Below are 56,243 nucleotides of genomic sequence, written 5' to 3'. Positions count from 1 at the left end.
CTCCCGCGCAAAGATGAAATACGACGCCATCAGTGCAGGCGAGCAGCCAAGCCCGATCAGCCCCATCGCCACGCTGATCTGCCAGGGCGCGGTTGCCATTGCAAACAGCGCGGCACCACCCCCGGCCCCGACTGCCATCAAACTGGCAGCGGTGCGACGCGGGCCGATGGTGTCCAGTGCCCAGCCGACGGGCAATTGCATGGTGGCAAACACCAGGAACCAGAGGCCGGACGCAAAGGCGAGGTCTTCTGCACTGGCTCCGATATCGGTTTCCAGCACCGTTGCCAGAACCGCCAGGAAGGCGCGAAAGAACTGGCTCAGCACATAGGCCAGACATAGAACGATCAAACCAGCCTGCATGCGCATTGGCCTCCCTCTTCAGATCTGCGTGACACGAGGGGATGGCGCTGGCAAGACCTGTGGCGGGACCTGCGATTTCGACGTATGCTGGGCCATGTTTCAGAGCGCTGCGTTTTACGATGACCTGACCGCTTGTACGCGGTTCGACGAGATGGCTGATCCAGCGCGTTTTGTCGATGTGCCGAAAGGCTGGCTGATCGGCGTGTCCGATATCGTCGATTCCACCGGTCTGGTTGCGGCCGGACGATACAAGACGGTGAACATGGTCGGGGCGGCCGTGATCTCGGCGGTGATGAACGCGCTGAAGGGGCTCGCCTTTCCTTTCATCTTTGGCGGAGACGGCGCCGCGTTTGCAATCTGGCCCGAAACCCGCGCCGTCGTAGAAGAGGCGCTTGCGGCTACGCAAACCTGGGCCATGGCCGAATTCGGAATCACCCTGCGTGCGGCACTGGTGCCTGCAGCCGATTGTGCCAAAGCGGGCCACACGGTGCGCGTCGCCAAGTTCGAGGCCGCGCCCGAGGCACATTATGCGATGTTTACCGGAGGAGGCCTGTCTTGGGCCGAACAGCAGATGAAAAGCGGTGTCTATAGCCTGCCGCCGTCCGCAGAGGGCGCTGTGCCTGATCTGACAGGCCTGTCCTGCCGGTGGTCTCACATGAAGGCGCGTCATGGATTGATCCTGTCTCTGGTTATCATGCCGACCCAGGATCCTGCCCGCTTTTCCAAGGTGGCCGCCGAGGTGATCGCCATCGCCCGCCCACTGGAACGGCAAGGACATCCCGCACCTGCGCAGGGTCCGGGTTCGGACTGGCCGCCGGCAGGGGCCACTCTGGAAGCGCATTCCCAGCGTGGATCGCAAAGCCTGGCCAAAGCACGGCGCAAGGTCTGGTTTGAAAGCTTTGTGGCCTGGTTCCTGATCCGAACAGGAATCAAACTGGGTGGCTTTGATGCCCGCCGCTATGCCCGGGTTGTGGGCGAGAATGCCGATTTCCGCAAATTCGAGGATGGCTTGAAGATGACGCTTGATTGCGATCCGGCCACCCGCGATGCGCTGTTGGCGACGCTGGAGCGCGCGCAGGCAGAGGGGTCCGTGCGTTTTGGGATGTCAGAACAGGACGAGGCGATGATGACCTGCATCGTTCCGTCTTTCATGCGCGATGATCACGTGCATTTCATCGACGGGGCGGCGGGTGGCTACACGCTTGCCGCATCGCGGATGAAAGCGCACCTGTGAGCGATGTGAATTCCCTCACAGGATTGGGGGCTTGCACGCAAATGGGGCCTTGAGGGCGTCAGGCTTTCCATTTCGCGGCTGCCGCTCGGGCCGTCTGCGCCAACATCAGAACGTCGATACCCACCGCCAGGAACTGTGCTCCGGCATCGCGGTAGATTTCCGTTACCGTGTCATTCGTCGACAGAATGCCCGGTGCCTTGCCCCCGTCTGCAATGCGCTGCAGCGCGCCAAGGATAACCTCCTGAACCTGCGGAGCACCCGGGTTTCCACCATATCCCATGTCTGCCGACAGATCAGCGGGCCCGATAAAGACGCCATCGACCCCGTCAACGGTCAGGATCTCATCCAGCGCGGCGATGCCTGCGCGGGTTTCGACCTGAACCAGAAGGCAGATCTGGTCATTTGCCGTGGTGACATAGTCGGGGATTGCAGAAAATCGCGAGGCGCGCGCCAGGGCAGCCCCGACACCGCGCACACCGTCGGGAGGATACCGGCAGGCGCGTACCAGCTCTTCGGCCTGTTCCCTGCTTTCCACGATGGGCACCAGGATCGTCTGTGCTCCGATATCCAGCACCTGCTTGATCATCCAGGTTTCGCCAATCGGCACGCGCACCACCGGATGGCTGTCCGAGGTTTCCAACGCGATCAGCTGGTCGCGCATCGAGCGGATGTCGTTGGGCGCGTGCTCTCCATCCAGCACGATCCAGTCAAATCCGGCCGTTCCAAGGATTTCGGCGGCGTTGATATCGGCCAGGCCCATCCAGCAACCGATGAGACGCTTGCCTGCCTTGAGGCGGGCCTTGAACGTGTTGACAGGTACAGGCATCAGCGGGGTTCCTTTATTCAAAAGATATGGTGACATGGCCAAAGGGGCCAAAATCCGCCTTGATATCGGAGCTGGGTGGGCACTCAACAGGGCGGATGAACGAGCCGGAGAGAACGATATCCCCGGCTTCGATCTGCGCGCCATATTGTGCCATCCTCTGGGCAAGCCAAAGCACTGACGTGACAGGGTCGTTCAGCACGCCCGCACCCAGTCCGGTTTCCTCGACCGTGCCATTGCGGCTGACGATCGCACCGACCCAGCGCAGGTCAGTATCCGGCGCATGGCGCTGGGTGCCCAGCACCACGCCGGCATTTGCCGCGTTGTCGGAAATCGTATCGACGATGGTGCGCGTTTGACCCGTTTCGGGGTCCGCGCGAAGGATCCGTGTGTCAAGGATTTCCAGGCTCGGGCACACATAATCGGTCGCAGCGATGATATCCTCGCGGCTTGCGGCATCCGACAAGGGGGCTTTCATGACAAAGGCAATCTCGGCCTCGATCCGGGGTTGGATGAACCGGCCTTGCGGAACGACAGAACCGGTCGCAAAGGCCATGTCATCCAGCAGCACGCCGCTGTCGGGCGTGTCGATCTTGAGCGCATCCTGCATGGCCCGGCTGGTCAGGCCGATTTTCCATCCGATCTTGCGTCGCCCTGCCGCCTTTTTGCGCGCGATCAGCGCGGATTGCACGGCATAGGCATCGTCCATGGTCATCTCGGGATGACGGCGCGACAGCAACTCCATTTGTTGACCCAGATGATCGGCGGCGAACAGATCCTCGGCGGCGCGGGTGATGTCGTCCGGTGTCATGTTTCGTCCCGAACCGTGTTGCGTAGAATGCCGATGCCTTCCGCTTCTACCTCGACCACGTCACCGGGTTTCAGGAACCGCGGCGGGTCAAACCGTGCGCCCGCTCCGGTAGGGGTGCCTGTGATGATGATATCGCCCGGAACAAGCGTGGTGAAGGTCGAGATATAGGCAATCTGCTGGCGGATCGAAAAGATCATCCGCGCGGTGCGATCCTCCTGCCGCAGTTCGCCGTTCACCCTTGTGGTGAGGCGGATATCATCCAGTTGCGCCGCAGCGGTGAACGGCACCAGCCATGGTCCGATGGCACCGGACTGGTCCCAGTTCTTGCCTTGCGTGACGTTGAACTTTGCGTGGCGTACCCAGTCGCGCAATGTGCCTTCGTTGCTCAGGGAAATGGCGGCTATGTGATCATAGGCCGTGTCGGCCGGGATGCGACGGCCCGCTTTGCCGATGACGATGACGATCTCGCCTTCATAATCCAGTTGCGGTGTCTCTGGTGGGCGGATCAAGGGCTGGTCATGGCCGGTGAAACTGCGCGGAAATCGGATGAAGAGCGACGGGTTCGGCGGTGCCTCGACCCCGTCCTTGTACTCAGCATTGCGGTCCGGAAAGTTCACGCCAACGCAGATGATCTTTTCTGGGTTGGGCACCGGGATCTGATAGGTGAAACTCTCGGTTGAATGGGTCACGGGATGCGCGTTTGCGGCCTGTGCCAGAATGTGAAGGCCATCGGCGGCAATCACATCGCGCAGGGTACTCCACTGCGGGAAATGAGGTGAGAGCGCGGTGAAGCCTTCCTCGGTGACGATGCCGTAAAGTGTCTCATCCCCGGCCTGGACGGTGGCGAATTTCATGGGCGTCTCGCAATTTCGGTGATGGTGTCAAAGGCAGTGTGGAAATCATCTTCGGTGCAGTCGAATTGACCGGCCTGAAAGCGAATAACCTTGTTCCCGTCCACCAGCGTCTGCGTAATGTAGATGCGCCCATCGTCATTGATTGCATCAACCAGAGCCTGGGTGGCATCGTGATCCGCGCCCTTCACCCGGAACGTCCAGAGCGACAGGATCGGATCGGTGACAATCTCGAAATCCGGTTCGGCGCGCAGGCGCTCGCACAGGTTCTGGCTCCAGGCGACATGGTTGCGGATGCGCCCGCGCAGACCGTCCAGACCATAGGTGCGGATCAGGAACCAGAGTTTCAATGCGCGAAAGCGGCGCCCCAGCGGAATGGACCATTCCGAGTAATCCGTCACTTCGACCTCGCCATGGGTCTTGAGATACTCAGGGCGGATCGCAAGGGTTTGGCGCAACAGGTCAGGATCGCGCAGGAAATGAGCCGCGCAGTCGAATTGCGCGCCGAGCCATTTATGTGGGTTGAACACGATGCTGTCGAACCGCTCGGCCCCCGCCCAGAGATGACGGAACTCGGGGCAGATCATCGCGGTGCCGGCCCATGCTGCATCCAGATGGGTATAGAGGTCTTCACGCTTTGCCACATCGGCGACGGCGTTCATGTCATCGCAGGCCCCCATGCCCGTGGCCCCGGTGGCAGCGATAATGCCTGCAGGCAGATAACCTGCGGCCCGGTCCGCGGTGATGGCGGCCTGGAGCGCGGCTGTGTCCATCGCGCGCATCGCGCCTTTGGTGGGGATCTTGACCAGGTTATCCTGTCCGATGCCCGCGACCCAGATGGCGCGGTCGATCGAGGAATGCACCTGATCCGAACAATAGATCCGCAGCGTCTTTTGCCCGGGCAGGCCCTCTTTGTTTCCTGCCCAGTTCAGCGCCCATTCCCGCATGGTCAAAACCGCGGCAAGCGTGGCGGATGACGCACTGTCCTGAATGACGCCCTTATACTGATCCGGCAGACCAATTGCCTGGATCAGCCAATCCATCATTCGGGTTTCCATCTCTGTGGCAGAGGGCGAGGTCTGCCAGAGCATGCACTGTGGTGCCACGATCGAAGTCAGGAACTCGGCCAGAACACTTGCCGGTGCCGCGTTGGAGTTGAAATAGGCAAAGAAACGCGGGTGCTGCCAGTGGGTGATCCCGGGCATGACAATGGACTGGAAGTCGTCCCAGGTGTTCTCAAGCGGTTGCCCGGCTTCCGGTGGTGACGCGGGCAGTTGAGCCAGGGTGTCGCCGGGTGCGACCTGCGCGCGAACCGGGCGGTCGCGCAATGTCTTGTGATAGGTGGCACCCCACGATGCGGCCTTGTGGCTCCAGTCTTCGAAATCATCCCAGTTCATGTCTGTCCTTGCCGTTGCTGTTGCACCCGTTCGGCCCGTCCCGCTCTGCGTCATCGGCAAAGCGGCTGTTGCGGCATATCGGGGTCAGGGGGCGATGATCGGTTGCGCCTTGAGCGCACTTTCCTTCGGTTCGACCCCTGTGAAAACCGATCCTTCCTCGAACCAGCTGCGTGGTGCCGGCGCGCCCCAGAGTGTCTGGCGTTGCGGGTCTGTCAGGCTCCAGCGGATGGGTTCAAGTTCAGGATCACAGGTCTGGTAATCCGAGCAGTAGATCTCGATCCGGTGACCATCGGGGTCGCGCACATAAAGGAAGAATGCGTTCGAGATCCCGTGCCGTCCCGGACCACGTTCGATATTGGCGACATAGCCCGTGGTCGACATCAGATCGAGAAGATCGATGATGTTCAGCGGCGTGGGAACCCAGAAGGCCGTGTGGTGCAGGCGTGGGCCCAGCCCGTTGGTGAAGGCGACGTCATGTACACCGCCCTTGCGGTGCATCCACGCAGCCCAGACTTTGCTGCTTTCGTCATCTTCGGTGTATTCGGTGACGCGAAAGCCGATGTCGTTATAGAAGGCCACCGAGGCATCCACATCTGCGCTGAACATGTTGAAATGATCAATGCGCAGCGGTTTGACGCCTTTGTAGAGCTTGTATTGCTGATGAATTGTCGGGAGGCGGTCCATCCTGACATAGAACTCCAGCGGAATACCCCATGGATCCTGCGTGCGCAGGACGCGGTCCATATAGGGGCGCACGACCCATTCGGTGGGCAAGCCGCGGGATTTGAAGAAGGCTTCGGCCTTGTCGAGATCAGGCTCATCAAAGAGCTTGAACGCCAGAGCGCGCACGTCCGCAGTGTCGGATTTCACGATGTTGATGCAGTGATGCCCACGTTCTTCCATGGCGCGGAAGGTTACGCGGGTGTCATCTTCATGGGTGACCTGAAGGCCGAGAACATCAGCGTAGAAGACCTTTGATGCGTCCAGATCGGTGACCCCGTACTCGACATGGGAGAGGCGCAGGATATTGAAGGGCGGATAAAGGTTGGCAGCGGGGACGGGCATGAGCGGTGCTCCTGTCAGTTAGAGTTTGAATGCGAGGGGCCAGCCCCTCGCGCTCCCCGGGATATTTCGGGCAAGATGAAGATCAGGCTCCAAGTCGGGGGATCTTGTGGTGTCCTGTTGCGAAGCCAATGTGTTTTTGTTCCATGTAGAATTCGAAAGACCAGTCACCGCCGTCGCGCCCGATACCCGAGGCTTTGACGCCGCCAAAGGGTGTCGGCAGGTGGCGCACATTCTCCGAGTTTACCCAGATCATGCCGGCTTCGATACTGTTGGTGACGCGCATGGCGCGGGTGATGTCATTGGTCCAGACATAGGCGGTCAGCCCATAGGGGGTGTCATTGGCGATGTCGATTGCGTCTTGTTCGGTCTCAAATTCGATGGCCGTGAGAACGGGGCCGAAGATTTCCTCCTGCGCGATGCGCATGGTGTTGGTCGCCCCTTCAAACAGCGTAGGTTTCACATAGTAACCGGGCTGGTTGAGCGCGTCACCGCCAGCGGTGATGCTGGCCCCGTCCTGTCGGGCAATATCGAAATATGAGGTCACCTTGTCGAAATGCACCTTGTGGATCAGCGGGCCCACTTCGGTTTTTGGATCCAGCGGATGTCCGAGGCGGATGTTGCTGACCCGGTCGCGCAGCCTGGCGAGGAACGCATCTGCGACGCGCGATTGCACCAGCAGGCGCGAAGATGAGGTGCAGCGCTCGCCATTGAGCGAATAGATCATGAAGATCGCCGCATCCAGCGCCCGGTCCAGATCGGCGTCTTCAAAAACGATCACCGGATTCTTGCCGCCGAGTTCAAAGTGGACGCGTTTGAGGGTCGGTGCGGCCTGGGCCATGATCATCGAGCCTGTGCCGGATTCACCCACGAAGGCGACCGCCTTGATATCTGGATGTTCGGTGAGCGCCTTGCCGGCCTCTTCGCCCAGACCGTTGACCAGGTTCCATACACCGGGGGGCAGTCCGGCGTCTTCGGCGATCTCTTGCAACAGGCTGGCGGTCAGGGGCGAGAATTCAGCCGGTTTGTGCACCACGGTGCAGCCCGCCGCCAGCGCCGGGGCGATCTTCCAGGTGGACAGCATGAAGGGTGTATTCCAGGGCGTGATCACGCCAACCGGTCCGATGGGCACGCGCGTCGTGACGTTCATCAGCGTGTCCGAGGGCAGCATCTGCCCATCGCGGGCCGAGGACGCGCGGTCGGCGAAAAAGCGAAAGTTCTCTGCACCGCGCAGCGCGGCCTTGGACATGAAGCGGATGGCCTGCCCGGTATCCCAGCATTCGCAAAGCGCGATGTCATCCGCGCGTTCGACAATGGCATCCGCAATGCGGTGGAGGATCTTCTTGCGCTCGGTTCCGGGCATGTCGCGCCAGGCTGGAAAGGCCGCAGCCGCGGCGCGGGCGGCCGCGTCGATGTCTGAGGCGTCGCTGCGCGCGACTTCGCAGATATGGCTTTCGTCAATTGGTGAGCTGTTGGCAAAAGTCTGGCCCGAAGCCGCAGGCTGTGTCTGTCCATTGATCCGGTTCATGACACCGGTTTTTGCAAAGCGCTCTAGATGGGGGCGCAATCTGTCCAGATTGGCGTTCAGATCAGACATCTTGGCCCTCCGTCTTGGTGTATTGGCGAATTGTGCCTGCCTTGGGGGACAGTTCCGCATCTATGTTGCGCATTTCAAGGGACAGCGCGATGGAGTGCTGCGCCATCACCGGTGCCAGAAAGCTTTGGGCGCTGTCGAAGATGGCCTGGGCGGCCGCTTTGCGGGTATCGATGTCGCGACCTTCGCGCAGACGTACCGAGATATCGACATAGCCGTGCTGGTCATCCCCATCCGCGATCGAGACATGGTCGGCACAAAAGGCCCGCACCCGGATACCCGGCATTGGAAACACGCCAGTGGCAATGGCGGCCTGGCGCAGATGATCGCAAAGCTTTGCGATATCCGTGCGCGTTTCCATGTTTGCTGAGTAGTCCACCGCGATATGTGGCACGATACGCCTCCCTTAATATTTAACATGTGTAGTAAAATTGACAGATTCGGTCAAGCGTCATTCCGCCATTGCTTAACATCGATAAGCACGGCAACATCGTGCCTATGTCGAAACCGCCTTTCATGCCTACAACCGCCCGCTCATTGCCGATTGCTTTGTTGCGCGCGCGGGAAAGGGTGATGGGGCCGTTCCGGGCTATGCTTGCGGATGTGGACATCACCGAGCAGCAATGGCGCGTGTTGCGGGTTCTGCATGAGGAAGATTCACTGGATCCGACGCGCATTGCCGATCGCGCCTGCCTGCTGCTGCCCAGCCTGACGCGGATTCTTCAGAAACTGACCGAGAAGGGTTTGATCACCCGCGCGCCGGATCGTGTAGACCGACGCAAGCAGGTCATTGCGATTACCGAGGCAGGCGTGACGCTGATCGAGGAAAATCTGGCCACCAGTGTCGAGATCATGGAACGGATCAAATCCGAAATGGGGCATGATCGATATGAGGCATTGCTGGACCTTTTGAACGAATTGGACGCGGCGGATGTGCGCTCCGGAGAGGCTGATGCCTAATTTTTGGGCGCCTGCGTTGCGCTGCTGCCCATCTCGGAGCTTTGGGGCGCAGACTTGCGGGCGTTCCGTTTGAACATTTGAATGCGACAGCGCAGGCTACACGTCGCCAAGAGAGTAGGACCGGGACCCGTTATGGCGGATGCGCCAAAGTTTTTTGATGAGATGTATGGGCGCAGTGAGACACCGCGACCACCATATCAAAAGTATGCCGAATGGTTTTCAGGCGAAGACGTGAACAATCTGCGCCGCAAATCGGCGCAGGCCGAGGCGCTGTTTCGTCTGACTGGTATCACCTTCAACGTTTATGGCATGGACGAGGAAGACGAGCGCCTGATCCCCTTTGACATTGTGCCGCGCATCATCACCGCCAAGGAATGGGCGACGCTTGAGCGGGGGATTGATCAGCGCGTGCGGGCGATAAACTCGTTCTTGCATGACATCTATCATCGTCAGGAGATCATTCGCGCCGGGCGCATCCCGGCCGAAATGATTGCCAAGAATGATGCGTTCCTGCCCCAGATGATCGGCGTGGCCCCGCCCGGCAACATCTATACACATATTGTGGGCACTGATCTGGTGCGTACGGGGGAAAACGAATTCTACGTGCTTGAGGACAACGCGCGCACGCCATCTGGCGTCTCCTATATGCTGGAGAACCGCGAGACGATGCTGCACATGTTCCCCGAACTGTTCACCAAGACCAAAGTGCGCGGGGTCAGTCATTATCCCCGATCCCTGCGTCGCTCGCTTTCGGCATGTTGCCCGCCGTGCTGTACGCAGAACCCGACGGTGGCTGTTCTGACGCCGGGTATCCACAATTCAGCCTATTTCGAACATGCGTTTCTGGCTGATCAGATGGGCGTTGAACTGGTCGAGGGGCAGGACCTGCGGGTCATCGAGGGGCGCGTCGCGATGCGCACGACCAAGGGCTATGAGCCGATCGATGTGCTCTATCGCCGTGTGGATGACGACTACCTTGATCCGATGAACTTCAACCCCGAGTCAGCTCTGGGTGTTCCCGGGATCATGGATGTCTACCGCGCCGGGGGGATCACGATCGCCAATGCGCCGGGGACCGGCATTGCCGATGACAAGGCGATTTACTCCTACATGCCCGAGATCGTCGAATTCTATACCGGCGAAAAGGCCATCCTCAAGAATGTGCCGACCTATCGCTGCTCCGAAGCCGACTCCCTGCAATATGTTCTGGATAACCTTGCCGAGCTGGTGGTGAAGGAAGTGCATGGTTCGGGCGGATATGGCATGCTTGTGGGCCCGGCCGCCAGCAAGAAGGAACTGTCTGACTTCCGCTCCAAGCTCGAGCAAAATCCAACGAGCTATATCGCACAGCCCACGCTCAGCCTGTCCACGGTTCCAATTCTTGCAAAATCCGGTCTGGCCCCGCGCCATGTCGATCTGCGCCCGTTTGCGCTGGCCTCTCCGAAAGGGATCGAGATCATTCCCGGCGGGCTGACACGCGTGGCTTTGAAGAAGGGCTCTCTGGTGGTCAATTCCAGCCAGGGCGGCGGGACCAAAGACACCTGGGTCTTGGAGGACTGACGCGATGCTTGGCAAAACAGCAGGCGGCGTTTTCTGGATGCTGCGATACATGGAGCGTACCGAAAACACGGCACGCATGATTGATGCGGGTTTACGGATTTCGCTGACCCGCTCCAGCGCCGCGGAAAGCGAATGGACCTCGATCCTGACGGCCCTTGGGCTGCTGAACGCCTATCTGCAAAAGCACGAAGCGGTCGAGGGCAACAAGGTCATCAACTATCTGCTGCGTGACAAATCCAATCCCTCCAGCGTGATGTCGGCTGTCGAAGCCGCGCGCACGAATGCACGGCTGGTGCGCACCGCACTGACCCGCGAAGTCTGGGAAGCGGTCAATGAATGCTGGATGGAATTGTGCACGCTTCTGGTGCGTCCGGTGCGCGAACAGACCCTGCCTGAAATCCTGCAGATCATCCGCCAGCGCAGCGCCTATGTGCGAGGCTCACTGGCGGGCACGATGGTGCGCAATGATGTCTATGATTTCGCGCGTATCGGTACCTTTTTCGAACGTGCCGATAATGCGGCGCGGGTGCTGGATGTGAAATACTATATCCTTCTGCCTTCGATCATGCATGTGGGCACCGCCACCGACAATGTCCAATGGGAGACGATCCTGCGCGCAACCTCGGCCTCGCGGGCCTATCAGACGTTGCATGAAGGTGAATACGATCCTCGCATGATCGCTCAGTTCCTGATACTGGATAAACGTCTGCCCCGGTCTCTGGCTTTTTGTTACCGCAAGATCTCGGACAATCTGGAATACATCGCCAAGGACTATGGCGACAGGATGCCCTGTCATGGTCTGGTCGAACAGATCTGTCACAGGTTCGAAACCATGACGATTGACAAGATTTTCGAGTACGGTCTGCACCAGTTCGTGACCGAGTTCCTGGCGGACAGTCAGGCGCTTGGTCGCCAAATCGAGCTTGATTACAGGTTCTATGAATAGCGCAATGAAACTCAAGATTTCTCATACCACGTCATATCACTATGACGCACCAGTCCCCTATGCGCTGCAACAATTGCGGCTGCGCCCGAAATCTCGCCCTGACCAGATGGTGCTGGCGTGGGATGTAACGGTTGTGGGTGGCCAGCGGCAGGTCTCGTTCGAGGATGAACATGCCAATACCGTCGATCTGATCAGCTTTGATCCCGGCGTGAAAGAGATAACAATCGAGTGCAAGGGCGAGGTGGATGTGACCGATACCGCTGGCATCATCGGCAAGCATACCGGGTTTGTGCCGCTCTGGCTGTTTGAGCGCTCGACGCCGCTCACGGCAATTGGGCCGCATGTGCGCGCGCTGATATCCGGATTTGACAAACCAGATGACGCTCTTGACCGGCTGCATGCGCTTTCGGCGCATGTTCTGGAAAATGTGCCGTATTCGACGGATCAGACCAGTTCTGAACTTACCGCGGAACAGGTGTTGAGTGCGGGGCACGGGGTTTGTCAGGACCATGCCCATGTCTTTATTGCGGCCGCGCGCGGGTTGGGTTTTCCCGCACGCTATGTCAGCGGCTATCTGATGATGAATGACCGGGTCAATCAGGATGCCAGCCACGCCTGGGCCGAAGCCTATGTCGAAGGGTTGGGTTGGGTCGGATTTGATGTCTCCAACGCGATTTCACCGGACGCGCGATATGTGCGGGTGGCGACCGGTCTCGATTACCTTGGTGCAGCACCGATTTCTGGTATGAGATATGGCCATGGCACTGAAAACATGCTGGTAAAGTTGCAGGTTGAGCAGCAATAATGCGGCGGGGTTAACCCGGCCGACATCATATCATGATCTAAACGGCTTTTGCGGGCAAACAGGCGAGAATCAAGATGACCTATTGCGTGGGGATGCGTCTCAATCGGGGGCTGGTTTTCATGTCCGATACCCGCACGAATGCGGGCCTGGACAACATTGCCACCGCCAAGAAAATGCACACCTGGGAAGTTCCGGGTGAGCGGATCATCACCCTGATGACCGCGGGCAACCTCGCCACGACGCAAGCTGTCGTCGGGTTGATCGACGAACGCCTCAAGGCTCCGGCGGATCGTGCGCCTTCGATCCTGGATGCGCCGTCCATGTTCCAGATTGCCCGCGAAGTGGGCCGCACCCTCAAAGAAGTGATCGCGGACAACAAGTCCGGACAACAGCAGTCTTCCAACACTGCTTTTGGGGCCACGATGATTGTCGGCGGACAGATCAAGGGCAGCCCACCGCGTCTTTTCCTGATCTATCCCGAGGGGAACTTCATCGAAGCCTCCGATGATAATCCGTTTTTTCAGATCGGTGAGACGAAATACGGCAAGCCCATTCTGGTGCGCGCCTACGACCCTGACATGACGTTTGAGAAGGCGATCAAGCTGCTGATGGTCAGCTTTGACAGTACCATCAAGTCCAACCTCTCGGTGGGTCTACCGCTTGATTATGTGATCTGCCTGACCGATGAGATGAAGATCGGCTATCAGGCGCGCATAGAAGAGGACGATCCTTACTTCACCACCGTGTCCAATGGCTGGGGCGAAGCGTTGAAAAACGCATTTGGTCAACTTCCGGAATATCGTTTCGACTGACTTGCGCGATGTGCGGCTTTTGCCCATAACCCGGTGCCGAAGGGCAAGGGGACAGCCATGACCAATCCGCTTTATGACACGTTGTTCGGACGCCATGCGGGCAATGAGGCGGTGTTTCTTTTCCTGCCGGATGGCACCACGATCAGCTATGCAACCTTTGTGGAGCAGGCCGGGCGTTTGGCCAACGCGCTGGCTGGTGCTGGACTGGTCCCGGGCGATCGCGTTGCGGTGCAGATCGCCAAATCCCATCATGCGCTGGCGCTTTATGCGGCATGTGTACAGGCCGGCCTCGTCTTCTTGCCGTTGAACACGGCCTATACAGCCGATGAAGTGTCCTACTTTGTCTCCAACAGTGGCGCGGCGCTGTTCGTCTGCGATGGCGGGACGCGGGCCAACCTGGCCTCGGTTGCCGAAGACGCGGGCGCGCGACTTGAGGTTCTGAACGCCGATGGTTCCGGTTCGCTGGGCGATCTGGCCGCCGCTCAATCCTCGGAGTTCCTGACTGCGGCACGCAGCGACAGCGATCTTGCCGCGATGCTTTACACTTCTGGTACGACGGGGCGGTCCAAGGGCGCGATGCTGAGCCAGATGAACCTTTTGTCCAACGCGCAGGTGCTTGCCGATTACTGGCACTTTACCGACGAGGATGTCCTGTTGCATGCCTTGCCGATCTTTCACACCCATGGCCTGTTCGTGGCGACGAACATCGCGCTGCTGACCGGCGGCGCGATGATCCTGCTGCCCAAACTCGACACGGACCAGTTGATCGAGTGGTTGCCGAAATCCACCGCGATGATGGGTGTTCCGACTTTCTACACCCGTTTGCTGGGGGGTGATCGCTTTACCGGCGATCTGGTTCGTCACATGCGCCTGTTCATCTCGGGCAGCGCGCCGCTGCTGGCGGAAACGCACAAGCAATTCGAGGCGCGCACCGGCCACCGCATTCTTGAGCGCTATGGCATGACTGAAACCAACATGAACACCTCCAACCCCTATGACGGCGATCGCCGCGCCGGGACCGTGGGGTTTGCCCTGCCGGGTGTCGAGTTGAAGGTCTGCGATCCCGTCACCGGAGCAACACTGCCCCAGGGCGAGATCGGCGTGATCGAAGTGCGCGGTCCCAACGTCTTTCTGGGCTATTGGCAGATGCCGGACAAGACAGCGGCCGAACTGCGCGAGGATGGGTTCTTCATCACCGGCGATCTGGGGACAATCGATGCGGATGGCTATGTCACCATCGTCGGTCGCAACAAGGATCTGATCATCTCGGGCGGGTACAACATCTACCCCAAGGAGATCGAGCTTCTGCTTGACGATCAACCGGGTGTTCTGGAAAGCGCTGTGATCGGCGTGCCGCATCCGGATTTCGGAGAGAGCGTGGTGGCGGTGCTGGTGCGCGACGGTGATCTGGACCAAGACCTGCTTGCCGCGACGGTCAAAGAAAGCCTGGCCGCGTTCAAACGACCCAAGGCCTATGTCGTGCTGGACGCGTTGCCGCGCAATACGATGGGCAAGGTGCAGAAAAATGTCCTGCGCGAGACCTATGCAGACATGTTCACCTGACCCCTGACAGGGTCGGTGCCGCGCAGGGGCAGAAAATCAGAGCGCTTCCCGCTTTGCCTTCGCCTGGGCTTTGGCGCGGTCAAACTCTGCCTTGCGCCGAGCGATCTCCTGCGGGCTCAGCTTGTTCGGGTTTGCGTAATCCTCTCGCCAGGTGTCAGGCCCGGGCCAGACCAGCGGTGAGCGCAGCGTTGTCCTTGGCGCGGTTGCCTTTTCCAGCAGATCAAGCGCCAGTGCCAATGTGCGATCCTGCGCGGCCGGATCCCCTGGCAATCCCGCCCCATTGCCTAAAGGAAAATCACTGAACAGAAAACGCGCCACACCTGCGCGTTCGACAATATCCAACGCACAGCCCATGATGACAGTCGCAATCCCTGCAGCTTCAACCGCGCGCGCGGCCAGAGCGCAGGATTGATGACAGACCGGACAGTTCGGTACGAAAATCGCGACATCCACGCCCGCCGCAGTCAGACGTGCTACCAGATCGGGGCAATCCACCTCCAGAGTATGCCGCTGCGACCGGTTCGTAGGGACTCCAAAAACCAAAGGGGCTGGCTTCACCCGCCCGGCACGCGCCAATGCGGCCAGAGGAAGATAGCTGCCCGGATCTTCTGCCGTCGTATGATCCCGGTCAATGGCCACATGCGAGATGCGCAGATCAGGTGCAGGAGCCGACGGCACTGCATAGACCTCATAGAACTTAGCTGCTGCATTATAGGGCGCACCCGGCCCCTGATCGCCCTTTTCAGGCTGAAACGGTGCAGCGGTTGTCACCACCGCCACCACGGCCTCATCCAGATCAGGGCAGGGCGCAAAGGGCACATCGTCATGCTGCGCCCACTCATAAGGAGGGCCATACCCCAGCGCGCTGTAATAGGCCCGCGTGCGCTCGATATAGCGGATCGGCTCAGCCATCTGGTGTTTCGACCGGCCCGCCTGCCTTGACCCAATCGCTGAAACCATCGCGCAGATGCGCCGCCTCGAACCCCATGTCATTCAGCGCGGCTGTCGCCAGCGCCGACCGCCAACCCGAGGCGCAGTGGAGGACATATCGCTTTCCGGCCTGCCCGAACACGTCGCGGTAATAGGGGCTGGAGGGATCCACCCAGAACTCGAGCATGCCGCGCGGCGCATGGACCGAGCCGGGGATGAACCCTTTGGCTCTCTCGCGGATATCGCGAATGTCGACGATCACCGTATCGGGATCATCCACGGCGTTGATCAGATCAGCGGTGCTGATCTCGGCGATCCGGGCGCGCGCGGCGGCAACCAGTTCAGCCGCTGTCGTGTGTAAATCTGTCATGGCTCACCTCATTTTGCGCTCTTGCTGGCGGCAAACTGCCCCTCGAGTCAAGCCGCGCCTTGATCCTCTGCCCGCGTATCGGCATAGTTGACCTTCTCTCTGGCACAGAAAGACGGGCCAAAACCGGGCATATTGCCCGGCTTTTCATGACGCACCGTTACAGGAGTTTCCTACCATGACACAGAGACCGACCACCCCCGATGCCGTGGCTGTGGACTGGGCCGCAATGAAAGGCGATCTTGCGCCCGTGGTGGTCATTGACGAGGCTGTGCTGGTCAAGAAACGCTCTCGTGACTTCTTCTGGTACTCGCCGATACTGAATGCCCGGCTCAAGGCATCCTTCGGAGATCTGGTGGCGCAACCAGTCAGTAAAGATGAACTGGCCCACTGTCTTGCCGTTGCCTTCAAACACAATGCGCCGGTTGTTCTGCGTGGTGGAGGGACAGGGAATTACGGGCAATCCGTCCCGCTCCATGGCGGGCTGATCATCGAGACGCTGGGGCTCAAGCGCATCCTGGAGATCGGACCGGACTTTGTGCGTGCAGAAGCCGGCGCGCTCATGGCCGATGTGAACGCCGCGCTCAAGGAACACGGGCGCGAAATGGCGATGTTTCCCTCGACACAGGACATCGCCACCATCGGAGGCTTTGTCGCCGGAGGCTCGGCAGGCATAGGATCGGTGGCCAATGGTCCGCTCCGTCAGGAAGGCAACATTCGGGAGATCCGCGCCCTATCGGTCGAGGCCACCCCGCAGGAGCACATCTTCAAAGGTGATGATGTGCTGCGTATCCACCATGCATGGGGATTGAACGGAGTGATAACCGAAGTCACCCTGCGCACGGTTCCCAGTCGCGACTGGATCAGCTGCATGGCCACATTCGACAGCTATTCGCTTGCGTATCGCGCAGGCTTTGCCCTTGCCAATCGCCATGATATCGACCGCAAACTGGTCAGCGTCGTGGATGCCCGCATCGCGGCTTATTTCCCGCGTCTGGAAAACCATGTCCCAGCCGGGCGTGACCTCTTGGTCAGCCTTGTCCCGCGCGAGCAACTGGATGCCTTTCGCGATCTTGTCACAGCGCATCAGGGGTGTGTTGCCCTGACCATGGACGATCCTGCACGACAGGCGGCAGGAATTCCGCATGTGTTCGAATTCGGCTGGAACCACACCACGCTGCAGGTGCTGAAATCAGATCGCAGCGCCACCTATCAGCAATATGGCGTCAACGATCCCTCGGATGCTGATGGGATCGACGACCTACACGCCAAACTGGGCGAGCGCGCATGGATGCACCATGAGTTTTCCCGGTATGACGGAGCCGTGACGGCCTCGGATCTGCCGATTATCTGGACACAGGATGAGAGCGCCCTGCGCGCCATCGACGCGATCTATGCGACCAACGGCTGTACCGTTTATGATGCGCATACCTATCAGGTCGAAGGCGGTGGCATGAAACCGGATTTTCGCCACCTTGCGGTCAAGAAACGGATGGATCCCAAAGGGTTGCTCAACCCCGGCAAATCCCGCGCTTGGGCCGAGGTCAGCCATCTCACGCCCGATGAAATCGAAGCGTTGGCAGGCTGAGCTGCCATGCCAGCGCCAGTCCTTCACATCGATGGATCCCGACAGGGCGGGGATCACGCTGGGCGATGTTGCGCCAAGCTCCTGAAAGCATGCAGAGCTTGCACCTGAGTCTGCGCTGAATGAGAGTGCGCTGAATCAATCAAGGCCCCCAGATGCGCACCACTCCGCAAACGCCCGAACAGCTCACGCCCCTGTTTCTTTCGCAGATCCTGGCGCATGACGTCGTCGCGCGCACAATCCAGAGGATCGGGCAGGATGAAGGCTTTACCGGCGGTAGTCTGTTTCGCATCACACCGACCTATCGACGTGCAACACAGGATGCGCCGCGCTCGATTGTCGCGAAATTCTCGCCTGCCGACCCCGAGATGCGCCGGAGATTCGCCACTGCCAATCACCGCGAAGTCGCGTTTTATGCGGATCTCTCAGCCGGAAAGGCGCTGCCGGTGCCTGTCTGCTTTTTTGCCAGCTTCGACCCCGCCACACAGGCGAGCCTGCTGATCCTTCAGGATCTTGGCGATTTGAGGTCTGTCAGCTTTCTGGCCGGTTGCAGCGCCGCCGACGCGATGCATGTAGCGCAGGCCATGGCGCGCATCCATGCGACATTCTGGAATCACCCCATCCTGTCCTCGCTGAACGGCGCGGCAATCCTTCATGAGTTCAGCTTTCGTGACGCCTGGCGCGCCTATCCCGAAAAGGTCGCCGCCCTGCTGCCGAATATGCAGATCCCGGACTCTTTCCTTGCTCTGGGTCAGTTCATTTCCCAGCACGAAGAGGCGGTCTTTGATCATCTCATGGAGCAGCCCCCGCTCACCCTTGCGCATCGCGATCTTCAGGTGGACAACATCATGTTCTCAATGGCGGAAGGGGACGAAGCATCCGTCATTCTGGACTGGCAGATCGTGGGCAAGGGACGCGGAGTATCCGATCTGGCATATTTTCTGATCAGCTCGCTTGAGCCCGACACACGCCGCACCAGCGAGGGGTTGATCCTTGAAACCTATCACGGAAGCCTGTTGAGAAATGGCGTCGCTGACTATGATTTCGCAGCCTGCAAAAGGGATTACCGGACCGCCGTGATCACCAAGATCTTTGTAACGGTCGGAGCCACCGTCTTTATGGACAATGCCAGCCCGCACAAAACCGCCTGGCGGGCCACCGACCTCAGACGCCTGCTGGCGTTTTGTCAGGATCACGATCTGAGCGAGGCTTCGTTTGATTTCAAACCTCTGTGAGAGCCTTGGCGGTACGAGCCGCGCTCACCACGATGCGGTATGTCCCCGGTGCCTGCCGTTTCGGCACGCCTGCACGCAGGCTCCGGTTCAACCATAAACACGACTGGTCGGAGTGAGAGGATTCGAACCTCCGGCCCCTGCCTCCCGAAGACAGTGCTCTACCAGGCTGAGCTACACTCCGATCGTGGCGCGTGGATTAGCGCCGCTGCGTGTCTATTGCAAGCGCTCTGCTCACAAACTTGCATCCAGCGCGGCCAGGATCGCATCGCCCATCTCGACGGTGGATACCGGGGTCGCGCCTTCTTCACCCAGCAGATCCGCCGTGCGCAAACCGTTTGCCAGCACGGTTTCAACCGCGCGCTCCAGCCGGTCCGCTTCGTCACCTGCGTCAAAGGAATAGCGCAGCGCCATGGCGAAACTCAGGATGCAGGCAATCGGATTGGCCTTGCCCTGACCCGCGATGTCGGGGGCCGAGCCGTGTACCGGCTCATAAAGCGCCTTTGGACGGCCATTCGCCATCGGAGCGCCCAGGGACGCCGAGGGCAGCATGCCCAACGAGCCCGTCAGCATCGCCGCAAGGTCGCTGAGCAGATCGCCGAACAGGTTATCCGTCACGATCACGTCGAACTGCTTGGGCCAGCGTGTCAACTGCATCGCGCCTGCATCGGCATACATGTGGCTCAATTCGACCTCGGGGTAATCTGCACCCACGCGCGTAACCACTTCACGCCACAGGATGCCGCTTTCCATCACATTGGCCTTTTCCATCGAACACAGCTTCTTGCCGCGCCGCATGGCCAGTTCAAAGGCCGACCGTGCAACCCGGTCAATCTCGCTCTCGGTATAGCGTTGGGTGTTGATACCCACACGCTCATTGCCTTCCTCGATGATTCCGCGTGGCTCGCCAAAGTAGATGCCCGAGGTCAGCTCGCGCACGATCATGATATCCAGACCGGCGACGACCTCTTTCTTGAGCGACGAGAAATCCGACAATGCGTCGAAACATTGTGCCGGGCGCAGGTTGGCATAGAGGTCCATCTCCTTGCGCAGGCGCAGCAACCCGCGCTCGGGTTTCACCGAGAAATCCAGAACATCGTATTTCGGCCCGCCAACCGCGCCCAGAAGCACCGCGTCGACTTCCTGGGCACGGGCCATCGTGTCGTCATGCAACGGCGTGCCATGGACATCATAGGCCGCCCCGCCCACCAGATCTTCGCTGACATCAAAGGGCATGTCGCGCTTTTCACCATACCAGTCGATGATGCGGCGGACCTCGGCCATGACCTCGGGGCCGATCCCGTCACCGGGCAGAATGAGAAGCGATGGGTTGGACATGAGAATTCTCCTTGGAATGGGTCGCAAGCGGCCTATCCCGGCACGCGGGAAGCGTCAATATGGCGGATGCTTTGACCACCAAATCCTGCTTGCGATCAAACCCCGCGAAGCGGTGCCTTCAGTCGACGCGCCTTCAGGCAGGTCTGGATTTTCTGCGTTCTACCAAAGCTCGGGCTTGTTCAATGCGGGCACACACCGGGATGGTCCGATCAACGGCGTTTCATCCTTGCCTGAAAGCGACTGTCCCAGCCAACCTTCCGGGAAAGTCAGATCAAGGGGTGCCTGGGCAAATTCTTCGGTGATCTGATGGAAGCCTGCTTTGGAATAATAGTTCGGATCGCCATAGGTCACGACGAAATCGACCCCATTTTGGCGCAGGTCCTCCAGCCCCCTTGCGATCAGCTTTTGGCCGACACCTTGTTTCTGATACTCGGTTTTAACGGCAGCAGGAGACAGGATGAAAACGGATCGCCCATCCTGCTCGAATGTCAGACGAGAGAAGAAAACACACCCCAGAAGGATGTGACCGTCATATGCCGACCAGACGAACATGTCTTGGCTTGGCGTTGTTGCCATCAGATCATGAACAAATTCACCGATCAACTTGCCCTCATCAACACCTTCGGACGCCGAAAAAGTTGCCCTGAAAAGGTCTACGATCGCTTGTTCCCGCGTTGTATGGCCTGAGCGGAACTCCATGTCGGTTCTCCGATTCAATGACGGTTCGGGCCGGACGATATCATCGACATCAAGGGTGCCGAAACCGTTGCATATTGTGACAGTCTCTTTCGGGGAAATCTGTACTCAGGACCGGCATCGACGGCAAGAGTGAGACCTTTACCTGCAATCGTCTAAGGCACAACCACGACATCCACCCACACCAGACGGTGCCGGCTTGCCGTAAGGGCCGCCTCATGTCCGGCCTCTCCCGGTGCAGGCCAGAACACCCCGGCATCCGTGATACTGAGGTCGGCAGACGGCAGGACATAATCGACACGCAAACGCCCTACGCCCTCCCACTCGACCGTGTCCAGTTCATTGGGCCCGGCATGGCCTTCGTCCGGGGCGGTTGCCGCTCCGGAGCTTGTGGGGCCGGGATCCTGCAGGCGTGAATCGGAAAGCAGGTCCCGGATCGCCTCGTGCCGACCGTCGCTGTCGAACGGGTCAAGGGTGGCCGCACCCGCGATGACAAAGGGAGTGGCGGGCACTGGACCAACGCGGCCATCCAGAAGGTGTCGCCACAACCTGATTTCGTCGGCGTTGCGTCGTCCGTTGCGGTCTTCAGGACCGTCAAACACCGGTGGCGCGGCGTGGAATGTCAGGAGGGTCAGGCGCTGCGTTTCACCAATTCGAACGGGCACGACCCAGTGGCCGCTTGAGGACAGACGCTGCTGTGCTGCTGCTTGGACAGAAGGAAAGGGTGTGCCGTCTTCCAGCATCGGGCGCTGGGTCTCGGGCAGCTCGGCCCAAAGCAGCGTGGTAAAGTCAAGAACACCATCCTGATCAACCGGATAACGCGACAGGAGCGCCATGGCACCTTGCCCATAGAACCGCCCAAATCCCTGTGCATCCGCCGCCTCACCGGCACGTCCATCGCCGTCCAGATCCAGCCCGGTCTGCAATCCGCGATTTGTCGGTAGCGCCAGAGCGTAAGGATAAGACAGCCCGGCCTCGCCTAACCGGGAGTTGAGCGCGTTCAGGGTTTCCAGCCCAAAGTCATAGTCCAGACCCTGCACCGCCAGAATGTCGGGGCGCACTCGGCCAAGCACTTCGATGATCGCAGAGATCTGCGGGTCATCTGCGCGGCGGATATCGCGCAGAGCAAGGCCTGGGCCTTCCCGGACGAGTTCCATGTTGAAACTGGCCACGCGGACCGTCTCAGCAAAAGCGACACTCGCAGGAAAGACCGCGCAGGTCAGAGCACAGATCGCACCCGCGATCCGGCTCATGCGGTCTGGATGCCCTCGGCCTCGGCCACGGCATATGCACGGCGGCGTTTTTCCTCAATCAGGGCGGCAATGCGGGCAAGGGCGATACCGCGCATGATCATGCTGGCGGGCAGGAATGCCCATGCGCAGACCGTCCAGATCAGTACAACGGGATCACTCAGCGAAATCGGGTCGATCAACTCTGACGCCAGTTTCGCGACTGCGGGGATGATGAAGGGCAACAGCACGCCAAGGATCACGTTGAACCGCGCATCGCTATAGAGCCGGTCCACCACATCTCCGCCCGTCGTCGGATCAAACAAGGGCATGTTCGTCCAGACGTTGAAGGCCCCGTTTCGCGTGGGCCAGCCCTTTACGCGGATGGTCAGGATGAATGTGATGATCGCAACCAGCGAGATCAGATAGGCCACTCCAGCAGACATGCGCACGCCATCGGTCAGGGCCATGGGCGCATCCGGCGGCATCATCAGAACAAGTAGGCGCACAGGAGAATAGGGGAAATCCAGAGAGTGCCCGATCGACGTTCCGATCTGGGACATCCAGAGTGTGGTTTGCGTGGGATCGGTGGCGTTCTTTGCCAGCAGCGTCAGGCAGACAACGGTTGATGAAAGGGCCAGAAAACGCAGTCGGTTCAGCGGCGGCGCGTCGCGGAACTCCAGGATCGAAGGGAAGACGGTCGTGTATTCGGAAAAAATGAAAATCGCAGCGATCAGAGTGACAAAGATCACAAATTCAGGCGCACCCGTTCCCGAGCCGGATAACAATAGCGACGGTGTCACTACCGTGGCTGCCACCAGGGCCGCACGCATCAATGCTCCGGTGATTCTTGAAATCACACTCCGCTCCTCTTCAAACTGGACAGACCCGGTACTTTGCCGCGCCCTTTCCCATTTTGATGCCGCGCTATAGCGGCTTGCCTCAATTTCGACACATTTGTGCCGTGTTTCGAATAACTGCTCAACTGCCCATACATCAGGCTCTGAAATTAGGGCAGGTTTATGGAGAAACTGGTGCGTCTTTGCATCAAAATTGGCAGAACGGTGGGAGGGAAACCGTTCAAACACAACATCTTGTGGGGTGATGTTGTCAGGGGGCTACGCGCCCTCAGGGTAATGTTAACACTTGTGGCCGGGCCCCAAAGCGCCATGCGCTGCGGGACCCACAAAGCCGATCGGCCTCAGACCCACGGGCGCTGCTGAGCGATCTGGGATTCGAAAGTGCCGATCGAGTCGGCTTTCTCCATTGTCAGGCCAATATCGTCCAGACCGTTCAGCAGACAGTGCTTCTTGAAGCTGTCCAGTTCGAACGAAAAGGTTTCGCCGTCCGATGTGGTCACTGTCTGTGCCTCAAGGTCGACGCTGATACGGGCATTGGCCCCTTTCTGAGCGTCCTTCATCAGAACATCGACAACCTCTTTGGGAAGGGCAATGGGCAGGATGCCGTTCTTGAAACAGTTGTTGTAAAAGATATCGGCAAAAGACGGTGCAATGACGCAGCGGATACCAAAATCCTTGATCGCCCAAGGCGCATGTTCACGCGATGATCCGCAGCCAAAGTTGTCTCCGGCAACCAGAATTTCCGCCTGACGATACTGCGGCTGGTTCAGAACGAACTCGGGCCTTTCGTTGCCCTCCTGATCATAGCGCATCTCGTCAAAGAGGTTCACGCCAAGGCCAGAGCGCTTGATCGTCTTGAGGAACTGTTTGGGAATGATCATGTCGGTGTCGATATTGACCATTGGCATAGGTGCGGCAATGCCGGTGAGGGTGGTGAATTTGTCCATCAGTCGATGTCCTTGATCAGAGTAACGGGTCGACCCCGCCTTTATTTTGCAACCGGGGCCTTGCGCAGGAACAAGCCCAGAATGATCAGGCCCCAACCATTAAACAGCAATTCGATGCCCAGCATGATGCCCAGGATCGAAACCGAAGCCGTGTCGAAATTGACCCAGATGTAGGCCGCAAGCAGAACTGATACCGCGCCAGAGATCAGCATTGGCCAAAAGTAAGTTGTGCTGCGCATCCGCCAGGAAAAGACAAGCCGGACAATGCCGCTTGCCATCAGCAGGAACATGACCATCAGCGCCAGCGAGATCGTCCCTTCCAGAGGATGGGCCACAAAGGACCACCCAAGGAAGAGCATCACCAGACCCATTGCAATGCCGAATACCTTTTGGGCAAGGCCCTCGCCAGAGATGCCACCGGCAACCTGCAGGCCGCCCATCACCAGAAACAGAATTCCGGTGAGTGTGGTAACCGCCAGGGAGGCGACAACAGGTGCCCCCAGAACAAAGACGCCGAATGCGACCGAAAGGCCACCGAGGACAACGAATTTCAGCCAGTCTTTCATGTCACGCTCTCCTTTTTGCCGTCCCAGACTATAGCCGGGTTACATCAGTTCGCGCACATCGGTCAAACGTCCGGTCACGGCCGCGGCGGCCGCCATTGCCGGTGACATCAGATGTGTGCGCCCACCGCGGCCCTGGCGGCCTTCGAAGTTGCGGTTTGACGTGGCCGCGCAGCGCTCGCCCGGTTCAAGCTGGTCCGGGTTCATCGCCAGACACATCGAACACCCTGCAAGGCGCCATTCAAATCCGGCGTCCTTGAAGATATCGGCCAGACCTTCTTCTTCGGCCTGAAGACGGACGAGTCCCGAACCGGGTACCACCATGGCGCGGATGCCATCCTTGATCTTCTTGCCTTTGAGGATTTCGGCCGCCGCGCGCAAATCCTCGATCCGGCCATTGGTGCAGGATCCGATAAAGACCGTATCGATCTCGATCTCGCTCAGTGGAGTGCCGGGTTTGAGGCCCATATAGTCAAGCGAGCGTTGCGCCGCGTTGACCTTGCCGCCTTCAAAGCTGTCAGCCGATGGCACGACTCCGGTGATGGGCAGTACGTCCTCGGGCGAGGTGCCCCAGGTGACAACCGGTGCGATGTCTTCGCCTTTGATTGTGATGACTTTGTCCCAATGGGCATCATCGTCGGAATAAAGCGTCTTCCACCATGCCAGAGCCGCTTCCCATTGCGCACCCTTGGGGGCGTGGGGGCGACCTTTGACATATTCATATGTGGTTTCGTCCGGGGCGATGAGGCCAGCGCGCGCGCCTCCTTCGATGGCCATGTTGCACACGGTCATGCGGCCTTCCATGGACAGATCCCGGATTGCTTCTCCACAGTATTCGATCACATAGCCGGTGCCGCCCGCGGTTCCGGTTTCACCGATGACAGACAGGGTGATGTCCTTGGCCGTTACACCCGGGCGCAGTTTGCCGGTGATCTCGACCTTCATGTTCTTGGACTTTTTCTGGATCAGCGTTTGCGTGGCCAGAACGTGTTCCACTTCCGAGGTGCCGATACCATGAGCCAAGGCACCAAATGCACCGTGGGTGGCTGTATGGCTGTCGCCGCAGACCACGGTCATGCCCGGCAGGGTCCAGCCTTGTTCGGGGCCAACGATATGCACGATGCCCTGACGGATGTCAGACACCGGGTAATAATGCATCAGGCCGAAATCAGCGGCGTTCTTTTCCAGCGCCTCGACCTGAATGCGGCTTTCCTCGTTTTCGATGCCGTTCAAACGGTCGGGCGTTGTCGGCACGTTGTGATCGGGCACCGCGATCGTGCGCTCGGGCGAGCGAACCTGGCGGCCGGTCATGCGAAGACCTTCAAAAGCCTGCGGCGAGGTCACCTCGTGGACCAGGTGGCGGTCAATATAAAGAAGGCAGGTACCATCGTCGGCTTCGTGCGCGACATGGGCATCCCAGATTTTGTCATAGAGTGTCTTGGGGGACATGGGTCTCTCCCTGTTTGTGAAGCTGCAAGAAGGGTCGGGCAGATAGATGAGCGCCCTATAGGCGCGCTATCACGGTATGGCTGGCGCCGAAAAAGCGTTCGCGCAGTCGTGCGCGGTCATCCATATCAAAAACACGTTTCATCATTTCGCGCTTAAGGCTTTGTGCGAGTCGAGGCAAGGGGTGGGCGCGCCGCGCCCTGCCACGCATCCTGGTTAAAAAAATCTGTTTGGGCAGTGATCCAACCCCGTAGGTGTAGCGTAAATCTATCATGGAACACTCCGCAGCGCCCCTTTTGGTCCTCATGATCTTGTCCATCGTCCTTCTGGCGCTGGGTGTGCACGCCGTTTCGGCGGGTGATCCCTTTTATGGGTCAAATCTTGATCTGCCCGTGACCGTACCTGTCTTTCAGCGCTGACGCCTCGCTTTCTTGAGTTGTTTGATCTGCCGATTGCGGGCAGTTTGACCACCAGAGGGTGGTATGGACCAGCAGGAAAATTTTGAACCGCAAAGCCTGAGCGAGATAGGCTTGTCCGTTTGGAACGATGTGTCGTTCGCGGTCGAAAGTCTGATCACACCAGGTTGGCGGCAGAACCAGTTTCTGATCGTTCTTGCGCTGCTGGCGGCTGCCTGGGTCATGCGCTATCTCACCGATCCCCATATCGAGACCTGGGCGCGCTCACGCGAGGGCTGGGCCAAATGGCACCTTCGGATTCTGGTACAGCTGCGTCGGCGCAGCACACTGCTTTTCTTTACTGCTTTTTCCTGGGTGACCTACCTGACCATGCAGGAACTGACCTGGCCCTCGCGCAGCTATTTCGTAGGGCTGGCAGCGACCCTTTCCACCGCTTGGTTGTTCATTGCCTTTGCGGTGACGCTGGTCTCCAATCCGTTCCTGCGCCGTGTGCTGAAATGGTTCGTCTGGATCTACGCGACGCTCTATTACCTCGGACTGCTGGACGAGTTCTCATCTTTTCTGGACAGTATTGCACTGACCGTGGGATCCTTGCGGATTTCTGCGAGTATGGTCCTGCTTGGGTTGGTCCTGATCGCCGCATTGATGACCGCAGCGCGGCTTGTATCGCAGATGCTGGCCAGCATGATCCGACGCAATCAGGATCTGTCGCCCTCTATTCAGGTGCTGGCGGTCAAGGCGGTCCAGGTGATTGTCTATGGTGCGGCGGTCATCTTCACCGTGCAGGCCATCGGATTTGATCTCACCGGGCTGGCGGTGCTTTCCGGTGCAATTGGGGTTGGCATCGGCTTTGGCCTCCAGAAGGTGGTCTCCAACCTGGTCTCGGGCGTGATCATCTTGCTGGACAGATCGATCAAGCCCGGAGACGTGATTTCGATCGGTGACACGTTTGGCTGGATCGAGACTTTGGGCGGGCGCTATGCCAGCGTGGTGACGCGTGATGGGACCGAATATCTGATCCCGAACGAAGATCTGATTACCGGGCAGGTGGTGAACTGGTCTCATTCGAATGATTTCGTTCGGCTCGATGTGCATTTTGGCACCTCCTATCAGGATGATCCTCACGCGGTGCGTCGCCTTGCCGTTCAGGCCGCGCAAGGCGTGGAGCGGGTGCTGGCACCGCCGCATGCCCCGGTGTGTCACATCGTCGGTTTCGGCGATAGCAGTGTGGACTATATCCTGCGGTTCTGGATCCGTGATCCGACACAGGGTCTGACCAATATTCGCGGCAACTTCTATCTGGCATTGTGGGATGCGTTTCAGGAGCACGGGATTTCCATTCCCTTCCCGCAACGCGAAGTGCGGATGCTCACGGATGCTCCTACGCCGGGGCTGGAACCGGATTAGTTTCCTGTCCTGGACTGAACGGCCGCTGTTGTTGGCCGTGTCTCGGACATTTTCTTGAACTGGTGCCTGTGTTCTGTTTCAGCTTCTTCGATGGCGCGGCGACTACCTGCAAGGGTGACCGTCCAGCGCGACTCCCCTTGCGACAATTCCCAGCTGCGCGCGGATTTGTAGAGAGCCACGTCCACCGACGTGATCGAAAACGAATAGGCATAGCTCGTATCGCTCACTTGCGAGACATCCAGCTCGGATTCTTCAAGAACCCGCACGAAACGCTGACCATTGGGCGCAATCAGCGTCGAGGACAATGTCGGCATCGCTGTCAATGTGGGCAGCACAACGGACACGACACCGTTGCCCTCCGGTAACCCCAGATAGAGCATTGCGAAAATCTGATCGCTTTGGATGACACCTGCGCCATGCAGACCATCAACCCGTTCTGTATGCAGAACGCTGTCCGCGTCGATATAATGCCAACTGTCGATGGGCTGTGACTGCGCCTTTTCAGAGCCAAGAAACAGCCCGCCAATTGCCAGTGTTAGACCCAAGACCACCCAGCGTGGCATGGCGACATCCTCCGGGAAGATCATTCCAGACGAGAAAACTTAAAGGTCGGTGTCGCTTTAGGCAACAAAACTGCCCGATTGGCGACGTTGTGGAAACTGTACAAGCTGTTTGATTGAAATGTCGTCTCAGGCTTGCTAGTTTAATGTCGTGGACTGCGCGGGATGATCCCGATGCGCATCAAAGGAGGACATTGTTCTGTCGATCCATGCAGAGGCGGCACAGGCCGCTGATGACGGGGCCGCACATACGGGTGCAGGCTTCAATGAGACCACCAGCGAAGAGCTGTTGGCCGCAATTGTTACTCAACTCGCAAGCGACAAGGCCGAGGATATCGTTGAGATAGATCTTCGAGGAAAGACGGCTATTGGCGACTACATGGTCATTTGCTCGGGTCGCTCGACACGGCAGGTGGCGGCGCTGGCCGAGAAACTCGTCGAAAAGCTCAAGTCTGACTTTGGCCGTTTGTCGCGTGTCGAAGGCAAGGACACTGGCGATTGGGTGCTTATTGATACAGGCGACGTGATCGTACACATCTTTCGCCCCGAAGTGCGCGAGTTCTATCAGCTTGAGAAGATGTGGGTGCCTGCGGCGGCTCAGGCCAATTAAGCAGGTCCTGCTCCCGTCCCTGAACGGGAGAGGAATGATATGCGGATTCATATCTGTGCGGTCGGGCGGTTACGCTCTGGGCCGGAAAAAACCCTGATAGACGATTATGCGACGCGGTTTGACCGGACGGGCCGGGGGCTGGGGCTTGGGCCACTGACCCTGACCGAGGTCGAAGATCGCAAGGGTGGCGGCATGTCAGCCGAGGCAGGTCTGTTGCGCGCGGCTGTGCCCAAAGGCGCGGTGTTGTGCGCGCTTGATGAACGCGGGGCCGTCATGACGTCACCGGATTTTGCAGCGGTCCTTGCCAAATGGCGCGACGCCGGCCGGTCCGATCTGGCCTTTGTGATTGGCGGGGCGGACGGGATTGCACCCGCACTTCGCGCCGAGGCTGATCACAGCCTGAGCTTTGGCAAGATGGTCTGGCCGCATATGATGGCCCGCGTGATGCTGAGCGAGCAGCTCTATCGCGCCGCCTCGATCCTTGCCGGAAGCCCCTATCACCGGGAATAACGACAGGCGTTCGGGGCACCGGTACTTTGCACAATCTGCGACATGGGCATTCAGACGTGATCCTGCGCGTCCATCCCGGCAGCCGCCGAAGGCTTCAGGGGAGGGTGACAGATGTCTTCGTGCTCCAGCCATCCACTGAACAGCGCGCCTCGATCTGCACCTGTCTTGTGCCGTCCGGGATCGCAACGCCAGACAAAGAGCGGGTAAAGGGCTGTTCTTCGACATGCGGGTGAAAAAGCACACGCAGTCCCAGTTCATTGCCCTGCATATCCAGCACGCGCCAGCCATCGGCATAGTGATCCCAGCCGGTATCCGGGTGGCTGATCGTGACATCGAAACGCCATGTCGTGCCCGTTTGCGTGGCGATGACCTTGTCTATCGCCGGTGGATCGGCAAGGGCGGGGCTGGCGAACAGGAGGGGGATCAGCAGATGTTTCATTCCCCGATCCTAGGGCAGATACGAGCTGCGACCATTTCACGTTCCTGTGCATGGGCGAATCTGCTTGCTACATCCATACATTGGTCATATCTTTTTACCAAAACGCGCTCTGAAGGGAGATGCTCATGGAAATGCCCATCCCGAACCCCGCGATTCTTGCGCGCAAATCCCGTGTGGTTGAACGGCTTGAGGCCGTGTTGCCCAAGGGCGCTGTGATCCATGAAGAGTCCGAGACGCGCGCTTATGAATGCGATGCGCTGACCGCGTACAAATGCGCGCCGATGGTTGCAGTGCTGCCGACGACGACGCAGGAAGTATCGGACGTCTTGCGCATCTGCCATCAGGAGGGCGTGCCGGTCGTCCCGCGCGGGTCGGGAACATCGCTGGCCGGTGGGGCTTTGCCCACGGCAGATTGTGTCATTCTGGGCGTGGCGCGGATGAACGACGTTCTTGAGACGGATTACGAGAACCGCATCATCCGGGTGCAGACGGGCCGTACCAATCTGAGCGTGACCGGTGCCGTGGAGGAACAGGACTTCTTTTACGCCCCCGATCCTTCCAGTCAGTTGGCCTGTGCGATTGCAGGCAACATTGCGATGAATTCCGGTGGCGCGCATTGCCTCAAATACGGTGTGACCACGAACAACCTCTTGGGTGTCACCATGGTGATGATGGATGGAACCATCGTCGAGGTCGGTGGCGCACATCTGGATGCGAGCGGCCTGGACCTCTTGGGACTGATCTGCGGCAGCGAAGGGCAGTTGGGTGTCGTGACAGAGGCGACGCTGCGGATATTGCGCAAGCCCGAGGGCGCGCGCCCCGTGCTCATGGGCTATGACGACAATGAAACCGCTGGCGCGGTGGTGTCGGACATCATCAAGGCCGGCGTGTTACCTGTCGCCATCGAATTCATGGATCGCCCCTGCATCGAAGCCTGCGAAGCCTTTGCCAAGGCGGGCTATCCGATGTGCGAAGCGTTGTTGATCGTCGAGGTCGAAGGTTCGGATGCCGAGATTGACATGCAGCTTGGCCTGATCAAGCAGATCGCCTCCAAGCATAATCCGGTGGAACTGCGCGAGGCACAGGACGCCGAAGAAGCCGGGCGTATCTGGTTGGGTCGCAAAAGCGCCTTTGGCGCTATGGGGCAGATCAACGACTATATGTGTCTGGATGGTACGATTCCCGTGTCGTCCTTGCCTTATGTGCTGCGTCGAATTGGCGAGATGTCCAAGGAGTTCGGGCTGGATGTCGCCAATGTCTTCCATGCCGGAGATGGCAATATGCATCCGTTGATCCTGTTTGATGCCAACAAGCCCGGCGATCTGGAAACCTGCGAAGCCTTTGGGGCCGAGATCCTGAAACTCTGTGTCGAGGCCGGCGGCTGTCTGACAGGCGAACATGGCGTAGGTATCGAAAAGCGCGATTTGATGTTGGTGCAATACACCGCCGCAGATCTCGAAGCGCAGATGGCGGTGAAGGATGTGTTCGATCCAAGCTGGCTGTTGAACCCGGCTAAAGTGTTCCCGCTGCAAAGCTCTGACGCGCGGCGCATGCAGGCCATGGCCGCCGAATAGCGCCACCATATGGCGCGCCTTTTCTTCGGAGAAAGACAGTAAGTTGAAAATCATGAGACCCGAGAGCGAGGCCGAACTGGCCGATATGGTGGCCACAGCGTCCGCGCCCCTCGCCGTTCAGGGTGGCGGCACGCGCGGCATGACGCCCGATGGCCAGTTGCTGACGACCTCCGGTCTGAATGGCATTACCCTTTATGAACCGGGTGCGCTGACCCTTGTGGCGCAGGCGGGCACGCCTGTTGCCGAGATCGAAGCAACTTTGGCGGCTGAAAACCAGCGACTGGCCTTTGAGCCGATGGATCATCGTGGTCTTCTTGGCACCACGGGAGAGCCGACGATCGGCGGCGTTGTCGCGGCCAATGTCTCGGGTCCACGCCGGATTCAATGCGGTGCCTGCCGGGATTTCGCGCTGGGCGTGCGCTATGTCGATGGCGCCGGGCAGATCATCAAGAATGGTGGCCGGGTGATGAAGAATGTCACCGGCTATGATCTGGTAAAACTGCAGTGCGGCGCGCGCGGGACATTGGGCGTTCTGAGCGAGGTCTCTCTGAAGGTATTGCCGCAACCCGAGACCGAAACCACAGTTGTGGTCTCTGGCGCGAATGATGTGCAGGCCGTTCGTGCGCTGTCGGTGGCGCTGGGGTCTCCGTTCGATGTGACAGGTGCGGCGCATTTGCCCAAACAGGGTCAGACTCTGGTCCGCGTGGAAGGCTTCGAGGCCTCCGTCGCCTATCGCGTGAGTGAATTGACCAAACTTCTGTCCGGCTTCGGAGAGATCTCCCTCAAGACCGGTCGCGAGGTGTCAGCTACCCTCTGGGTCGAGGTGCGCGACGCTGTGCCTTTCCACGGGGTTGATGGGGATGTCTGGCGCGTGTCGGTCAAGCCCTCGGATGCGCCTGAACTGGTTGCACGGATCGGGCCAACGGACGCGATCTATGATTGGGGCGGGGGGCTGGTCTGGCTGCTGCTTCCGGCGGGATCTGATCTGCGGGCAAGACTGGGTGACCTGTCCGGCCATGCCACCATCGTGCGAGCGGATGATGAAACCCGCGATGCGCTGGGCATGTTCCACCCGGAACCCGCGCCCTTGGCGGCGATAGGTGCAGGTTTGCGCGCGCGATTTGATCCGCGCGGCATGCTGAATGCTGGATTGATGAACACAGCATGATGGAGAGAATTATGTGGATGGAAGCACTCCCCGTGGCTGTGATCTCTGCCAGTGTCTTTGGCGGGCTGGCGCTCATGTCTGATCGCCCCCGTGGAGCGCTGATTGCGCAGTGCATCATGGCGCTGGCGGGTGGTCTTGTGTTTCTTGCGATCTTGCGCGACGCGCCCCTTTTCGGCATCACGCCACTCAGTCTGGCGGCGATTGCCACAGGCCTGATTTCGGCGTCGATCGCAGGGATGTTCTATCACCTCTATCTTGGACGGTTCGAGCGCGTCTGGGCGGCGCGCGGTGTTTTCACGATACTTTACCTGGTGCTTTCGGCGCTGTTGGGTGTCTTGTTTCTAGCTCTCCTGTGATGGTGATGATGCAACAGCGGGAAGGGGCCAAACCATGACATTTGCCTGGATATTGACCTATGCGGTCGTGTTTGTCGGCGGGCCTTGCATCGTGCTCTGGTTGATGCGGCCTCAGGCCAGCGTGGCTGCGGTGCGCCGTTTGGGCATTTTGACGATGGCCATGGTGGTATTGTCCATCGGTGCCACGATGCTGGGAGCGCCGGGCAGTCTGGCAGCGGCGATGCTCTGGGGGGCTTGGGTGTCGTCAATGGCGCTCATGGGGCACGTGCTGCGCCTGATGATCGGCTCACCCGGTGCGCGACGCTGGACAGCGGCGATGGCCGCCGTGGGGGCTACGATACCCTGGTTTGGACTTTTGATTGCACGGGCGGTTGCAGGTTAGATGAAAACGGAATTCACGGATATTCAACTCAAGGATCCCGCAATTGCGCGATCCAACGAGATACTGCGCAGCTGTGTGCATTGCGGCTTTTGCACCGCCACATGTCCCACCTATCAGGTGCTGGGAGACGAGTTGGACAGTCCTCGAGGCAGGATTTATCTGATCAAGGACATGCTCGAGAACAACCGCGAGCCGGATGAAAAGACGGTCACGCATATCGACCGCTGTCTGTCGTGTCTTGCCTGCATGACGACCTGCCCGTCGGGCGTGCATTACATGCACCTGGTCGATCATGCGCGCGAGTACATCGAAGAGCGCTACAAGCGCCCCTTGTCAGACCGCGTGTTGCGTTGGATTCTCGCGCATATCCTGCCCTATCCGATGCGCTTTCGCGTCGCCTTGCTGGGCGCAAAGATCGGTCGCCCCTTTGCCCGTCTGATGCCGGATGCGCGGCTCAAGGCGATGCTCGAGATGGCTCCCAAGACCATCCCTCCCGTGTCGCGCAATGATGATCCGCAAAGCTTTGCGCCCCAGAGCGAAAAGAAGATGCGTGTGGCGCTGATGACGGGCTGCGCGCAAAAAGCGCTGAATACGGATATCAATGATGCCACGATCCGTCTGCTGACGCGTCTGGGTTGCGAGGTTGTGGTGGCGCAGGGTGCTGGCTGTTGCGGGGCGCTGACGCATCACATGGGCAAGACTGCGCAAAGCCATGCGACCGCTGCCAGGAACATCACGGCCTGGGCTGGTGAGATGGATGGGGCGGGTCTTGATGCCATCGTGATCAATACCAGCGGTTGTGGCACGACCGTGAAGGATTACGGGCATATGTTCCGAAATGAGCCGCTGGCCAAGGATGCCGCGCGGGTCTCGGAACTGGCTATGGATATCAGCGAATTGTTGATGAAGCTTGACCTGCCAGAAGGTGACAAGAAGACGTTGACGGTGGCCTATCATGCGGCCTGTTCTCTGCAGCATGGCCAGCAGATCAAAACCTTCCCCAAAGACTTGCTGAAACGCGCAGGATTCACGGTGGTCGAGCCGCGCGACAGCCATCTGTGTTGCGGCAGTGCAGGCACCTACAACCTGATGCAGCCCGAGATTTCCAAACAGCTCAAGGCGCGCAAGATCGAGACCTTGGAAGCCAAGAACCCCGATATCATTGCCGCTGGCAACATCGGTTGCATGATGCAGATCGGATCAGGGACCGGAGTGCCAATCGTGCATACGGTGGAATTGCTGGATTGGGCAACGGGCGGACCGCAACCGCCGGCCCTGACCGCAGACGGAAAACGTCCGCTTGAGGTCCCCATCCTGCGATAGCCCTCTGATCGCCCCATTTTAGCCGCAGCCGCTTGTTAGCCGTTGAGCAACATGGAGGCGTGGATGGCTTTGGGAAAGTGGCTTTTGGCAGTTGCCTGTCTGGTTGTGGGGATGCCCGCATCCGCGCAGGATGCGCGTCTGAAAAGCCTTGATACCAGCGACGCGGGTCGCGGTTGGGATGCTGTGGGGCGCCTTGACATAGATGGCAAAGGATTTTGCACCGGGGCGCTGATCGCTCCCGATCTGGTTCTGACGGCCGCGCATTGCCTCTTTGACAAACAGACCAGGGCGCGGGTCGATCCGGCAAGCATCCAGTTCATGGCCGGATGGCGAAATGGGCGTGCCTCGGCATATCGCGATGTGCGTCGTGCGGTCGTCCACCCGGACTATAATTTCGACGGCAGCGTTTCGCCCGAGGGCGTGCGCTATGACGTTGCTCTGCTGGAGTTGCAGCACCCCATTCGCAATACCTCGGTGGTTCCGTTTGAAACGGCACAACGCCCCCGCAAGGGTGACGAGATCGGAGTCGTCTCTTATGCCCATGATCGATCCGAAGCACCGGCCCTGCAAGAACTCTGCCGGGTGATGGCGCGGCAGGCAGGGGTTCTGGTGATGTCATGCAATGTCGATTTCGGCTCCTCAGGGTCACCTGTCTTTTCATTCGAGGGTGGCAAGCCGCAAATCGTGTCAGTTGTATCGGCCAAGGCAGAGGTGAACGGGCAAAACGTATCGCTTGGAACGTCATTGCAGGAGCCATTGGCCCTGCTGATTGCCGATCTGGCCAATGGCGGTGGCTATGGCATTGCGGCTGCCCCGCGCATCGGCAGAGTAACGGTGAATGGTCAGCGCCGCGACACAGGCGCCAAATTCGTCAAGCCATGAGAATGCGCGCGCTTGTCGCCGGGGTTCTTGCGCTGTTTTGCGCAGATCTGGCCATTGCGCAGTCAGATGGATTGCGCCGCCTGAGTGATCGCGATGATCTGTTGGGATGGGAAGCCGTTGGCCGTCTTGATACGGCACAAGGCGGTTTCTGCACCGCAACGCTGATTGCATCGGATCTGGTTCTGACGGCCGCCCATTGCGTATTTGATGGAATGCGTTTGCGCCAGCCGGGCGAGCTGACCTTTCGTGCCGGATTGCGCGACGGCGTCGCGATTGCGCAGCGCGACGTTGTGGCCTTTGCCGTGCCGGATGCCTATCAGCGCCAAGCCGGGATGAGCATGGACAATGTGCCCCATGATGTCGCGCTCTTGCGTCTGAGCACGCCGATCACATCGACAGATGCCGATCCATTCATCCTGCATCAGGGTGCTGTAGAGGGCAGCGAGATCAGCGTGACGTCCTATGCTGAAGGGCGGGCCGAGGCATTGTCGCGCCAGCGCAGCTGTCGCATCGTTGCCCAGCAACCGCCGCTGATGGCGTTTGATTGCAATGTGAGTTTCGGCTCGTCCGGTGCGCCCGTCTTTGTCAGCAACGGGACGCGTGGGCGTATCGTGTCGATCATTTCCGGCGGTGTGCGTCTGGATGGCACATTGGTCTCAGTGGGCATGGCGCTTCCCGATGTCGTGGCCGGATTGAAAGCCGATCTGCGCCGTCAGGGTGCATCGCCTTCATTCCCCGGAGTGCGCCGCTTGGGTGCCGGAGACGGGCGCGCCTCGTCTGGTGCCAAATTCGTGCGTCCGGGCGGGTCTTGAACCCTCTTTGATGGCTTCCTATGTCGGGTGCAGCGGGATGCCAAATTCGGGTCTCGCCTTTACCAACCGCCCGTCCGTTCCGGAGGGCACATACACGTCAATCGCTCATAGATGAGGATATAGACCATGCGTAGTTTTGATCTTGCACCCCTGTACCGTGCAACTGTCGGATTCGATCAGATCGCCGACCTGATGGACCGGGTTCTGACCAATGATGTCAGCCAGTCCACGTACCCCCCTTACAACATTGAAAAGACTGCCGATGATGCCTATCGCATTTCGATCGCGGTTGCGGGCTTTTCGGATGTCGAACTGAACGTCGAAGTGCGTGAGCAGAGCCTGATTGTTTCGGGCCGCAAAGCGGATGAGGATGGCGAGCGCGCCTTTCTGCACCGTGGTATCGCCACCCGCGCGTTCGAACGGAAGTTCCAGCTTGCCGATCATGTGCATGTCACCGGTGCAGCGCATGAAGATGGGATGCTGCATATCGACCTCAAGCGCGAAGTGCCCGAAGCACTCAAACCGCGCCGTATCGAAATTTCTGGTGCTGCGAAAGCCATCGAAGGCAGCGTAAACTAAGCCGTTCCCTCGGGTCTTGGTTTGGCGGCTCAAAGCGCAAGCTTTGGGCCGTTTGCCGTTCCGGGGCTTTGCCCCTGATGTGGGCGGCCTCTGCTCTGCAAGTCCTGTCCCCGGTCAAACAGCCTTGCCGCGCCAGGCGATCCAGGCGCTGACAAGGCTGGCCAGTTTGATGGCCAGAAGAGCTTTGAGCAGGGTCTCGGGCGTCGGTGCTGCCGTCATGATCACACCCATCGACGTTGTGGCCACAGCGCCGAGCCCCACTGTCAGGGCTCCGGTGAACCCCGAAGCCGAGCCCGCAAGGCTTGGGTCCACGCTCATTGCGCCTGCGTTGGCTGTGGGCGTGGTGAAACCGTTGCCGATACCTATGAAGATGGTGAAGCCAAACAGCGCAAGCGGCGTTGCGGGCAGTGTCATCGTGGCGATCAGGCCGGCACCGAGGCCGGTGATCGAGATCATGCGCCCCACCAGCATGATGCGATCCGGCCCAAAGCGTGGACCCAGACGCGCTCCGGCAAAGCTGCCGACCATAAAGCCCGCCGTGATGCTTCCCAATCCTATTCCAAGTGTTGTTCCGCTCAGCCCATAGGTTTGGGCCGCAACGATCGGAACACCGGCCAGAAAGGCGTAAAACGCACAGGTCGAAAGCGCCACAGTCAGCGCATAGGCCCAGAATTGCGGCGCGCGCAGCAAGGGCCCCGGGCCCGGTCGCGCTGTGCCCGAGAGTTTTCGTGTTTCCGACAGGTCCAGCACGATGGCGATCAACAGCAGGGCGGCAAGCACAGCATATAGCATGAAGTTGGCGCGCCAGCCGAACATATCCTGCAACAGCCCGCCCAGCATGGGCCCAAGCAGCGGCGCGATGGCCATGGAGCCTGCGATATAGCCCAAAAGACTGGCCGATTCCGTTTGATCGCGGGTGTCGCGCACGATGGCGCTGGCCAGGATATAGCCGGACACCATGACGCCTTGGGCAAGACGACAGGCCAGGAACATCGCCCAATTCTGTGCCAGAACGCAGCCCAGAGAGGCCAGCAGAAACCCGGTGACGGCAAAGATCGCGGTGGGGCGGCGACCGATCCGGTCTGACAGAGGTCCGATGATCAATGCAAGGACAGCCGTCATCGCCAGATAGCCGCCAATCGACAGGGTTACAGTGCCGTAGCTGATGTCGAACGCCTCGGCGATTGCAGGCAGCGAGGGCAGAAACATGTTCACGGACAGGGTTGTGGCGGCTGTCATCAGGATCAGGGTGATCAGGCGTGGACTGCGTGCGATGGTCATGGCGTGGGTCCGAATGAAAACGCCCCCAAGATGACTTGAGGGCGCAGGGTTGCGACGCGAACGGTCGGCGATCGGAGCGCCGGTCGGGTTTGGAAGCGAAGACGGGTAGCTGTGCCTGCCGGTTGCGGTTGATCAGGACGCCGGATGTGTATCCGACGTCCGTCAAACGGCCGCTGCATTACACCGACATGCAGACATACTTCATTTCCAGGTAGTCTTCGATGCCATGATGGCTGCCTTCTCGGCCAAGGCCGGATTGCTTGATGCCGCCAAAGGGGGCGACTTCTGTCGAGATGATGCCTGTGTTCACACCGACAATGCCGTATTCCAGAGCTTCGGCCACTTTGTAGACGCGGCTGAGATCCTTGGCATAGAAATAGGCAGCAAGGCCGAAGATCGTGTCATTTGCCATTGCGATCACCTCGTCCTCATTGTCGAACTTGAAGAGAGGGGCAAGAGGGCCGAAGGTTTCCTCCTGCGCGACTTTCATGTCCTGAGTGACACCGGTGACCACTGTAGGCTGGAAGAAATTGCCGCCCAAAGCATGTGCCGAACCGCCGGTCAGAATTGCGCCGCCTTTCGCTGTGACGTCGCCCAGATGCTCAAGGACCTTGTCGATCGCGTCCTGATTGATCAGCGGACCCGTGGTGATACCGTCGCTGAGGCCATCCCCGACGTTCAGCTTTTCCACAGCCACTTTCAGCTTGGCGGCGAAGGCGTCATAAACGCCGGCCTGCACATAAATGCGGTTTGCGCAGACGCAGGTCTGACCGTTGTTGCGGAATTTGCACAGCATTGCGCCTTCGACGGCAGCATCCAGATCCGCGTCATCAAAGACGATGAATGGGGCGTTGCCTCCCAGCTCCATCGAGCATTTCATCACCTGATCGGCCGCCTGTTTCAGCAGAATGCGACCAACCTCGGTCGAGCCGGTAAAGGTCAGTTTGCGCACGGCGGGGTTTTCGCAGAATTCCTTGCCGATATCCGAAGACCGCGACGAGGGCAGGATATTGAACACGCCTGCGGGAATACCCGCACGTTCGGCCAGAACACCCATGACAATGGCACTCAACGGAGTCTCGGCTGCGGGACGCGCAACAAAGGAACAGCCCGCGGCCAGCGCTGGCGCGGCCTTGCGGGTGATCATCGCATTCGGAAAGTTCCACGGAGTGATCGAGGCTGCCACGCCGATTGGCTGTTTGAGGACCATAATGCGTTTGTCACGCTGGTGGCCGGGAATCATCTCGCCATAAATGCGCTTGGCTTCCTCGCCGAAGAATTCGATGAAAGAGGCCCCGTAAGCGATCTCGCCCTTGGCTTCGGCATGAGGTTTGCCTTGCTCAGCAGTCAGGATCGTGCCCAGATCATCGGCGTTCTCCATCATCAGATCGAACCATTTTCGCATGACAGCCGCGCGTTCCTTGCCTGTCCACTTTGCCCATTCTTTCTGCGCGACTTCGGCTTGAGCGATCGCACCGGCCACCTGCGCGCGCGAGAGATCGGCGACTTCGGCGACCACGTCGCCACGCGCAGGGTTCGTGACGGGAAATGTGCCATTGTCACCATCCACCCATTTGCCGCCGATATAGGCACGGGTTTCCAGAAGGCTTGGGTCCTTGAGCAGCGATTTCAGATCGGTTGTGGCGTCCAGCATGGCATTCCCTCCGCGAGATTTTACTCGCAGAGGGAAACCAGTTGGAGATAGGTTTGTCCAGAGCCAGATCAGGAGAGACGCGCGTGGAACTGGATGATGCCTATGCCAATTCGGCCTATATCGACGGTGCCGATGCCTATCCGCCGCGTTGGGCGGCAAAGGCCGCTCAGTTTCGTGACGCGCTGGGCGCGCGCGCCGAGCTCGGGCTGCGCTATGGTGCGGGCGAAAGGGAAGTGTTCGACCTCTTTCACCCCCTTGACGCAGCGCGGGGTACGGTCGTCTTTGTGCATGGTGGCTATTGGAAGGCATTCGACCGGACATATTGGTCACATCTGGCGGCAGGATCATTGGCGCAGGGATGGTCGGTGGCGATGCCATCCTACACGCTCTGTCCGGAAATCGCGATTTCGGGGATCACCAATCAGATCGCAGCCGCCGTATCGGCAGTGGCCGATCGCGCCGAGGGGCCGTTGGCGCTGACGGGGCATTCGGCGGGCGGGCATTTGGTGGCGCGGATGCTTGAGCCGGGCATGCTGCCCTTCGCGGTGGCCCAGAGAATCGCACGGGTTGTTCCGATCTCTCCGCTCTCGGATCTTGAGCCTTTGTTGCGGACCTCGATGAATGACGTCTTCGGCATGGATGGAGCCGAGGCGCGTGCGGAAAGCCCGGTGCATCAGCCTGTTCCGGATGTGCCGGTCACGGTGTGGGTCGGTGGTGACGAGCGTCCGGCTTTCCTTGATCAGGCGCGGTGGTTGGCCGAGGCCTGGTCCGTGGAATGCCATATCGCGCAAGGCAAACACCATTTTGATGTGATTGATGCGCTGGTTGACGCCGATAGCGATTTGAGCCGCCTCTTGACCGGCGCGTGAGTTCGGGCAATCTGCACGGGCCGGAACGATGGCGTCGCTCCAACGGTTTTTTCCCCTTGTCCTGTACGCCGGGACCTTTCTGAAAAGGAGGGTCTGACATGACCGCTCGCCCAGATATGTATCGCTATCACAATGGTGAAAAGGCCACGCTGCCATTCGCCGAAATTGAGTATGAAGCCCGCCTCAAAGGATTGCGCCAGCGCATGGAGGATGCGGGGTGTTCGGTGGCCGTTTTCACCTCCATGCACAACATCGCCTATTACTCGGGATTTCTCTATTGCTCATTCGGACGGCCTTACGGTCTGGTCGTGACCGAAACCGAGAGCGTGACCATCAGTGCAGGCATCGACGCAGGCCAGCCATGGCGCAGATGTCATGGCGACAACATCACCTATACCGACTGGCAGCGTGACAATTTCTGGCGTGCGATCCTGTCTGTCTGCGGCGAAGGAAAGATAGTGGGCTATGAGGGTGATCATCTCACCATCATGCAGCGCGAAAAGCTTGAGGATTTCCTCAAACCCGCCGTGACCGTGGATATCGCTCCAACGACCATGCGCCAGCGGATGCACAAGTCGCCCGCAGAAATAGCCTTGATCCGGCAAGGCGCGCAGGTTGCCGATGCAGGCGGCTATGCGATCCGCGATGCGATCAAGGTGGGCACGCGCGAGATCGACGTTGCCATGGCCGGGCGGGATGCAATGGAAGCCGAGATCGCCAAGCGGTTTCCGGACGCCGAATACCGCGACACATGGGTGTGGTTTCAATCCGGGCTGAACACCGACGGTGCACATAACCCGGTCACTGCACGCCAACTGCAGCGGGGCGATATCCTGTCGCTGAACACGTTCCCTATGATCTCGGGGTACTACACGGCACTGGAACGCACACTCTTCGTGGGCGAGGTGGATGCGGCGTCCCTGAAGGTCTGGGAGGCCAACGTGGCCGCCCATGAATACGGGATGAGCCTTCTGGTGCCCGGTGTCAGCTGCGCCGAGGTCACCCATAAGATCAACGCATTCTTCGAAGAACGCGACATGCTGCAATACCGCACCTTTGGATATGGACATTCGTTCGGTGTTCTCAGCCACTATTTTGGCCGGGAGGCCGGTCTGGAACTGCGCGAAGATATCGACACGATCCTGCAGCCGGGCATGGTGATTTCCATGGAGCCGATGCTGACCATCGCCAACGATCAACCCGGTGCTGGCGGCTATCGTGAACACGATATTCTGGTCATCACCGAAGATGGGAACGAGAACATCACCGGCTATCCCTACGGGCCCGAGTTCAACGTGGTCGGCTGATCCCGCATGCATCTGATGCACTGATCTTGCGCGGCCATGCGTGAGGTCAGTGCGATGCGCGCTCCAACTCTGCTCTTCCAATGGCTCTTTGCATTTGCAACAGTTTGTCAAAAGCAAAAGACCGGGTGATGTAAATGATCTTAACATCACCTATATGGACAGTAACAGTTTCTTTGGAGGTTCGCATTTCATGGCCGATTTTGATGCAATGGTTCAGGAGTCGCAGGAGCAGGTCGCCAAGACTCAGGCCGAGATCGCGCAGCTTTCCGCACGTATCGAGGCGGCACGGGCCAAGATCGTGGCCGGTGAGGATGCTGCGATAGATATCGAAAATGCAACGCTTGAGGATGTGCACGCCCATACGGATGTGATGAACGCCAATATCGCCGAGTTGATCATGGGGCTGGACGATGTCACCGAGGCGTTTTCCAAAGACTTTGACGAGATGCGCTCGAAGACCGGTTGGGAGAGCTTTGTCGGCGTGTTTTCCCGCGGCAAGTCGGAATCCATGCGTCAGGAACGGATGCGCACGGCCTCGATCGACGACAAGCTACATGATCTGATCGCCAAGTCGGATGTGATTGTGACCTTGCTGCAAAGCCAGCTTGAGATGCTTGAAGGCGAGAAGGTGAAGGTCGAGACCAACCTCTCGGCGACATTGGATGAGCGGGAGGCGGTTGTCGGTGAACTGGAAGCGCTGCGCCGCGATATTCAAGACATGGATCCAAAGATCATAGCGCTGGAAAACAAGATCTCGGTCGAACAGGACGCCGCCGCGCGCACCAAGCTTGAAACCGAACTTGCGGCGCTGAACACGCAGTACAATCAGATGGTGCAGGACGAGCAGGTCAAACTTGCCCGGTCCCAAACCCTGGAGCGCTATATCGAGAAGGGCAAGACATGGGTCGACAGCTTGCAGAACCAGGCGGCGACTCAGATGGTTCTGATCAACAAGCTGCAGACGGATACCAAGCAGCGCGTGGTGCTATATGACGCGCTCTCCAAGTCGCTGAAAACCGCGCAACAACAAGACGTGGCGCATCGCATCAATGAGATCGGTGTCAAAACCGATCAGGAGGCGCAGTCCGCCATGGCGGCCATCGGGACGGCGACCAATCAGAAAATGGCCGAGATGATGGAAAAGCACGAAGATCACATGGTCTTTGCCCGCGATGTGCTGGAGGCGAAAGCCAAGGCAGATGAACGCTTTGCCCGGCGCTTTGCCAAGATCATCGAGAAACATGACAAGAACCTCTACGGATCATGAATATGCAGAAACTCTCGTTCCTATTGATTGCTTTGTGGGTCGCCTCGTTGATCGGTGCCTATTTCGACCTGCTCCCGCGTGAGGTCGAACTGGGGGGAATCGTTCTGGGTGCGATCGGTCTTGGCCTGATGTGGTTGCCGCGATTGCGCAAACCGAAAGTCAGGGATGAGTGAAACGGGCGTTGACCCCAGCGGGCTGACGGATCGCTTTGCGTCGCGCCGGTATTTTCGCAAGTTCGAAGCGATCACCGGGCATCTGGGCCGTGTCGCGGCGGTCATGGAGGCAGATGACGGATTAAGCCGCGAAGAGGTAAAGATCCTTGCCCGCTATGGCACGATGCTGACCTTCACGTTTCGCGCCTTGTCGATGAAATATCTGCTGGTGGGGCGTGACACCGGGCGGTTCTTCGGCTCGCTTGCCATTGACCGGCGCGAGAGTGGTTTTCCGATGATCGCCGAGTTGTTGACGATGGCCAATGACGCCCAGCAGGCCCGCGGGCATCTAGATGGCATGCCCACGGCCGAGCAGCTGAAAGATCAGATGGCGCGTGTCATCATTTCGGATCAGGAACTGCCCACCAAGCTGCAATTCGCGCTGAGCCAGCGGTTTTATTATGAGGAGTTGCTGCGCGGAGAGCTGTTTTGGGCGCAAAACCACCCCGTCTGCCAGTGGCAGGGCAATATTGACGAGCGGCGCCGCAGGTTCCTGATCCATTGGGCGGTCTATGACAGCCAGGTCAATCTGCCGGTGATCTACCTGATGGAGCTGGAAGACACCGGCAAGGTCGCCCTGCCCAAGGATGAACGCCGATGGCCCGAGGTCAACGCGCATCTGATGGCGCAGTCGCTGGGCGGGCTCAAGCTGGTGACGATCGCGCAGGGTTTTGACGAGGATTTCGCTGATCTGCACCCCAAACGCTTGCGACGGTTTCATCTGGGGCCGATGTATTCGAGCGCCTTCACGGATCAATCCGGCCCTTTGCGGGCGGTTCTGGACGAAGCCCGCGCACCCGAGGGGCAGGACTGGGCGCTGGCCTGGACGGCTGAAACGCTGCAGAGCGAGCGCGTGCGCGAAGAACGGACGGGCTGGTTTTCCAATGTGGAGCGCGAGGTGTTTCTGCTGGATCCATTCGGCGGACGCGGCGCGGAAACCGGGGCAACACGGACGGAACGTGCGATCATTCTTCCTCAGCGTCCCTATCAGGTCTTGTCAGAAACAAACCCGCCCGGGTTTGCGGATGTGCGCAAGTTTGTCGTCGGCGCGGGCGGGCGGGTTCTGAGATACTGAGGTGAGGCATATGGGTCGCCTGAGGGAGCCTCCGGCGGGGATATTTGAAGCAAGATGAAGAACGGGATTTCGAGATGAGTTTGACGTCTGATCTGATGGAGCTGCCCGAGGCGGATATTGTGAAACATTACCCTGTTGCGCTGATCCTGTTGCAAGGCTTTGATCATGCGCCCCGGATCGGCAGGGCTGTGGTGGAAACCCGGGAGCGATCCTCCGGACTTGGGACCCGGCGACGGTTTCGCTCGACCACGCCTGGCCTGGCGACGCGTCGGGTCGAGCCCAGTGGGGGCGTGCAGCTTCTGGCGCGGATCGAGGCGGCGGATGGCGATGATGAACTGGTCTCGCCTGCGCAGGCTCAGGTGATGCACGCCCTGCGTCGCGCTCTGGCGATTTCTCTTGCGGTCTGTGAGGCCTATGCCGAGCGCACGGCGCTGGCCGATCTGAAGCGGGCCAATCTGGCCGGCGATTTGCCGTCGGCGCGCAGGGCCGAGTTTGGCGAATTGCTGGCAGCCGAGGCGTTGATCTCGCTGCATGTGTTGGGCAATGCGCTGGCGGTTTTGATGTCGTCCCACCTGTCGGAGGTCACTGTCGAGGTCGGTGAGGTCGAGGAAGTTCTGAGCGAAAACGGGCAACTGGCATTGCATGGTGCGCTCTGGGAGCTTGATCAGGACATCGCGGAACATGCGGTGGATGATGTACATCTGGTGGCAACGGTTGCGGCCTATGGCGAGCAACTGATGGCAAAAGTGGCCGCGCGGGCCGGGAGCGCGCCGCGTCTTGAGCCTTTCACCAGCGCTGCCTGGAAGGTGGAGGCGGATAATCTGACCATTCGCGGGTTCGAGGCGGCCAGCAAGGCCAAATCCACCACCCTGACGATGACGTTCAAGAAGCCGAATGAGGTCGTCGGCAACCATATTGCCAAGTATCAGGCGATGCGTCTGGCCAAGATGATCATGGCCTATGATTTCGAGCGTCGGCTCAATCCGTTTGTCGAATTGGGCGGGTTCATCTTTACCTTCATGGGCGATGGCAAGCCCGGCACCGGCAAGACCACGTTGATCCAGATGATGGCGGGCATGATCAATGAATATTGTCAGATCGCAGGCTATCCGTTTCGTTATCAGAACCTGAGCACGGACAATATCGACAGCTATCAGGGCAAGTCCGGACAGAACGCCAAGGCCTTTGTCAACAACGTGATCGACCCTTCGGTGATTGGCTTCGGCACGATCGACGATATCGACACGCTGGCGGGCAAACGTGGTGATCGGCAGTCGAGCTCGGGTCAGCTCGAGATCACTGCCGTGCTGATGGAAAGCTTTGCGGGAGCCAACACGGTGGTGCGGGGCAATTGCACCTTTGGCATGTTCTCGAATTATCCCGAGAACGTGGATGATGCCTTGCGCCAGCGCGCCGGGGCTCGGTTCCTTGTGGATGGTCCGCAGACACGGGAGGATTACATCGACATTCTTGCGCTGCTGATGGGCAGGAACCACGACATCCCTCTGGGTGCGCATGAGCTTTATGCGGCGCAGGAGATAAAGCGCGCGGTGTCGGCGTCCTTTGCCGCCCACAACCTCCCGCAGGAAGAGGGGCTGGTCCGGGTCTATGAGCAGGTGTCTGAGGATCTCGGTGAGTTGGATACCATCGCCAAGCTTGGTGCCTATCTCAAGGCTATCCAGGCGGCGGATGAACGGTTCACGGGTCGCGCGATCAAGAACATCACCGACGCGGTCAAATTGCGCGCGATGGATTTCGAATTGTCAGATGAATGGATGGAGGAGCCCGATCTGTTCCTGTTTCAGCCCTATGACACCAAGCTGAGCATGATCAAGGACCTGCGCCAGCCGATCACCGTCGACATGGTGATACAGGAGATCAACCGCTATGCCGACAGTGAGTTTCGCTATGCCGACAAGTCGGACGAGGTGGCGATCGACACGATGGTGCGTGATTTCGCGCGCACAGAAGAGGCCAAGCGACGCTATCTGGAGGGCAAGGGCTGATGGGCGGCGTGAGCACGGCCCTGTCCCTGGCCGAGCAGGGTTTGACGTCATGAAACGCCTCATTGAAGCCGGCCTCATGTTCGGCAATCTGATCGAGGTCGCATCGCCCGTCCTGGTCGAACGCTATAACCGCGCGCTCAAGCATCTGACCGGGAAACAGACTGAACTGACCGATTTTCATATCGATATCTCGGGCTATTCTCCCGAGGTCGGCGATGAGTTGGGCGATCATCTCTATCTGAACCATGCCGGCGTGAACCGGCAGTTCATTCTGCTGACGACAGAACAGAAAACAGCCCCGCTGCTGAACGCGAAATTCTCCAATTCCCGCGATATCATCCGCCGGTTCATCGAAGAGAACGAACCGCAGCTTTTTGCGCTCACGGCGCGCGATGCGGTGGCCGGGGAACTGGTGAATTCTGTCTATGAGGTCGCCACGCCCGAGCAGCTTTTCGACATCCGAAAGATCGAGATCGAGGCGGATACCGCCGGTGGAACCTTGTCGACTGCAGACAAGCTGGCGGGGTTGGTTGATCGATTCAAGACCGAGGACGACGCCTGGTTCGATGATGTTCTGATCGCCGAAATGATCACGCTGGCAAAGAAAACCGGGGATATCGCGCGCAATCCCGTGCGTCTGAAACACATGAGTTTCGAGCAGGTGAATGTCTGGACGGCGCTGTTCGGGGGCCTTTATGTTTTTCGCGGGCTTGAGCATCCGGCAGTTATCTCGGTTGGCCCGAAGCAGGATCTGGGCACGGTCCCGCTGGAACATGTGTTTGATCTTGGCGATCGCAATCACATCGCCAAGTTCCTTGATCTGAACGGATTGGTTGAACCGATTGTCACGGCGCGCGGTGTGGATGCTGCGGCGATCCTGCGCCAGAAGATCGATTTCGTGCTGATCTCGGCAGCGGCGGATGCCGGCTTGGATCTCAGTGCCACCACGCGCGCCGATATGCGTCGTTTGGCACGCCAGATGGCAGGGCGTTTACCGCCCGAGTTCGATGCGCTTGGTGATCTTGTGCGCTGGGCTGAAACCAAGGGGAAATGGCCGCGGATCTCGTCGGAACATCCGGCGTATTTCTATACTCTCAGGGCGGCTGCCACGCCGGTGGCCGATCTGGTCAACATGTTGCTGAGCGAGCTGACACCGCGCGATTTTCGCCAGACATTCATTTGTCACAAACGGTTGTTCTATGGCCGTTATGCGACATGGCCGGAAACGAAACAGGACTATGTGGTTGATTTCCTGCTGCGCGAGTATCAGGTGGATAGGGCGGGAGCGCGCGCGGCATTGTTCGGGCGTGAGCCCGATATGGATGATGCAACCCCGCCGCCACTGCCGCGGCGGGCGGCGAATGCGGATCTGGTGGCGCGTGTTGGCCCCTGGGGTGCGATAAGGAGGCGGTAGGATGCTTGGCGCGGCAAGGCTTATGGTAACTCTCTTTGTGGCGTTGACGATCGTCTATGTCTGCCTGTCATTCTATTCCCGCTCGGTGCGACGCACGAAACTGGAAGAGCGCTGGCATCAGGAAGGTATTGGCGGCGACAAGGAGACTTTCATTCGCGAAGGTCTTGAGGAGTATGACGGCTCGATTCGCCGCAAGCTGATCCTTGGGGTCTATGTCGTGCCCCTGGTTGTGATTGCCCTGCTGATCTATGTGACGAACTTTATGTAAGGACGGGCCGATGCGTTACTTGAAATGGACAATCATTGCCCTTTTCTGGGGGTCAATCGCGGCGTTTCTGCATTATACGCTGCCCCAGAATGATGTCGTGCGCATCGTGAATACCTATGAAGAGCGTCAGGAACTCAACGACTGGACACGCATCTTCTGGGCGACACCGGATGATCAGGCTGCCGCGCTGATCAACCGGGATGTGCAGTTCATTCAGGCGATCAATGAAAACGGACGTGTGCGGGTCTATCGTAACGAAGACACCGGCTGGCGCTGGCCGCCTTACTTCAAGTTCGATACCGCCAATCTTTACACAGAAGCGGCTGATCTGGTCTCGACCAAGGATAATCCCGAATGGGTGGTCGTGCGCCATTATGGTTGGCGCAATGAATTCTTTTCGTCCTTTCCCAATGCCGTGGCGCTCAAACCCGTGGACGGTCCCGATTACCGCCCGATCAACTGGTTCAACATTATCTTCCTGACGGTGTTTGTCGCTTTTGTATATGCGGTCTGGGTACGCTGGCGCAGGTTCCGTCAGGCCCGAATCGATCCGGTGCTTGAGGACATCGGCGACAGTTTCGACGCAGCAGGCGACGCCATGCATGAGAAAGGCGGCCGCCTGCGCCGCTGGCTGAACAGCTGGCGTTCGCGCTGAGATCAGGCTTTCGCGGGCAAGACGCGCTTTTGATTGCGCGCGTCATCTTAGGTACCAAGAGGGTGTCAGGTTTCGCGGGAGGTTTGAGTTTCCTTCCCTCATCCAAGCTGTCCTCTCTCTGAGCGTGCAGGAAGGATGCGTCTTGTGGGAGGTGCCATCTCGGCCTACATCTGCGCGTCATGGTACAGAAGAAATCAGATCCCAATTACAAGGTTATCGCCGAAAACCGCCGTGCGCGGTTTGACTATGCAATCGATCGGGACATCGAATGCGGGATCATCCTGGAAGGCTCCGAGGTGAAATCGCTGCGCTCAAATGGTGGTAACATCGCTGAAAGCTATGCCACCGTGGAAGAGGGTGAGCTTTGGTTGGTGAACAGCTATATCGCCCCCTATGCTCAGGCCAAGGCGTTTCGCCATGAAGAACGTCGCCGCCGCAAGCTCTTGGTCAGCCGCAAGGAGATGGCGGATCTGTGGAACGCCACGCAACGCAAGGGGATGACGCTGGTGCCCATCGTGATGTATTTCAATCATAGGGGCATGGCAAAAATCAAACTGGGCATCGCCAAGGGCAAAAAGAACGCCGACAAGCGGGAGACCGAAGCCAAGCGCGACTGGTCACGCCAAAAGCAGCGTTTGCTCAAAGAGAACCGCTAAAACAGGATTTTGGCTTCCTGAGACACTTTTTCGACGCTTGGGTTTGCTGCTCCGGGTTGCCAGCCCTGCCCCAGAGGCGCTAAGCACCAAACCGTTGCCGAAAGGGATGGCTCATGTCTGCTGACGATCCGAAAACGCTGGTCTCCACTGAATGGCTGGCAGCTCACCTCAAAGACCCTGATCTGCGCATTCTGGACGGATCGTGGTATTTGCCCACCGTTCAACGCGACCCGAAAGCCGAATATGACGCCGCGCATATTCCCGGCGCGCGGTTCTTTGACATTGATGATGTGTCCGACAATCGCTCGGAACTGCCTCATATGGCACCTCCGCCGGAAAAGTTCATGAGCCGCATGCGTGCCATGGGCATCGGCGATGGACATCAGGTGGTTGTCTATGATGGGGCCGGCCTGAATTCCGCCGCGCGCGTGTGGTGGCTGTTTCGGCTGATGGGTCAGCACAATGTCGCCGTTCTGGATGGCGGATTTCCCAAATGGCAGGCCGAAGGACGCCCGATCGAAGATCTGCCGCCGATCGTGCGTGATCGTCACATGACGGTGCGTGTGCAAAACCAGCTTGTGCGCGATGTCACGCAGGTCTCGTCTGCCTCCAAGCTTGGGGATCATGAGATCATTGACGCACGCTCTGCCGGGCGCTTTGCAGGAACCGATCCCGAACCGCGCGCAGGTTTGCGCTCTGGCCACATCCCGGGCTCGCGCAACCTGCCGTTTCAAACCCTGCTGACCGAGAAGGGAACGATGAAGGATGTACCGGAATTGCGCGCTGCCTTTGAAGCTGCGGGCATCGATCTGGCCAAGCCTGCAATCACCACCTGCGGCTCGGGCGTGACCGCCGCAATCCTGGCGCTTGCCATGGAGCGGCTGGGGAAAACAGATTGGTCCGTCTATGACGGATCCTGGTCAGAATGGGGTGCCTTTCCCACTTTGCCCGTCGCAACCGGAGAGAACTGATGTTTGAAAAACTCAAAGCACAGCCCGCCGACAAGATCCTGATGTTGATGCAGATGTATCGGGAGGACCCCCGCGACACAAAGATCGACCTCGGCGTCGGTGTCTACAAGAATGCCGAAGGCGTGACGCCCGTCATGCGCGCAATCAAGGCTGCCGAACACCGTCTTTGGGAAGAACAGCAAACAAAGGCCTACGTGGGCCTGGCCGGCGATCCGGCCTTTTCGGATGCGATGATCCAGCTGATCCTCGCGGATGCAGTGCCGCGCAATAACGTTGCCGCGGCCGCCACGCCGGGTGGCACCGGGGCCGTCCGGCAGGCTTTTGAACTGATCCAGATGGCCAACCCGGATGCACGTGTTTTTGTCAGCAATCCGACCTGGCCGAACCACCTCTCGATCCTGAACTATCTTGGCATCGAAACCGTCAGCTATCGCTATTTCGATGCGGAAACACGCGGCGTAGATTTCGAAGGTATGCTGGCAGACCTGAAAGGCGTCCGCCGTGGCGATGTCGTCCTGCTGCACGGATGCTGCCACAATCCGACCGGTGCCAATCTCAACCTCGTGGAATGGGCAGCCGTGATCGACGTGCTGAATGCAGCCGGTGCCATCCCGATGGTCGATATCGCCTATCAGGGCTTTGGCGACGGTCTTGAAGCCGATGCCGAAGCGACGCGTCTTGTCGCCTCGAGTGTGCCGGAATGCCTGATCGCGGCAAGCTGTTCGAAAAACTTTGGCATCTACCGAGAACGCACGGGGTTGCTGATGGCGATATCCCAGGACACCAGTGCTCATGCTCTCAATCAGGACACGCTGGCCTTCCTCAACCGTCAGAACTTTTCCTTCCCACCTGATCACGGGGCGCGTCTGGTCACGATGATCCTGAATGATGCCGACTTGCGCGCGGATTGGGCACGTGAACTTGAGGATGTGCGCCTGTCCATGCTGAGCCTGCGCCAGGACCTCGCCGATGAGCTTCAGCGCCTCACTGGCTCGGACCGCTTTGCCTTCCTGGCCCAACACCGGGGCATGTTCTCGCGTCTCGGAGCCAGCCCCGAACTGGTCGAGCAATTGCGCACTCAACATGGCATCTACATGATCGGGGACAGCCGGATGAACATCGCGGGTCTGAATGCGAAAACCATTCCGATTCTGGCCCGGGCGATTGTCGACGTCGGCGTCTGACTCTCCACCATCGGTCATGGTGGCCAAGTGCAAGAGCCTCCGGCGGCCGGTATTTTCAGCAAGAAGAAGCATTGGGGTGTGACCTCATGCTTCTTTTTGCCGTGAAATACCGGCGGGGAGTTTGAGGGGCTGGCCCCTCATACCAGCCGGAAACACTTGCCCCCGAAGGGGCGCATCCGAACAACAAAAAACCCGGGCGCGAACGCCCGGGCAGTTGGTCTAAGGCTGATGGGAGGAGATATCAGCCTTTGGAGAATTCCGGATAGGCCTCCATGCCCAGTTCGGACATGTCCAGACCGTTGATCTCGTCCTCTTCGGTGACGCGGATACCCATCGTCGCCTTGAGGATGAACCAGACGATCGCAGAGGTCACGACCACGAAGATACCGACAACCAGGATCGAGTAGAGCTGCACGCCCAGCGACGCATCGGAGTTGGTGAAGACCACCGCGATGGTGCCCCAGATCCCGGCGAAGAGGTGCACCGGGATGGCACCGACCACGTCGTCGATCTTGAGCTTGTCGAGGAACGGGACTGCGAAGACGACGATCACACCGCCTACGGCACCGATCAGCGTTGCGGCGCCCAGAGAAGGGGTCAGCGGTTCGGCGGTGATCGACACCAGACCGGCCAATGCGCCGTTCAGCACCATGGTCAGGTCGGGCTTCTTGTAGAGGATCTGCGTCAGGATCAGAGCTGCGATCGCACCACCGGCAGCAGCCGTGTTGGTGTTGGCAAAGATCCGGCCAACATCCGCGACATCACCGACCGAGCCCATGGCCAGCTGCGAGCCGCCATTGAAGCCGAACCAGCCCAGCCACAGGATGAACGTGCCCAGGGTCGCCAGAGCCAGGTTCGAACCAGGCATCGGGACAACTTTGCCGTCTTTGTACTTGCCGATACGCGGTCCAAGGATGATGGCACCAACCAGAGCGGCCCAGCCACCCACAGAGTGCACAACGGTCGAACCTGCAAAGTCCAGGAAGCCCATCTCGTCCAGGAAGCCACCGCCCCATTTCCACGACGCCTGCAGCGGGTAGATGATGGATGTCAGAACGATCACGAAGATCAGGAAAGGCCACAGTTTGATGCGCTCGGCGACGGTGCCCGAAACGATCGAGGCGGTTGCCGCACAGAACATCAGCTGGAAGAAGAAGTCGCCGGATGTGGCCGCATAGCCATAGTCATCGGCTTCTTCTGCAGTCACGCCGACCGCTTCCAGAACACCGGGACCCCAGACGCCGGACAGTATGCCGTCCATCATCCATGTGCCCAGCGGGTACATCAGGTTATAGCCGATCAGATAGTAAAAGATCGCAGCCATTGAAAACAGCGAGATGTTCTTGATCAGCTGCATGGTCACGTTCTTGGACCGCACGAGGCCGGCTTCCAGCATGGCGAATCCGCAGGCCATGAAGAAAACCAGGAAGCCGCCGATCAGGAACAGCAGCGAGTTCATGATAAAGACCATATCCGTGGAGGGGTTCACACCCGGCACGGGGCCATCGTCCTGGGCCAGGCCCAGGCTCGGCAGCGCAACAAGTGCGGCGGCCGGAAGAAGAGTCTTGAGAAGTGTCATCCGTCTGATTTCCCTATTCGTTGCGCCGCTCAAAGGGCGTCTTCGTTGGTCTCGCCGGTGCGCACGCGAATGGCCTGCTGCACGTCGAGCACGAAAATCTTGCCGTCACCAATCTTGCCGGTATGAGCGGTTCTCGTGATCGTTTCGACGATCTGATCGACCATCGAAGCCGCTACGACGATTTCCAGTTTGATTTTTGGTACGAAATTGACCGCGTACTCCGCGCCGCGATAGATTTCGGTGTGGCCGGATTGAGATCCGAACCCCTTGATTTCGGTCACCATCATACCGCGCACGCCGGCCTCGGTCAGCGCTTCGCGGACCTCTTCCAGCTTGAACGGCTTGATTGTTGCTATGATGAGTTTCACACGCATCCCCTTCTGTAGGCAGGCTCCCCTGCATTTACACAGGCAGGAAAAGCGTGAACGGTGGCCCAAGGGAACGGATTGCCCCTTCGCGGAGGGGGTGAGTTGGGGAAAGTTGCATAATTTTTGCACAAAAAAGTAAAATTGATTAAAAAATGGTCATAATGGGTATGATTGATTTACTGTGAAGACCACTCAACAAATCCATCCATGCAGGCTATGTTGGCAAAAAACAGAGCCGGGCAGGGCGCAGAATGAGTGATTCACGGCGGCGCAAACCGCCTTTGGTTGCAGACAGGCGATATCCCGGTGGGGCATCAAAGCCAGTGGCCAAACGGGCAAAGCCAAAAGCGAAACCGGCGCGCAAGCGCTCTGGCGGCGGTGGCGGTCGCAAGACCCGCGCGCGCAAGCCGGGTTTGCGCGGCTTCATCGGCGCGATCGTGTCATGGTTCATGCGACTGATCTGGCGGATCACCTGGGTCACCGGTGCAGCCTTCGCGCTGATCGTCTCGGTCGCCGTGGCTGTCGAGTACACGAAACTGCCCGAATTGGATGCGCTTCTGGATGCGCGTGCACGAGGATCGGTGACATTGCTGGATCGGGATGGCGCAGTCTTTGCCTGGCGCGGAGAGCAGTTCGGCGGTGTCGTCACCACGGATACGGTCTCACCGCATCTCAAGAATGCGATCATCGCCACCGAGGACCGCCGCTTTTACCGCCATTTCGGGGTCAGCCCGCGTGGTGTGGCCAGTGCCGTGCGCATCAATCTCAGCGAAGGGCGCGGACCTTTGTCGGGGCATGGTGGCTCGACGATTACCCAGCAGACGGCCAAACTGCTTTGTCTGGGAGAGCCCTACGATCCGGCGGGCGGTGTGACAGAGGCCGAGTATGAGGCCGAATGTCGCCGCGGTTCGCTGGTGCGCAAGGCGCAGGAAGCGATCTATGCGCTGGCGCTTGAGGCCAAGTATTCCAAGGATGATATTCTCACCATCTATATGAACCGCGCCTTCCTTGGTGCCGGCGCGCGTGGGTTCGAAGCGGCCAGCCAGCGGTACTTTGGAAAATCTGCAGCTGAAGTGAACCCGGCCGAGGCCGCGATGCTGGCGGGATTGCTCGTCGCTCCAACGCGGTTTGCACCCACCAATGATCTCGAACGCTCGCAGAACCGTGCAGCGACGATCCTGCGCCTGATGAATGAGCAGGGGTTTCTGAGTGATACGGATCGGGCCTTGGCGATGGCGTCTCCCGCGCAACTGAGCGAAGCGGCCGAGGCGCGCGCGGGGGGCTACTTCGCAGATTGGGTGATGTCATCGGGCCCCGAGTATTTCACGCGCAACACCACCGAAGACGTGATCATTCGCACCACGTTGGATCAGCGGTTGCAGCGGGCAGCCGAAGAGGCGCTGAAAGACATCTTTGAAAACAAGGTGCGCGAAGGGTCCAAGGCGCAGGCCGCTGTTGTGGTCATGAGTTCGGATGGCGCGGTGCGCGCGATGGTGGGCGGGCGCAAGTCCCGTGTGCCGGGGGGCTTCAACCGGGCCACGCAGGCTCTGCGCCAGACCGGATCGTCCTTCAAACCCTTTGTCTATGGAGCCGCGCTGGATCTGGGATATTCGCCTTTGGACACCGTGATTGATGCGCCCTATTGCATCACGATCCCGGGCTCCGGAGACTGGTGCCCGCGGAACTACAGCAATGAATTCTTCGGCGAGGTCACTCTGACCCATGCGCTCAAGGACTCGCTGAATATCCCGGCGGTGAAAATCTCCGAAGGGGTGGGGCGCGAAACCGTGCGTGCCGTTGCCGAAGGGTTCGGGATCGAAAGCGATCTGGCCCTTGGACCGGCGCTGGCCCTGGGGGCCTCGGAAAGCACATTGACCGAGATGACAGGGGCCTATGCCGGCATCCTGAACGGGGGGTCGTCCGTAGAGCCCTATGGAATGATTGAACTGCGCCTGCTGGGCGATGAGGAACCCTTGATGGGTTCAGATGGTGGCATCGGCGAACGCGTCATCCAGGAAAGTGCCGCGCGTGAATTGATCTGGATGATGGAAAAAGTGGTCAGCGAAGGCTCAGGTCGCCGCGCGGCTCTGCCCGATCGCAAGGTGGCGGGCAAGACCGGCACGACGCAGGCGGCGCGGGATGCTTGGTTCATCGGCTTTTCTGCCGATTACGTTGCAGGCGTATGGATGGGCTATGACGACAATACTCCGTTGACCGGTGTAACCGGTGGCGGTTTGCCCGCCGAGATCTGGCGCGAGACCATGGTGCGGGTGCACGAGGGGTTGCCGGTAAACCCGCTACCCATGCAAGCCCCGCGCGGCGCACCAACATCCCGTGGGACATCTGCGACGCAACAAACCGTGGAAAGTGTCCTGAACCGGATTTTGCACGATATTCTGGGCGGCGGCGGCAGCCCGGGCCCGGCACCAAGGACGGATCGGTGACCCCCCCTGCTTCTTCTTGCTTACAAATACCGGCGGGGAGGTTG

General features: G+C 59.3%; 56 protein-coding genes and 1 tRNA gene (1 of these 57 running past the window's edge). 33 read left to right on the top strand and 24 right to left on the bottom strand.

Going from position 1 to position 56,243, the window contains the following annotated elements; genetic code table 11:
• Positions 1 to 360, bottom strand: partial view of an MFS transporter gene (locus WAO69_RS16765; RefSeq protein ID WP_422181235.1) — the beginning only. The gene continues 813 nt to the left of window position 1, outside the view; the window shows 360 of its 1,173 coding nt (coding positions 1-360); the start codon lies at positions 358 to 360; its stop codon lies beyond the left edge, outside the window.
• Positions 361 to 454: 94 nt separating this feature from the next.
• Between WAO69_RS16765 and WAO69_RS16760 the strand changes: the two genes are divergently transcribed.
• Positions 455 to 1,594, top strand: a complete 1,140-nt coding sequence (locus WAO69_RS16760) for a DUF3095 domain-containing protein (RefSeq protein WP_422181233.1) — start codon at positions 455 to 457, stop codon at positions 1,592 to 1,594.
• Between the two features lie 58 nt (positions 1,595 to 1,652).
• On the opposite strand, the gene WAO69_RS16755 is transcribed toward WAO69_RS16760, so the two are convergent.
• The 7 genes from WAO69_RS16755 to WAO69_RS16725 all read right to left on the bottom strand — a co-directional run bounded on the left by WAO69_RS16755 (position 1,653) and on the right by WAO69_RS16725 (position 8,526).
• Positions 1,653 to 2,420, bottom strand: coding sequence for an aldolase/citrate lyase family protein (locus tag WAO69_RS16755; protein ID WP_422181231.1), 768 nt, complete (start codon positions 2,418 to 2,420; stop codon positions 1,653 to 1,655).
• A gap of 13 nt (positions 2,421 to 2,433) precedes the next feature.
• Positions 2,434 to 3,228: a 2-oxo-hept-4-ene-1,7-dioate hydratase gene (hpaH, locus tag WAO69_RS16750; protein ID WP_422181229.1), complete on the bottom strand. Its 795-nt coding sequence runs from the start codon at positions 3,226 to 3,228 to the stop codon at positions 2,434 to 2,436.
• Entirely contained in the window at positions 3,225 to 4,082 is an 858-nt protein-coding gene (locus WAO69_RS16745) for a fumarylacetoacetate hydrolase family protein (protein WP_422181227.1), read from the bottom strand. The genes hpaH and WAO69_RS16745 overlap by 4 nt, the downstream gene beginning before the upstream one ends.
• Positions 4,079 to 5,476: a pyridoxal phosphate-dependent decarboxylase family protein gene (locus tag WAO69_RS16740; RefSeq protein WP_422181225.1), complete on the bottom strand. Its 1,398-nt coding sequence runs from the start codon at positions 5,474 to 5,476 to the stop codon at positions 4,079 to 4,081. The genes WAO69_RS16745 and WAO69_RS16740 overlap by 4 nt, the downstream gene beginning before the upstream one ends.
• Before the next feature lie 84 nt (positions 5,477 to 5,560).
• A complete protein-coding gene (hpaD, locus tag WAO69_RS16735) occupies positions 5,561 to 6,541 on the bottom strand; it encodes a 3,4-dihydroxyphenylacetate 2,3-dioxygenase (protein WP_422181223.1) in 981 nt (326 codons plus the stop codon).
• Positions 6,542 to 6,623: 82 nt separating this feature from the next.
• Complete coding sequence (gene hpaE / locus WAO69_RS16730; protein WP_422181221.1) at positions 6,624 to 8,135, bottom strand: 5-carboxymethyl-2-hydroxymuconate semialdehyde dehydrogenase; 1,512 nt, start codon at positions 8,133 to 8,135, stop codon at positions 6,624 to 6,626.
• On the bottom strand, positions 8,128 to 8,526 hold the full coding sequence (locus WAO69_RS16725; protein WP_422181219.1) for a 5-carboxymethyl-2-hydroxymuconate isomerase: 399 nt from the start codon (positions 8,524 to 8,526) through the stop codon (positions 8,128 to 8,130). The genes hpaE and WAO69_RS16725 overlap by 8 nt, the downstream gene beginning before the upstream one ends.
• Before the next feature lie 104 nt (positions 8,527 to 8,630).
• On the opposite strand from WAO69_RS16725, the gene hpaR reads away from it, so the two are divergent.
• The 6 genes from hpaR to WAO69_RS16695 all read left to right on the top strand — a co-directional run bounded on the left by hpaR (position 8,631) and on the right by WAO69_RS16695 (position 14,778).
• Complete coding sequence (gene hpaR / locus WAO69_RS16720; RefSeq protein ID WP_422181217.1) at positions 8,631 to 9,092, top strand: homoprotocatechuate degradation operon regulator HpaR; 462 nt, start codon at positions 8,631 to 8,633, stop codon at positions 9,090 to 9,092.
• A gap of 132 nt (positions 9,093 to 9,224) precedes the next feature.
• Complete coding sequence (locus WAO69_RS16715) at positions 9,225 to 10,652, top strand: circularly permuted type 2 ATP-grasp protein (protein ID WP_422181215.1); 1,428 nt, start codon at positions 9,225 to 9,227, stop codon at positions 10,650 to 10,652.
• A gap of 4 nt (positions 10,653 to 10,656) precedes the next feature.
• Positions 10,657 to 11,598 carry an alpha-E domain-containing protein gene (locus WAO69_RS16710; RefSeq protein ID WP_422181213.1) on the top strand — a complete coding sequence of 314 codons (942 nt, stop codon included), beginning with the start codon at positions 10,657 to 10,659 and terminating at the stop codon, positions 11,596 to 11,598.
• A 4-nt stretch (positions 11,599 to 11,602) separates the two neighbouring features.
• Positions 11,603 to 12,403, top strand: coding sequence for a transglutaminase family protein (locus WAO69_RS16705; RefSeq protein WP_422181211.1), 801 nt, complete (start codon positions 11,603 to 11,605; stop codon positions 12,401 to 12,403).
• 74 nt (positions 12,404 to 12,477) lie between these two features.
• Positions 12,478 to 13,215 carry a peptidase gene (locus tag WAO69_RS16700; RefSeq protein WP_422181209.1) on the top strand — a complete coding sequence of 246 codons (738 nt, stop codon included), beginning with the start codon at positions 12,478 to 12,480 and terminating at the stop codon, positions 13,213 to 13,215.
• A gap of 57 nt (positions 13,216 to 13,272) precedes the next feature.
• Complete coding sequence (locus WAO69_RS16695) at positions 13,273 to 14,778, top strand: malonate--CoA ligase (protein ID WP_422181207.1); 1,506 nt, start codon at positions 13,273 to 13,275, stop codon at positions 14,776 to 14,778.
• Positions 14,779 to 14,814: 36 nt separating this feature from the next.
• On the opposite strand, the gene WAO69_RS16690 is transcribed toward WAO69_RS16695, so the two are convergent.
• Positions 14,815 to 15,690 carry a glycine reductase gene (locus WAO69_RS16690; protein ID WP_422181205.1) on the bottom strand — a complete coding sequence of 292 codons (876 nt, stop codon included), beginning with the start codon at positions 15,688 to 15,690 and terminating at the stop codon, positions 14,815 to 14,817.
• The gene (locus tag WAO69_RS16685) at positions 15,683 to 16,078 is read right to left on the bottom strand and encodes a rhodanese-like domain-containing protein (protein ID WP_422181203.1); all 396 of its coding nucleotides are present in this window, start codon (positions 16,076 to 16,078) and stop codon (positions 15,683 to 15,685) included. Before WAO69_RS16685 ends, WAO69_RS16690 begins: the two co-directional genes overlap by 8 nt.
• A 175-nt stretch (positions 16,079 to 16,253) precedes the next feature.
• Here WAO69_RS16685 and WAO69_RS16680 point away from each other — a divergent pair, with 175 nt between their 5' ends.
• Positions 16,254 to 17,663 carry an FAD-binding oxidoreductase gene (locus WAO69_RS16680; RefSeq protein WP_422181201.1) on the top strand — a complete coding sequence of 470 codons (1,410 nt, stop codon included), beginning with the start codon at positions 16,254 to 16,256 and terminating at the stop codon, positions 17,661 to 17,663.
• Positions 17,664 to 17,815: 152 nt separating this feature from the next.
• Positions 17,816 to 18,895, top strand: coding sequence for a phosphotransferase (locus tag WAO69_RS16675; RefSeq protein ID WP_422181199.1), 1,080 nt, complete (start codon positions 17,816 to 17,818; stop codon positions 18,893 to 18,895).
• 104 nt (positions 18,896 to 18,999) lie between these two features.
• On the opposite strand, the gene WAO69_RS16670 is transcribed toward WAO69_RS16675, so the two are convergent.
• From WAO69_RS16670 to leuC, 8 genes are all read right to left on the bottom strand, one after another.
• Positions 19,000 to 19,076, bottom strand: a tRNA-Pro gene (locus WAO69_RS16670).
• A gap of 50 nt (positions 19,077 to 19,126) precedes the next feature.
• The gene (leuB, locus tag WAO69_RS16665; RefSeq protein ID WP_422181197.1) at positions 19,127 to 20,230 is read right to left on the bottom strand and encodes a 3-isopropylmalate dehydrogenase; all 1,104 of its coding nucleotides are present in this window, start codon (positions 20,228 to 20,230) and stop codon (positions 19,127 to 19,129) included.
• 159 nt (positions 20,231 to 20,389) lie between these two features.
• Entirely contained in the window at positions 20,390 to 20,929 is a 540-nt protein-coding gene (locus tag WAO69_RS16660) for a GNAT family N-acetyltransferase (protein ID WP_422181195.1), read from the bottom strand.
• 152 nt (positions 20,930 to 21,081) lie between these two features.
• Entirely contained in the window at positions 21,082 to 22,179 is a 1,098-nt protein-coding gene (locus WAO69_RS16655) for an endonuclease/exonuclease/phosphatase family protein (protein ID WP_422181193.1), read from the bottom strand.
• Entirely contained in the window at positions 22,176 to 23,015 is an 840-nt protein-coding gene (locus tag WAO69_RS16650) for a hypothetical protein (RefSeq protein ID WP_422181191.1), read from the bottom strand. Before WAO69_RS16650 ends, WAO69_RS16655 begins: the two co-directional genes overlap by 4 nt.
• A 341-nt stretch (positions 23,016 to 23,356) precedes the next feature.
• Entirely contained in the window at positions 23,357 to 23,962 is a 606-nt protein-coding gene (leuD, locus tag WAO69_RS16645) for a 3-isopropylmalate dehydratase small subunit (RefSeq protein ID WP_422181189.1), read from the bottom strand.
• A 41-nt stretch (positions 23,963 to 24,003) separates the two neighbouring features.
• Positions 24,004 to 24,528 (bottom strand): HdeD family acid-resistance protein, encoded by a 525-nt coding sequence (locus tag WAO69_RS16640; RefSeq protein ID WP_422181187.1) that lies wholly within the window; start codon positions 24,526 to 24,528, stop codon positions 24,004 to 24,006.
• Between the two features lie 39 nt (positions 24,529 to 24,567).
• Complete coding sequence (leuC, locus tag WAO69_RS16635; RefSeq protein ID WP_422181185.1) at positions 24,568 to 25,974, bottom strand: 3-isopropylmalate dehydratase large subunit; 1,407 nt, start codon at positions 25,972 to 25,974, stop codon at positions 24,568 to 24,570.
• A gap of 479 nt (positions 25,975 to 26,453) precedes the next feature.
• Here leuC and WAO69_RS16630 point away from each other — a divergent pair, with 479 nt between their 5' ends.
• Positions 26,454 to 27,794: a mechanosensitive ion channel family protein gene (locus tag WAO69_RS16630; protein WP_422181183.1), complete on the top strand. Its 1,341-nt coding sequence runs from the start codon at positions 26,454 to 26,456 to the stop codon at positions 27,792 to 27,794.
• Here the strand turns inward: WAO69_RS16630 and WAO69_RS16625 are convergent.
• Positions 27,791 to 28,357, bottom strand: coding sequence for a hypothetical protein (locus tag WAO69_RS16625; protein ID WP_422181181.1), 567 nt, complete (start codon positions 28,355 to 28,357; stop codon positions 27,791 to 27,793). The genes WAO69_RS16630 and WAO69_RS16625 overlap by 4 nt on opposite strands.
• Before the next feature lie 190 nt (positions 28,358 to 28,547).
• Here WAO69_RS16625 and rsfS point away from each other — a divergent pair, with 190 nt between their 5' ends.
• Together rsfS and rlmH are read left to right on the top strand one after the other, a co-directional pair.
• The gene (gene rsfS / locus WAO69_RS16620) at positions 28,548 to 28,964 is read left to right on the top strand and encodes a ribosome silencing factor (RefSeq protein ID WP_422181321.1); all 417 of its coding nucleotides are present in this window, start codon (positions 28,548 to 28,550) and stop codon (positions 28,962 to 28,964) included.
• Positions 28,965 to 29,003: 39 nt separating this feature from the next.
• Positions 29,004 to 29,474, top strand: a complete 471-nt coding sequence (gene rlmH / locus WAO69_RS16615; protein WP_422181179.1) for a 23S rRNA (pseudouridine(1915)-N(3))-methyltransferase RlmH — start codon at positions 29,004 to 29,006, stop codon at positions 29,472 to 29,474.
• A 94-nt stretch (positions 29,475 to 29,568) separates the two neighbouring features.
• On the opposite strand, the gene WAO69_RS16610 is transcribed toward rlmH, so the two are convergent.
• Entirely contained in the window at positions 29,569 to 29,913 is a 345-nt protein-coding gene (locus WAO69_RS16610) for a hypothetical protein (RefSeq protein WP_422181177.1), read from the bottom strand.
• A gap of 125 nt (positions 29,914 to 30,038) precedes the next feature.
• On the opposite strand from WAO69_RS16610, the gene WAO69_RS16605 reads away from it, so the two are divergent.
• From WAO69_RS16605 to WAO69_RS16570, 8 genes are all read left to right on the top strand, one after another.
• Positions 30,039 to 31,487 carry an FAD-linked oxidase C-terminal domain-containing protein gene (locus WAO69_RS16605; protein WP_422181175.1) on the top strand — a complete coding sequence of 483 codons (1,449 nt, stop codon included), beginning with the start codon at positions 30,039 to 30,041 and terminating at the stop codon, positions 31,485 to 31,487.
• Between the two features lie 52 nt (positions 31,488 to 31,539).
• Complete coding sequence (locus WAO69_RS16600; protein ID WP_422181174.1) at positions 31,540 to 32,655, top strand: FAD-binding protein; 1,116 nt, start codon at positions 31,540 to 31,542, stop codon at positions 32,653 to 32,655.
• Complete coding sequence (locus tag WAO69_RS16595; protein ID WP_422181172.1) at positions 32,652 to 33,011, top strand: hypothetical protein; 360 nt, start codon at positions 32,652 to 32,654, stop codon at positions 33,009 to 33,011. The genes WAO69_RS16600 and WAO69_RS16595 overlap by 4 nt, the downstream gene beginning before the upstream one ends.
• A 34-nt stretch (positions 33,012 to 33,045) precedes the next feature.
• Positions 33,046 to 33,393 (top strand): hypothetical protein, encoded by a 348-nt coding sequence (locus WAO69_RS16590; RefSeq protein WP_422181170.1) that lies wholly within the window; start codon positions 33,046 to 33,048, stop codon positions 33,391 to 33,393.
• Positions 33,394 to 34,716 (top strand): glycolate oxidase subunit GlcF, encoded by a 1,323-nt coding sequence (gene glcF, locus WAO69_RS16585; RefSeq protein ID WP_422181168.1) that lies wholly within the window; start codon positions 33,394 to 33,396, stop codon positions 34,714 to 34,716.
• Between the two features lie 63 nt (positions 34,717 to 34,779).
• A complete protein-coding gene (locus WAO69_RS16580) occupies positions 34,780 to 35,598 on the top strand; it encodes a trypsin-like serine peptidase (protein WP_422181166.1) in 819 nt (272 codons plus the stop codon).
• Positions 35,599 to 35,600: 2 nt separating this feature from the next.
• The gene (locus tag WAO69_RS16575; protein WP_422181164.1) at positions 35,601 to 36,410 is read left to right on the top strand and encodes a trypsin-like serine peptidase; all 810 of its coding nucleotides are present in this window, start codon (positions 35,601 to 35,603) and stop codon (positions 36,408 to 36,410) included.
• 126 nt (positions 36,411 to 36,536) lie between these two features.
• Positions 36,537 to 36,989 carry an Hsp20 family protein gene (locus WAO69_RS16570; protein WP_422181162.1) on the top strand — a complete coding sequence of 151 codons (453 nt, stop codon included), beginning with the start codon at positions 36,537 to 36,539 and terminating at the stop codon, positions 36,987 to 36,989.
• Positions 36,990 to 37,103: 114 nt separating this feature from the next.
• On the opposite strand, the gene WAO69_RS16565 is transcribed toward WAO69_RS16570, so the two are convergent.
• Together WAO69_RS16565 and WAO69_RS16560 are read right to left on the bottom strand one after the other, a co-directional pair.
• Entirely contained in the window at positions 37,104 to 38,270 is a 1,167-nt protein-coding gene (locus tag WAO69_RS16565) for an MFS transporter (RefSeq protein ID WP_422181160.1), read from the bottom strand.
• A 178-nt stretch (positions 38,271 to 38,448) separates the two neighbouring features.
• Entirely contained in the window at positions 38,449 to 39,924 is a 1,476-nt protein-coding gene (locus WAO69_RS16560; protein WP_422181158.1) for an NAD-dependent succinate-semialdehyde dehydrogenase, read from the bottom strand.
• A gap of 83 nt (positions 39,925 to 40,007) precedes the next feature.
• Between WAO69_RS16560 and WAO69_RS16555 the strand changes: the two genes are divergently transcribed.
• From WAO69_RS16555 to WAO69_RS16500, 12 genes are all read left to right on the top strand, one after another.
• Positions 40,008 to 40,793, top strand: coding sequence for an alpha/beta hydrolase (locus WAO69_RS16555; RefSeq protein WP_422181156.1), 786 nt, complete (start codon positions 40,008 to 40,010; stop codon positions 40,791 to 40,793).
• Positions 40,794 to 40,891: 98 nt separating this feature from the next.
• Positions 40,892 to 42,100, top strand: a complete 1,209-nt coding sequence (locus tag WAO69_RS16550) for an aminopeptidase P family protein (RefSeq protein WP_422181154.1) — start codon at positions 40,892 to 40,894, stop codon at positions 42,098 to 42,100.
• A gap of 190 nt (positions 42,101 to 42,290) precedes the next feature.
• Positions 42,291 to 43,367: a hypothetical protein gene (locus tag WAO69_RS16545; protein ID WP_422181153.1), complete on the top strand. Its 1,077-nt coding sequence runs from the start codon at positions 42,291 to 42,293 to the stop codon at positions 43,365 to 43,367.
• 2 nt (positions 43,368 to 43,369) lie between these two features.
• Positions 43,370 to 43,540, top strand: a complete 171-nt coding sequence (locus WAO69_RS16540) for a hypothetical protein (RefSeq protein WP_422181151.1) — start codon at positions 43,370 to 43,372, stop codon at positions 43,538 to 43,540.
• Positions 43,533 to 44,654, top strand: a complete 1,122-nt coding sequence (locus tag WAO69_RS16535) for a hypothetical protein (RefSeq protein WP_422181149.1) — start codon at positions 43,533 to 43,535, stop codon at positions 44,652 to 44,654. The genes WAO69_RS16540 and WAO69_RS16535 overlap by 8 nt, the downstream gene beginning before the upstream one ends.
• Before the next feature lie 74 nt (positions 44,655 to 44,728).
• The gene (locus tag WAO69_RS16530; protein WP_422181147.1) at positions 44,729 to 46,660 is read left to right on the top strand and encodes an ATP-binding protein; all 1,932 of its coding nucleotides are present in this window, start codon (positions 44,729 to 44,731) and stop codon (positions 46,658 to 46,660) included.
• Positions 46,661 to 46,709: 49 nt separating this feature from the next.
• Complete coding sequence (locus tag WAO69_RS16525) at positions 46,710 to 48,074, top strand: DUF6638 family protein (RefSeq protein WP_422181145.1); 1,365 nt, start codon at positions 46,710 to 46,712, stop codon at positions 48,072 to 48,074.
• Position 48,075: 1 nt separating this feature from the next.
• Complete coding sequence (locus tag WAO69_RS16520) at positions 48,076 to 48,342, top strand: hypothetical protein (protein WP_422181143.1); 267 nt, start codon at positions 48,076 to 48,078, stop codon at positions 48,340 to 48,342.
• A 10-nt stretch (positions 48,343 to 48,352) separates the two neighbouring features.
• Complete coding sequence (locus tag WAO69_RS16515; protein ID WP_422181141.1) at positions 48,353 to 48,997, top strand: DUF1523 family protein; 645 nt, start codon at positions 48,353 to 48,355, stop codon at positions 48,995 to 48,997.
• A gap of 179 nt (positions 48,998 to 49,176) precedes the next feature.
• On the top strand, positions 49,177 to 49,653 hold the full coding sequence (gene smpB, locus WAO69_RS16510; RefSeq protein WP_422181139.1) for an SsrA-binding protein SmpB: 477 nt from the start codon (positions 49,177 to 49,179) through the stop codon (positions 49,651 to 49,653).
• A 113-nt stretch (positions 49,654 to 49,766) separates the two neighbouring features.
• On the top strand, positions 49,767 to 50,624 hold the full coding sequence (gene sseA, locus WAO69_RS16505; protein WP_422181137.1) for a 3-mercaptopyruvate sulfurtransferase: 858 nt from the start codon (positions 49,767 to 49,769) through the stop codon (positions 50,622 to 50,624).
• Positions 50,624 to 51,808, top strand: a complete 1,185-nt coding sequence (locus WAO69_RS16500; protein ID WP_422181135.1) for an aromatic amino acid transaminase — start codon at positions 50,624 to 50,626, stop codon at positions 51,806 to 51,808. The genes sseA and WAO69_RS16500 overlap by 1 nt, the downstream gene beginning before the upstream one ends.
• A 241-nt stretch (positions 51,809 to 52,049) precedes the next feature.
• Here WAO69_RS16500 and WAO69_RS16495 read toward each other — a convergent pair whose 3' ends face one another.
• Together WAO69_RS16495 and WAO69_RS16490 are read right to left on the bottom strand one after the other, a co-directional pair.
• Positions 52,050 to 53,387 carry an ammonium transporter gene (locus WAO69_RS16495; RefSeq protein ID WP_422181133.1) on the bottom strand — a complete coding sequence of 446 codons (1,338 nt, stop codon included), beginning with the start codon at positions 53,385 to 53,387 and terminating at the stop codon, positions 52,050 to 52,052.
• 29 nt (positions 53,388 to 53,416) lie between these two features.
• Positions 53,417 to 53,755 carry a P-II family nitrogen regulator gene (locus WAO69_RS16490; protein WP_422181131.1) on the bottom strand — a complete coding sequence of 113 codons (339 nt, stop codon included), beginning with the start codon at positions 53,753 to 53,755 and terminating at the stop codon, positions 53,417 to 53,419.
• Between the two features lie 251 nt (positions 53,756 to 54,006).
• Here WAO69_RS16490 and WAO69_RS16485 point away from each other — a divergent pair, with 251 nt between their 5' ends.
• A complete protein-coding gene (locus WAO69_RS16485; protein WP_422181129.1) occupies positions 54,007 to 56,199 on the top strand; it encodes a transglycosylase domain-containing protein in 2,193 nt (730 codons plus the stop codon).
• The last annotated feature ends 44 nt before the right edge of the window (positions 56,200 to 56,243 follow it).

Origin of the sequence: Aestuariivita sp., assembly GCF_049276915.1 — a bacterium.
GTDB lineage: Bacteria > Pseudomonadota > Alphaproteobacteria > Rhodobacterales > Rhodobacteraceae > Aestuariivita.
The sequence above is the reverse complement of the archived record's forward strand: the minus strand, read 5'-3'. Positions and strand labels throughout refer to the sequence as shown.

Excerpts from the sequence above, each read along its gene's own strand:
- WAO69_RS16760 (WP_422181233.1), top strand. The coding sequence starts at position 455 with ATGTTTCAGAGCGCTGCGTTTTACGATGACCTGACCGCTTGTACGCGG.
- WAO69_RS16755 (WP_422181231.1), bottom strand. The coding sequence starts at position 2,420 with ATGCCTGTACCTGTCAACACGTTCAAGGCCCGCCTCAAGGCAGGCAAG.
- hpaH (WP_422181229.1), bottom strand. The coding sequence starts at position 3,228 with ATGACACCGGACGACATCACCCGCGCCGCCGAGGATCTGTTCGCCGCC.
- WAO69_RS16745 (WP_422181227.1), bottom strand. The coding sequence starts at position 4,082 with ATGAAATTCGCCACCGTCCAGGCCGGGGATGAGACACTTTACGGCATC.
- WAO69_RS16740 (WP_422181225.1), bottom strand. The coding sequence starts at position 5,476 with ATGAACTGGGATGATTTCGAAGACTGGAGCCACAAGGCCGCATCGTGG.
- hpaD (WP_422181223.1), bottom strand. The coding sequence starts at position 6,541 with ATGCCCGTCCCCGCTGCCAACCTTTATCCGCCCTTCAATATCCTGCGC.
- hpaE (WP_422181221.1), bottom strand. The coding sequence starts at position 8,135 with ATGTCTGATCTGAACGCCAATCTGGACAGATTGCGCCCCCATCTAGAG.
- hpaR (WP_422181217.1), top strand. The coding sequence starts at position 8,631 with ATGTCGAAACCGCCTTTCATGCCTACAACCGCCCGCTCATTGCCGATT.
- WAO69_RS16715 (WP_422181215.1), top strand. The coding sequence starts at position 9,225 with ATGGCGGATGCGCCAAAGTTTTTTGATGAGATGTATGGGCGCAGTGAG.
- WAO69_RS16710 (WP_422181213.1), top strand. The coding sequence starts at position 10,657 with ATGCTTGGCAAAACAGCAGGCGGCGTTTTCTGGATGCTGCGATACATG.
- WAO69_RS16705 (WP_422181211.1), top strand. The coding sequence starts at position 11,603 with ATGAAACTCAAGATTTCTCATACCACGTCATATCACTATGACGCACCA.
- WAO69_RS16700 (WP_422181209.1), top strand. The coding sequence starts at position 12,478 with ATGACCTATTGCGTGGGGATGCGTCTCAATCGGGGGCTGGTTTTCATG.
- WAO69_RS16695 (WP_422181207.1), top strand. The coding sequence starts at position 13,273 with ATGACCAATCCGCTTTATGACACGTTGTTCGGACGCCATGCGGGCAAT.
- WAO69_RS16690 (WP_422181205.1), bottom strand. The coding sequence starts at position 15,690 with ATGGCTGAGCCGATCCGCTATATCGAGCGCACGCGGGCCTATTACAGC.
- WAO69_RS16685 (WP_422181203.1), bottom strand. The coding sequence starts at position 16,078 with ATGACAGATTTACACACGACAGCGGCTGAACTGGTTGCCGCCGCGCGC.
- WAO69_RS16680 (WP_422181201.1), top strand. The coding sequence starts at position 16,254 with ATGACACAGAGACCGACCACCCCCGATGCCGTGGCTGTGGACTGGGCC.
- WAO69_RS16675 (WP_422181199.1), top strand. The coding sequence starts at position 17,816 with ATGCGCACCACTCCGCAAACGCCCGAACAGCTCACGCCCCTGTTTCTT.
- leuB (WP_422181197.1), bottom strand. The coding sequence starts at position 20,230 with ATGTCCAACCCATCGCTTCTCATTCTGCCCGGTGACGGGATCGGCCCC.
- WAO69_RS16660 (WP_422181195.1), bottom strand. The coding sequence starts at position 20,929 with ATGGAGTTCCGCTCAGGCCATACAACGCGGGAACAAGCGATCGTAGAC.
- WAO69_RS16655 (WP_422181193.1), bottom strand. The coding sequence starts at position 22,179 with ATGAGCCGGATCGCGGGTGCGATCTGTGCTCTGACCTGCGCGGTCTTT.
- leuD (WP_422181189.1), bottom strand. The coding sequence starts at position 23,962 with ATGGACAAATTCACCACCCTCACCGGCATTGCCGCACCTATGCCAATG.
- WAO69_RS16640 (WP_422181187.1), bottom strand. The coding sequence starts at position 24,528 with ATGAAAGACTGGCTGAAATTCGTTGTCCTCGGTGGCCTTTCGGTCGCA.
- leuC (WP_422181185.1), bottom strand. The coding sequence starts at position 25,974 with ATGTCCCCCAAGACACTCTATGACAAAATCTGGGATGCCCATGTCGCG.
- WAO69_RS16630 (WP_422181183.1), top strand. The coding sequence starts at position 26,454 with ATGGACCAGCAGGAAAATTTTGAACCGCAAAGCCTGAGCGAGATAGGC.
- WAO69_RS16625 (WP_422181181.1), bottom strand. The coding sequence starts at position 28,357 with ATGCCACGCTGGGTGGTCTTGGGTCTAACACTGGCAATTGGCGGGCTG.
- rlmH (WP_422181179.1), top strand. The coding sequence starts at position 29,004 with ATGCGGATTCATATCTGTGCGGTCGGGCGGTTACGCTCTGGGCCGGAA.
- WAO69_RS16610 (WP_422181177.1), bottom strand. The coding sequence starts at position 29,913 with ATGAAACATCTGCTGATCCCCCTCCTGTTCGCCAGCCCCGCCCTTGCC.
- WAO69_RS16605 (WP_422181175.1), top strand. The coding sequence starts at position 30,039 with ATGGAAATGCCCATCCCGAACCCCGCGATTCTTGCGCGCAAATCCCGT.
- WAO69_RS16600 (WP_422181174.1), top strand. The coding sequence starts at position 31,540 with ATGAGACCCGAGAGCGAGGCCGAACTGGCCGATATGGTGGCCACAGCG.
- WAO69_RS16595 (WP_422181172.1), top strand. The coding sequence starts at position 32,652 with ATGATGGAGAGAATTATGTGGATGGAAGCACTCCCCGTGGCTGTGATC.
- WAO69_RS16590 (WP_422181170.1), top strand. The coding sequence starts at position 33,046 with ATGACATTTGCCTGGATATTGACCTATGCGGTCGTGTTTGTCGGCGGG.
- glcF (WP_422181168.1), top strand. The coding sequence starts at position 33,394 with ATGAAAACGGAATTCACGGATATTCAACTCAAGGATCCCGCAATTGCG.
- WAO69_RS16580 (WP_422181166.1), top strand. The coding sequence starts at position 34,780 with ATGGCTTTGGGAAAGTGGCTTTTGGCAGTTGCCTGTCTGGTTGTGGGG.
- WAO69_RS16575 (WP_422181164.1), top strand. The coding sequence starts at position 35,601 with ATGCGCGCGCTTGTCGCCGGGGTTCTTGCGCTGTTTTGCGCAGATCTG.
- WAO69_RS16570 (WP_422181162.1), top strand. The coding sequence starts at position 36,537 with ATGCGTAGTTTTGATCTTGCACCCCTGTACCGTGCAACTGTCGGATTC.
- WAO69_RS16565 (WP_422181160.1), bottom strand. The coding sequence starts at position 38,270 with ATGACCATCGCACGCAGTCCACGCCTGATCACCCTGATCCTGATGACA.
- WAO69_RS16560 (WP_422181158.1), bottom strand. The coding sequence starts at position 39,924 with ATGCTGGACGCCACAACCGATCTGAAATCGCTGCTCAAGGACCCAAGC.
- WAO69_RS16550 (WP_422181154.1), top strand. The coding sequence starts at position 40,892 with ATGACCGCTCGCCCAGATATGTATCGCTATCACAATGGTGAAAAGGCC.
- WAO69_RS16545 (WP_422181153.1), top strand. The coding sequence starts at position 42,291 with ATGGCCGATTTTGATGCAATGGTTCAGGAGTCGCAGGAGCAGGTCGCC.
- WAO69_RS16540 (WP_422181151.1), top strand. The coding sequence starts at position 43,370 with ATGCAGAAACTCTCGTTCCTATTGATTGCTTTGTGGGTCGCCTCGTTG.
- WAO69_RS16535 (WP_422181149.1), top strand. The coding sequence starts at position 43,533 with ATGAGTGAAACGGGCGTTGACCCCAGCGGGCTGACGGATCGCTTTGCG.
- WAO69_RS16530 (WP_422181147.1), top strand. The coding sequence starts at position 44,729 with ATGAGTTTGACGTCTGATCTGATGGAGCTGCCCGAGGCGGATATTGTG.
- WAO69_RS16525 (WP_422181145.1), top strand. The coding sequence starts at position 46,710 with ATGAAACGCCTCATTGAAGCCGGCCTCATGTTCGGCAATCTGATCGAG.
- WAO69_RS16520 (WP_422181143.1), top strand. The coding sequence starts at position 48,076 with ATGCTTGGCGCGGCAAGGCTTATGGTAACTCTCTTTGTGGCGTTGACG.
- WAO69_RS16515 (WP_422181141.1), top strand. The coding sequence starts at position 48,353 with ATGCGTTACTTGAAATGGACAATCATTGCCCTTTTCTGGGGGTCAATC.
- smpB (WP_422181139.1), top strand. The coding sequence starts at position 49,177 with ATGGTACAGAAGAAATCAGATCCCAATTACAAGGTTATCGCCGAAAAC.
- sseA (WP_422181137.1), top strand. The coding sequence starts at position 49,767 with ATGTCTGCTGACGATCCGAAAACGCTGGTCTCCACTGAATGGCTGGCA.
- WAO69_RS16500 (WP_422181135.1), top strand. The coding sequence starts at position 50,624 with ATGTTTGAAAAACTCAAAGCACAGCCCGCCGACAAGATCCTGATGTTG.
- WAO69_RS16495 (WP_422181133.1), bottom strand. The coding sequence starts at position 53,387 with ATGACACTTCTCAAGACTCTTCTTCCGGCCGCCGCACTTGTTGCGCTG.
- WAO69_RS16485 (WP_422181129.1), top strand. The coding sequence starts at position 54,007 with ATGAGTGATTCACGGCGGCGCAAACCGCCTTTGGTTGCAGACAGGCGA.